This is a genomic window from Legionella sp. 39-23 (genome assembly GCF_001897665.1).
In the GTDB taxonomy this organism is placed as follows: domain Bacteria; phylum Pseudomonadota; class Gammaproteobacteria; order Legionellales; family Legionellaceae; genus Legionella; species Legionella steelei.
Window position 1 is genome coordinate 1 of the sequence record NZ_MKTO01000036.1, and the last position, 57671, is coordinate 57671.

The following is a 57671-nucleotide window of genomic DNA, read 5'->3' on the forward strand; positions in this document are numbered from 1 at the left end:
TAACCCAGAGGTTTCTATTGAACGCATTGAAGATATTATTTTACAGATTCCAAAACTTAGCTATCGTATTTTACGTTTGGTCAATTCGGTTGCTTTATATAATGGAAAGGAGATTGAGTCTTTATTAGATGCGATTAAACTATTAGGAATTGTTCGTATCCGAGAATGGCTAAGCCTTTTGCTGTTATCAAGTATTCATGATGTTGAACTGGATCTTCTAGAACGCACTTTAATTCGGGCAAGAATGTGTGAAAATCTTGCTAAAATTAAATGCAAATCGAGTACTCATTTAGCATATACAGTTGGTATTTTTTCCACCTTAGATGCAGTTCTTCATGAGCCTATGGAGTCTTTACTTGCCAAGATCCAACTTAGTGCGCAACTCAAGAATGCATTACTTTATTTTGAAGGCGAGCTAGGGGGTATTTTAAAAATGGTACTGGATTATGAAATGGCCAATTTTAAACAATTAGAGTCTGCCTTAGTTGATAGTAACTTATTGACATCTGCTTATCTTGATAGCGTTAAATATGCAATCAAAACACTCCAGCTTATTAAATAGTGATATAATCTTCTTTATGTAATATTCTATGAATACACTCAGTTTTAACTTTTAAAATCAATTAATGATATTGAGCCAATTATAAATCATAGGAAATTTTGAAAATGACCGTTAAATCCAGTCGAAAACGGAATTTTGCTGATAACGACAGTAGGGTAGCAAAAATAAAAAACCAAGAAACATTTGCTTATGGTACTCATGTTGAGGAAATACCTACTAATCGGCTTCTAATATTGGATGGGTATGCTTTTGATATTGACGAATTGATGTCCCTACCTGAGAAAGATCTTTTTACTAATATGCATACTCAAATGGAGTTTAGTAAAGAAGCAAAAAGAACGCTATTATCAAATGAATCATTAAGAGAGAAAGCACAGCATCTTTTTCCAAAAAAACCTGATTTTCCTGGTACTTTAATCATGGACACTTATAATTTAGGGATCACTTTGCTTCAGCAGTGTAATGACAAAGAACGTCGAGAGGCACTTACAACGTTTAGTCAGGGATTAGAGAAGGTACACTCAGGTATAAAAAGTGAGTTTTTAAATTTTACTATCAAAATGAGTAGCTATAATTACCGAGTAAAAGCCAACTTACTTTCAACCATCCAGGTTAGAAAATTACTTACAGATTTATCTGAAGATAAAATATGTGTTCGTGCCGGCGGAAACTGGTTAATTCAATTAGTACGTAGCATGAAGCCAGATATGGTTAATGAAGCTTATGCCTTAAAATTAAATCAAGAGTTTTCACACGCAACTCCTTTAACTCAAGTAAAAGCCGCACCAAGAATTCCTGCTTTTTTTGCTGATCGATAGCATGCAGAATTCAGTATTGTCAGTTCATTATGGCTAAAGTTATTTTAATTTGTTTTCAATTCTTTTATCTGGAATGAACCAAATCATTGCAACAATTACATAAAGCATTTGCGCAATCCATGCGTAAATATAAGCAAGAGGAATTGCAAGTACATAAAGTATGATGGAAATATTTCCCTTAAAGTCATTGCCAATCGCGCGAGCGACAAGCGAGTCTTTACCTTCATGCAAGATAAGCGTATGCACAAGTATAGAATACGAAAGAGCAGCCATTAAAAGTATTAGGCCATAAAACGATGTTGGGGTTGCTGTAAAGTGGTTTTCTCCCATCCACCCTGTTGCGAATGGAAGTAAGGAAATCCAAAATAAAAGATTCAAATTTGCCCAAAGTACTTTTCCTGAAATGCTTTGAGTCGCGGTAAACAAATGATGGTGGTTATTCCAGTAAATACCAATATAAATAAAACTGAGTAGATAACTTGAGAAAATTGGAATGAGCTGGCGAAGACTAATTAAGTTATCGCCATGCGGAATTTTAATTTCCAACACCATAATGGTAATAATGATCGCCAGCACACCATCACTAAATGCCTCCAATCGTGTTGTTCTCATCCTTTTCTTCCTAGTTGGGTGCCCTGAATCAATCGTATTTCCCATGCAAACAATCAATAATAGCACAAGATTTTCCTGGAATGTTCACAGGCAGCATACGCGCACGTAAATGAGTCTGTTTGTATGTCGTTATATCTAATAAAAACAATAAGTTTCTTGTTTTTTTAAGGTGCATACATTCAATATTTTAGGCATAATTTGTATTGGATCTATTGACGCTGACCTAAAAATATGCAAAATTGATATTTTGTCTTCACTTATCCTAAAGGTGTCGTCTTCTAAGGTAATTTATTATGAGTTCAAGTAGTTGTAAGCATGCCAAAATTTCATTGTTTAGCGCAACAGCACTTTCTGCTACTGCCATGGTTGGCTCAGGATGGCTCTTTAGCGCTCAATTAAACGCTAAGATTGCCGGAAATTACTCATTTCTTGCATGGATTTTAGCGGCATTATTGGTAATGGCAGTGGGATTGTGCCTTGCACAAGTTGCCTCAATTTTCCCAGTACGTGGTGCTACTGCTCGCTCGAGTGCATTATCGCACAACAATATTTTTGGTATGCCGTTCGCTTTTGCTAACTGGTTTGGACTCATGGTAACAATTGGCACAGAAGCCCAAGCAACCACACAATATTTAGCAGCCACCATTAAAAGTGATACCTTGATGATGGGCAATGTCCTTACTATTTATGGTAAGTTATTTGCCCTGGGGATCTTAGTCATTTATTTATTAATTAATTACTTTGGTATTAAATTATTAACCAAAATTAATAATACAATTACCGTAGTAAAAATTCTCAGCCCAATTTTTACGATTATTATTTTTTTGATTCTACATTTTGACAAGAGCAACTTTAGTTTAGACACCAACACACAATATGGAATTGGCTCAGCAATTACGGCAATTATTTCAGCTGGTTTAATCTATTCTTACAATGGGTTCCAATTGGCAGTAGCTTTTGCAAGCGAAATGGAGAATCCAAAGAGGAATATTCCTTTATCAATCGTTCTTTCGATTGTTATCGTCATGTGTGTCTACATGTTACTCCAATTATCGTTTATGGGGGCTGTCCCTCATGAAATGTTAGGTAGTGGTTGGAGCAGCCTTAACTTTCATTCACCATTAATTAATTTAGCGATGTTGATGGGGGTTCATTTTTTAGCAATGATCTTGATTGCTGACAGCATTGTGAGTCCATCAGGCACAGGATACTCTTATTTGGGCGGTGCTTCACGGATGTTTTATGCTATGGCTAAAGAGGGGCAAATGCCAAGTCGGTCAATTACTAAATTACATCCTAAATATAATTTGTGTCGCCGTTCTTTGCTGATTAATTTTAGCTTAACTGCCATCTTTCTCTGGAATTCTGATAGTTGGGCTTCACTCATGGTGATTGTTACTGGTTATCATTTAATTGGGTATATGGCCGCACCGATTAGCATGGGAGCAATTAAACCTAAAACCAGGATATTTGGACTCATTGTTTTTTGTATCCTTGGTGTCATGATGAGTACTTTACCTGCGAATGATTTTCTAAAGATGAATTTGTCGATTTTAATTTTAATGGTAATTTATGGCGGAATACAAATTACACGACGAATGAAAGCAAGTACCTTATTTGTATTATCAACACCATTCCTAACTTATTTGTGGCTAATTTATTTCTATCAAAATGTTTATTATATTCTTTTGATATCTGGTCTGTTTTATTTATTAATTACACATAAAGACTACGTTAAATTATGTAAGGAAACTCAATTTATCGCCAATGATACTGATTTGGTTGCCAATGTAGGTGTTGGCCAGGGGCAACAAGCGTAGGTGTATACAATTTTTGTTTGCTTCATGCACAACTAAAGACCTGAGCGCATCGATGCATGAGCTCAGGCCAGTGGTCTAACCGAAACGTTTATTTATGGAAAGACTCACAGATTGTACGGCTACTTCCTGAGATGGATTAATGTAGGATGTTCCAATTAGATGGTCAGGTCCTATTTGATTGGTAAACGGACTTACATACTTAACCGTATTTCTTCCCGTTCTAGCGTACGTATAATTCACATCTAAGAACCAAGATGGATCAATGAAATAGGTTAGACCTAATTGTCCTGCTCCTCCCCATTCCCACATGGATTGGGATAAATTAACTGGAGCACCACTAATATCAGTTCCTTGCATACCATTATAATCAGCATATCCAATTAAATGATAAATATTAGATTGCATCCCTAATAATACTGCACCACCCCCCAAATAAGCATGAATATGCTCGAAGGAATGTCCTAAAAATGCCAAGAAAAGCAGCTCATGATTCACACTGGTTTGTGCCGATTCTACAGCATAATTTCCGGTGAAGTCTGTGGTCACGCCGGTGATTTCGTTATAGTTTGAACCCGCCTGAGCGATAGTCATATTGTAATCAGCGAAATGAGCATCTAAGAAATCATAGCTGAATTTAGCTCCCCAAAAATTAGGGCTTCCAGCAAAATGTTGAAAATAACCTGCTTGCGCATGAGGAGAAAATATATTTACGGTTTGATAAAAAGGATTAGAAAATCCTTCTGCGGATCCGGTACTTGTCAAAATCGGGCCCAAATAAGCGTCATTAACTCCTTTTCCCCAAATCTTTTGATTATCAAGGCTTGCGGAGTTATAGTTTCCACCGATACCCACAAAAAAGCCCTTATCTACAACCGGGGCAGTAGGACCCATACTCCCAGCAAACACCGAACTAGAAAGTACTAGAGTACTGAGTCCTGCATAAAATCGTTTAGTCATAAAATATCCGTATAAATAAAGTGAACGTTAAATAAAGCAAGGTCAATGATGTATTGACATCTTGTTTGACTATACTAGCCTAAATTTATCTTCAGGCAAAGAATCTAAAAGAATAAATAATGAAGTAAATTCAAGGTAGTTATGTATTTTATGTATGGGGTCTGTAGACAATTATTTTACGTCTGATCAAGAGTGGTTCGTACTGAATATGCAAAATTAAATTTCATATTTGTCTTACAAAAATCCTATAATGAGGTACAAATATGCGTTACGCTAGCGCTCAGAGAGCTGATATATCACACTGAGAGCACGTATTTAATTTCTTTGAGAAGAACATATGAACACATCGAAACGTTTTATTGCAATTGGGGCCTTATCCGCAATGATTGCGACAATGTTGGGTGCATTTGCTGCACATAGTTTGAAATCACAGTTTAGTGATCTCCAGATGGAAATTTTTAAAACAGGAATTTTTTATCAAATGATACATAGTTTGGCGTTATTATTTGATGGGTTCCTTCTTTTGCACATTAATAACCGATTAATAAAAAGTTCAGGATGGCTCTTTTTGGTAGGTATTTGTTTTTTTTCTGGAAGTTTATATTTAATGAGTTTTTTTGCAATAAAAGCCTTAGGTATGGCCACACCACTTGGTGGCCTATGTTTTATTTTTGGTTGGTTTTTATTGGCTATTGGAGTTTACAGGGCGAGCAATGTTGAGAAGCCTCAACACACTGTGAAAGGTGTGCACGCGATTAATTTGAAAGTGCACCGCAATTAAAATATGCTTTTCTCTTTTAGAGTGAAATATATCTGATATATCACAGGAGACGTATATGAGGTATTTGGGGGGGGAATTTTCATTTTGGTTTTGAACCTGCTTATTCCAAGCTTGGCTTATGCAAAACTGATTTGGCAAGAAACGCAAATTCCGATTAATACCAAAAACTGACCAGTAAAACTTGAAGCTTTATTGGTCTTTGCTGATGATCAAGCCAAACATCCTCTAGCCCTTATTAGTCATGGTTCTCCACGCAGCGCAAAAGATCGCCCTTATATGACGGCACTTTCTTATTTACCCATAGCTTATGAATTTGCACGACGTGGTTATTCTGTTGCTGTGGTATTAAGAAGGGGCTATGGTAGCTCAGGAGGAGGGTGGGCTGAAAGTTTTGATTCATGTAATAATCCTAATTATATGAAAGCAGCGCGATCTGCAGCAGAAGACTTACATGGAGCAGTGGACTATTTAGGGACATTAAAACAATTTGATACGAACAAGTTCATTGCGGTGGGCGTTTCCGCGGGTGGCTTTGCTTCCATTGCACTTACTGCACTTAATCCTCCAGCAGGATTAAAGGCAGCCATTAGTTTTGCAGGTGGGCGTGGTTCGCAGTCTGATGATAATGTATGTAATGCAAATGCTCTTATTACAACATTTGCTCAATTTGGTAAGACCTCAAGAGTTCCTACGTTATGGGTCTATGCACAAAACGATCATTTTTTTAATCCGGATCTGGCGAAAAAGTTATTTCATGCGTTTACTGGCGTCGGTGGGAATGCGTTTTTTATTCAAGCAAATCCATTTGGGAAGGAAGGTCACTATTTATTCTCGAAAGCTGGTATTCCTCAATGGGCGCCTATGGTAGATAATTTTTTAAAAAACAATAAATTAGCCTTAGTTGATACACTGCTTCCATTGCCTGTTTCTTCATTAAAAACACCAAATTACTTATCAAGCAGTGTCAAACAGACATTTTCCACCTACAAAAAGGCTGCACCACATAAAGCATTTGCTGTTTCTGAATGCGGCGCATATGGTTGGCGCTCAAGTCAACGTACGCAAGAGTTAGCAGAGAAAATTGCTTTAGGTACCTGTAAACAATACGGTGCGGAAGAATGCAAATTAATTGTGGTCGATGAGGAGCTAGTTTAATCCCCTGTATTACTTTGCATTAATACGGGCTATTCTAGCCTTTGCCGCATTATGATCATTTTTATCGATACACTCCATCTCAGAATATAAGTCCAGAATTGTGCTATATATTAACAATAGGCCACTGTTTGGTCGTCGTATCAATATGCCCTCATTACCTCAAGAAGTTTTAATAGAAAAGGCGAGTAAATGGCAAAGCCGTTTTATAGGAAATACCGCCAGTTTTAACAAAGAAGTAACAAACGAAGGCGTCTGTCTCGGATTAAGTGTTTGGCGTTTGTATTGCACGTTAACTGGAAAATATGAGCAATATGAACAGTTATTAAAGCTTATTTATAATTCAGACCCACTCGCAGAAGATATTAGTCCTGAACTTCATCAAGCTTATGAAACATTTATTCAAAATACGCTTTGGTTGCATCGACTCTTGGCTGTTGAAGCAGGCACAACACAGGATCGTATGGAAGGCGCTTTAGAGGCTTTATTTAAACGAAAAGGAGAGCCCTTTCCGCTGACCTATCATCAACAATTTGCAGGTATTATTACTGTAGACGAACTCAAGTCAACGCTTGCAACCTATTTAAAGATTGATCCAAGCCAACAACACGGCGTGGGATTTACGTTGAGCGGCCATGGACACTCCATATCAATAACCCGAGTTGGAAACCGAATTGAAGTGATCGATCCTGCGGATGGCAAGCTATGGGGGATTGATCTCCCTGAAAATGGAACGCCTGAAACCAATGCAGCAGCACTGACATCGGCAATAAATAAAATGTATGACCAAGTGCTTCATGGTGCTTTGCATTTTGATGAACCGAAATTTCAAGGTACTTATCACGGTATCCGCATGCATGTGTATTCTCGACTGCATAATCCAAGTCCTGAGGTATTACCGACTATATATCCTTCTAAAACGGAACTAGTCACCGCAATCTATGAAAAAAGAAAGGACACCCTTGATAAACAAGATGGAGTTACAAAGCTCGATGCATTAGCTTATGCAGTGCAAAATGGTGATAGAGAGTTAGTACAATATCTCGAGCGAACTTTAGGAGAGGCAAAGCTTGCCGCGTGCAAAGAACGGGCATTTAAATCAGCAGTCTCATCAGGACAGCTTGAATATGTAACACGTTACTATAAAAAAGAGTATGTAGACCATACAGTACTAGATAATGCATTCACCAGTGGCAACAAACAAATAATAGGTTTTCTGCTTGAAAAAGGACACCGCTTAGTAAAAGCCGGTTTTAACTATGCTCTTCTTAACGCAGCTCGTTTAGACCAGGGTTATACGTTTAATCTTCTTTTAGAATACTATGATAAATTTCACAAAGAGCAACCTGATTTAATTGATCCTGCCGAATTAAACTACTCTGGTAAGTTTCATAAAATCGCTACCCCATTATTGAATATTGCTGCGCAAAACAATAGTGTTGAAGTGATGCGCATGTTATTAGCAAGAAATGTTAATTTAACATTAACCGATGAGTTAGGTCGAAATTGCTTACATTATCTTTCGCTTCATCAACCTGAACTTTTTATTGCGATTGCATCGCGTAATCCAGCATTACTTTTTGTACCGGATAAAAAAGGTGCGCGTCCGATTCATCGATTGTATCAAGAGGGGGATGCGTTAAGTGAAAAAATTTGTCCATTACTCATCAAAGCAGGGCAATGGCATGAAGCTTATATCTTAGCACTAAAAACGAACAATCAACGCATTATAAATTTGGTATTTCAAGTTGAAGACCTAGATTCTAATCTATTTTTTAAAACAAGTACCATCGCTTCGTTACCATGGGAGGCATTGGCAAAAAAACCGGAGTTATTTGAGCTTGTTGCGAAAAAAGTGGATATCAAAAAGTTAGGTAAAGAAGAGCTAGTTGAATATTATGTACTTGCTTTACATCATAAAAAAATGGACCTTTGTAAAGAAATTAGTGGTCATATTATTGATAAAAGTGATCTTTTACTCAAAAGCCCACGCAGTAACACAAATCCTTCAGTCTTTTTTGAAAATGATGAAACTACTTATAATCAGCTAATAAGCCCTATGGATTTGGATGCTTTAAAACCCGTGGCATTAAATCAAGCGTATAAACTAGCATTGTTGCATCATAACCAAGATGTTTATCGGAAGTGTATCAAAAAATTAAAAGAAGATTCCGCTTTTCTCGAGCGTACCGATGATCTTGATTTATGTTACCAAAGAAAAAATAACGCTTTATTTAAGGAATTATTTTCAATAAAAAAAGTGAGTGAAGAATGGTGCAAAACAGCCTTTATCAAATCATTACATGAGAATAATTATGAGGTAGCGAGTGCTATCCTACAAAAGTTCCCTCAATTGGTCGATGCGCAAATAGATAATATTAACGGCGTACCCCAATATCCTTTGTGGGTTGCCATTCATCAGGAAAATAAGGCACGCTGTCAATTTTTATTGACTCATAATGTAGATCCTTACATAAAAAGACTTAGTAGTACGTTAATGCTCGAGGCACAAAGACGTGAACCGTTAAAAGAACTATTTGTTTCCTATGATACGCATATTAAGAGTATGAAGAATCAGTGTGCGGAGGTGCTGGAGCAAATGCATGGATATAAGAAATGGAAGTTAACCAAAAAATACGGGCTTTTTGGTGACTTTACTGATGCCATGCTCTTACCAATTAGGGGTAAATCGGTATATATTCCCAAGGGGGTAAATGACATTGTGCAGAATGTCTTAGCCATTATAAACGCAGAACCCAAAATTTCAGTATTGAAAGAACAAGTAGAGAGGCTAACTAAGAGCATTCATGCAGTACCAGATACGATATTACCTGCAGATTTAAAATTAAAATTACTTAATACGCTTAATCCTGTAGAAGCAACGTCTGCACATAAAGAGTCGCTTCAGGAAATGAGAAGGGGGGCCGACAAACAAGATGGTGCAGCGATAAGTGCCCCCTAATGGACTCGATTTCGATATACACATAGCCCGTATTAGCACAGTGTAATATGGGGTTTAGATATCATGAAGCAAATTACACTACTTTCATTGCAGACGCACACGGGGCAGAATCATGCTCTAAAACTTTAGAGGGTACAATTCTTTTTACTTTAAAAGGTCGTGATGCACCATACTTAATTTCTTCCAAGGGTTCACTGAACACTATATCTTTTACAAATACGGGTGCCAGTTCGGGGGGCGAGACTTTCATTTCGGGTAGATTGAGTGCTTTTTTTAAAACGGCTTTTTTACGTATGAGCAAATTAGCCCATTGTTCTAATAATTTTTTATTATCAGAAGGCAATAGCCCCAAATATTCCTCACGGATAATCAGTTTTTTGATGTGTGCATCGTCTAAACTGGCAAATTTTGCCAATTCAGATTTAAGTTTTTCTTTATCAATATCATGAAAAAATTCACTGAAATGTAAATTTCCAATTATATTTTGAGGATTATTACATACTTTGCTGAATGAAAAGGGGGCATAGATTAAAGGATTATCTAATGATAAATTGGCTGCAAACTTAAGTAGAGCACTATCAATATCTGCTGAATCGAATATGGAATCACCTGGATCTATTTTTATGATTTGATGTTTGCTCGAACACTTAATGAGTCCTATATTACGCATTGCAGAACCAAGCACATCCATATCGTCTAGAATAATCGCGGCAGCAAGCAGCGCTTCTTTTCCACAAATTGATAAATCACTTTCCACTTTCTTATACGCAGCAACACAGTCATCGACTTTACTCTGTTGATTGATTTCTTCTAATGCTTTTTTATTACTAAACCATTCAACCAGATCCTTATAACCAGGTATAACTTTTGAGAATAAACCCAGTTGCTTTTGATAATAGCCAATATATAAATTGGCAGTATGTACTCGAAATACTTGATAAATTGAGTTAGCAATATGATCGCGAATGGCATTGATTGCTGTAAGTTGTTCAAGTCCTTTTTTTAGCTTGATTATATAATACTCTTCAGCATCAACATCTGACCAAAAAGAATATTTTGCCTTAGCCATAGCGTTCCCACGTAGTAATTATGTAAGTTTCTATGGTGAGGAATATTCTTTAAAATGGCAACTATTTGGTGATGAAAAGAGGAATTTGCATTAGAGAAAGACATGACTTAATAAAACCTTAATGTTTGTTGTCTAAAATATGATCACACCAACCAATATCAGGTCAATCCTGGTGTTAACGTTATTAAGGAAGCTGTGTGATTAAAATTATGTCCCTTTCTCTTTTTATTATCATTGGAATGTTCTGTTCGCAATCAAATGCGTCACAAAAAACAATTAAACTGAATCCAAATGAAACGAAGTCACTTGCAAACAATACGCTCTGGACTCTAAATGCCACATGTGTTGTTCAAAGTACCCATCTAAATAAAAGCAAAATTAAAATTAATGTAGTCAAAAATTGTGGCTCTGTTAATGGAAAAAAATTGTCTACAGGGCAAGGAACTTTAATCAAGGTTAAAAATAACAGCAGTGTCTCTGTCACAGCGGAACCTGGCACGCAAATCAATCTTATCAATTTAGGAACAGACGATCTGCAAGCAGTGTGTTCTACTTAAATATGAAGATATAATCAAAATCAAAACTTTAGCCCGTATTAGTGCCACGTAATACGGGCTGTCGTAGTTGATTTCTTTATATTCTTTATGCTATGGTGGGTAAATGAACAAATATCGTTCGTTAATCCTATTACTACTTCTGAGTGCTGTTTTACTTACACCACTCAAACTGCCAACGTGCCCAAAACAAAATTTGGATTCGCCTGTTGCTTTTTCTCTTGCAGTGTCTCCTTGCTCTATCCAACAAACCATGAACAGCAGCTGCTTTTCTTCTTCATACTGGCTTCAAGATGAATTTCGTTTGGCTTCATCATGGATAGTACGTAGTCTCATCGGTTTGTTAAGCTTTTTACTTATTTGCTCTAAATACAACTCACCATTGGATGAAATTTATCGTCCCCCGATTTGATTCCTTTTTATTTTTAAATTCAAAAAAATAAATTATTGAGGAATCAAAATGAAAAAACTATTTTTGTCATTATTGATGACATTTATCTCTTCTTCTGTTTTTGCAGCGGAATTTGGCAGTGTAAATCCTACAGATTTGATGCTGTTTATCCAAAATAACAGTCCGATTTTTTATTTAACGGCGTTCTTTTTTTTGGGGGTTCTGTTAGCGTTTACTCCCTGTGTCTTGCCCATGGTGCCGATTCTTTCGGGTATTATCACTGGCCAAGGCGCCAGTAGCGGTCGACATGCTTTTAAATTATCTTTAGGCTACGTGTTTGGAATGGCAGTTACTTATGCCATAGCCGGGATGTTGGCAGCATGGTTTGGCTCAACGGTACAAACTCTAATGCAGCAGCCGATGATTATTGGCGGTTTTAGTATTTTATTTACACTTATGGCCTTGTGGCTTCTAGGTGTTTTTGAATTGCGACTTCCAGCTTTTATTCGGATTGCTCCCAACAAAGCACGCCAACATGGTGTGATATCAGCTACAGTCATGGGATCTTTATCTACCTTAGTTGTCTCGCCCTGTGTCACCGCACCCTTAATTGGTATTCTTACCTATATTGCACAGAGCAATCATGTCGCTCAAGGTGGTTTATTACTCTTTGTTTTGGCTTTGGGCATGGGAATGCCATTATTGATTGTAGGAGCAGGGTATGGCCGCTTTTTACCAAGTTCTGGTCCATGGATGGTTCGTATCAAACAGGTATTTGCCATGATGATGTTTGCTATGGCTGTCTGGCTATTGAGCCGTGTCGCCCCTAAATTTTGGATCGATATGCTCTGGGTCGTTGTTTTTCTTGTTAATGCATGGGTTTTTGGTGCTTTTCGTCAAGAACATCAATGGGGTGGACGACTGTTACAAGCTGTGGTTTTATTATCCATGATGGGTGCAGGGGCATTGGCTTATCACGCATTTGCTCCCACTCCTCTTGCGCAGGCAGAAACGAACTCTCCATTTGTTATGGTGCATACACTTGAGGAGGTTAATGCAAAACTCGCTGCGGCCAAGGCTAAAAATCAACGCGTGTTTATTGAGTTTTTTGCGGGATGGTGTAGTGATTGCCAGGCTATGGATAAGCATGTTTTTAATCAATCAGAGGTCATTGATGCCATGCAAGGCTCAGTAAATCTTCGTGTTGATATTAGTGAAAAATCAGAGGCCGTAGCAAAGATTCGTCAAGCGTTCCACATTTATGGTATACCTACTATGCTATTTTATGATAAGCAAGGAAATGCACTGACTCAATTAAGCTCTGTTGGGCAGATATCTAAAGAAAAAACTTTAGAATTATTATCCCAATTTCGCAGCTAGAGTAAGCAACTTCCCTTCTCCCCTTGGGGAGAAGGGATTTTAATGGTAAAAAAACGTGTATATTTACCCTGGCTTTATTTTAAAATATTGGATAGTTTTTTGTTATTCGAGATGGAGTTCCGGAATAGAGAATTATCCATTTCCACGATGTCAGAAGCGATACTATCTAGGCTCATAAATACAGTTTCAATCATCCTTTTTGTCTCATCGCCACGCGCAAGCAGATTCTCCAATACTTCTTTTAAACCCATCTGATCTTGTTGGTATCCTAGATATTCAGGATTACTTACGATAAAGGAGTCGATAGCAATACCGGTCTTAAGATTTAATGTGATTGAGAAAAAAGCATCAGTAACCATAACATCTTCAGGAGATAGATATTCAGGAAGCTTGTCGAGGTCTATTTTTATTGCAAGCAATGCAGATAAACCGATGTAATTACCCTCAGCATCTTTGGTTGTTGAAGTAACTACTCCTTTGATAAAAATAGCGTCACCATATTCTTCGGTATAGCTCTTCACGGTTTCCTCTAAAAGTTCAATGGATTTAGGAACCATTTCATTGCTCTGTTCACGGGACAAAAACTTGGTGAGATCAAAACCTAATGAACCTTTGAGTGTGGTGGTGGGCGATATGCCATCGTTATAGTCATAACCTAGATTATCAACTTTTATGATGAAATTATTTTTCGAGCCCATTTTGCTATAAAGGCCATTTAAAGCGACTTTGAGTGCGCGCTCATTATTTATTTCTACTGCATCAAATTTGAGTTTTGCAGCAGTGGTTTGATTTTGAAAAGGTGTAAGAATGTTAGTAATTTCGGTATTTAATAAATCAAGAGGAGAATCACCGGCTAACGCACTAGAAATAACACTCAAACTTAAACCAAGAGTACAAAAGAATTTTTTCATAATAAAACATCCTGTTATTTATATTGATTCGGGTTTATCAGTTAGTCTTCACAAACTGAGGGGTTATTATGTCATTTTTTATCAGCAAAAAAAATCGTGGTAAACAGAATGTATACGCAATTTTGAAACGATTGAAATGATACTGTTGAAAAAATCAATGGGTTCTGATTAAGTTAGAGCCCATTGATTTATTTGGAAATAGTACTGATTCTATCTATTCATTTTGAATAGACTTTTTCCTGTTAGTGGTTGAGTGTAGACGCCGCTATCATATTCTTGCCAGTTATCGGCAGGTTTGATATTACATTTTTTGGAAACCATGTGCCATCCGGGTTGATGTTTATAACAGTTTGTTGCATGGGCAGATCCAAATACAGCGATCATACCAATAGCAATTAATCCTGCTGTTGATGATTTGATCTTCATTTAGAACTCCTTATCTCACTAGTAAGATGCAAAATGCATCAATATGATTATATTATGATCAATTGAGATGTGCAAATTTTGTTTCGCTTTTTAAGCAAAGCACAGTCGAATTAATATTGTATATGTTTGACTCGTCAATAGCGGTTATTCCATTTTTCTAGTTCTATTATTATAAGACACTAATAATTAATCAATTTTTTTTACAATCAGAAGAGTAGTCCGTAATGAACTTACTTTGCCAGTTCGTTTTTTTCCTAATTACAAGCCCTGAGGCATAGAGCACAATACCGGTAAGAATAAGGGATAATGTGCGAATAATGGTTGGCGTTGATGACGCGTCATAAAGTAGTGCCTTACCAGCCGCAAAAAATAAAACGATCAGTACTGATTTTGCAATCAGTATATCGTTTCTCAATGTTGAAACCTGTAGCATGATGAGTACATAAGCAAGCCAGGATGCAGAGACTGCCAAGGTTCCATATTCCGAAGTGAGCTGGTAAAGGCTCATGATCGCCAGGAGATGTGTAGCTGCTAGCAAAACGTAACAATATTCTTCTTTATGGGCGAATTCTTTGCGATTTTTTATTAGTAGGCACCAAATACTGGCAAAAGATGGCCAAGCCACTACAGACCAAGTTAATTCTTTGCTGCTCAGCAAGTGACCTATCATACTTAAATATTCAATACCTAAAATTGCAGAAAGCGCTACAAATGGGATTAAAAAAGGGATACTCCATTTAACCACACTAATTCTTGTATGCAACAAGGTATATCCAAAAACAATCATCGGGAAAAGCCAAGGCCTGATATTTAAAGGCAAAAGGCCGAGATAAATGGAGTGGAAGCAAACAAGTGTCACAAAGGTCAATAATACATTACGACTGTTAAAGCGACGTTCAGGAAGCCATTTTTTAGCGGAATAATAAAGCCCTACTAAAAGCGCTGCTGCAGCCAGAGAAACGCATGAGGCTATAGTCTGATCAATGCGACTGAGATAATAATATTCCATAGCGTAGAAAATGAGTAATACAGGGAATAGACTCCATGACTCTTTTTCAGTGAGTTGTTGTTGGGTCAAGCGTGTATGAAACAGAGTGCCAATTGAGTAGATAAGAAAATTAATGGCAAGTACTGTAGCAATTAACACATCTTGATGGAGCTTCAGACCAATTGCTGCTGTTATGGATATCGCTAAATAAGCTGAAATCATAGTTAATGTACGTGACTCCACCCAAATAGCAAGCGTTGCAAAATTCAATGAACAGATCGTGAAATAATACAATGAATAGATCGTGTTATATTCAACACCTGAAACAATTGGAGCAATGTAAGCTCCTAGGGCAGCTATAATCGCATAAATGTCATGCTTAAATCGTAAATAAAACCAAATTGAAATCCCGGAGACAACTGTGGTGATGGCAATAACTGTTTGGAATGAAATAAGAAGGTAATACTGATGGGCGGCAAAACCAGTGAAATAAAGCACGGTAGCGCCTGCAGCAGGTAAAAAGCATGCATATATTCTATCTGCATTAGAAATAACAATACCGCCTATAAATAATGCCATTCCAAATAGAGTTGCTACTCCAAGCTGCTTTTCATGCGTGAGCCATCCGGATTCAATGGATAATTTAACAATGAAGCAAGCTGCTAGAATAAAGCAAGCAGAGGCAACAAAACCTAGCCAATTACCCGACATGGGTTTGGGTGTGGACTTTGACCGGTCTACACTTTTCTTATTTTTAATGAGCTTAGATTGTTTGATTGGCGCGATGGGAGATACGCTACCAATAATTTTTTCAACTGTGGATACTCGAGTGTCTAGTGACTCTATGCTTTTTTCAATATCAATCGATTTCAAGAAAATATTCCACACACATTAATAATTGAACAATTTTACACCATTTTGCCTGTTATTTTCGAGTATTATTTTAAAATTATTCATTTTTAGCTGTTTTTATCAAGCCGTTAGTCTTTGTAAGTACTGTAATTAGGGTAATCAAAATAAAAAAAGAAAAATTGTTTAAGTCAAGACTGTTTTTTTCTTTTTTATTTGTTTATGATAACCACGCCTAAGTTCTTTTTTTATATCTACTCTTGTGGATATTTGCGCGTATCAAATATTGAATTGCTCTCCAATAATTACCAAAAGCCATATTCCATCTCGTGTTCAACGTATGAGCTATCGCTGAGTTATTCACATTTTCTGTGGATAAGTCTGTTTATAGCCTGTCAAACACCATATAGAATTTAGAAAGTAAATGGATGGCACATCATGTTCCAAAGTGCTATTTATGGAGCAATGAAATGATTCGTGAATCATGCACAGTCCTTATACTAGATTTTAAAGTGCACAACAAGAATGCTTCATTAGCATATAAAAAAGTAGATCTCGCCGCTTTGTTCAGCACTTACTTCATTTGGTCTTCCAGCCAAAATCTCAATAAAGAGGTCACCGCTTGGGGTTGTTCAATGTGAAGCATATGTCCACAATCTTCAATGATTGCTAGTCTTGCCGAATGAATCGCTGCTTTCATTGCTTGTTGTGACTCTAAAGTAAAGGCACTGTCTTGTCTGCCGTACATAATTAATGTTGGACAAACAATTTTGTGAAGTTGCTCGGTAGTTGATTGGCTATTGAGCATCGCTTTGGTTTGATTTAGAAAACCTTGTTTGGGAAACTTTGCTTGTCCTTCGATGAGCGTGTTCATTAATATGGGGTCATTGCTGCGAAAAGGGGCAACACTGGTGGCGTTGACTTCATTGAGTAAACTCTCAAGACGGTTGCTTTCAATTTCATGTTGCCATCGTTCAAAATATTGACGCTTTTCGTGATCTAAATCTCCTGTCCAACTGCCCATGACAATCAGTTGCGATACCCTGTGAGGGGCTTGTATGGCGACCATCTGAGCTAGCCATCCTCCTAAAGAATGCCCACAAATTATAAATTGTTCCGGTGTATCAGCAAGTAGTTGTTCCGCCATTTGTTCTATTGTTTCAACATCAAAAAAATATTTGACAGTAATATCAGCGATATCAGCAAGGTGTTGGTATTGATGTGTCCACAATTTTTCTGTGCCCCCCCATCCAGGGACTATAATCAATTGTTGTTTCATGTTGACTCCTTAGTAGCAGTAGCGTCTTTGCAGAGAATTATAGAACACTTTAATGTAATCTAATACGAGGAAGAATCGAGGGATTTTCAAAAGCATCAGGTTTTTAATGGGGACTAATGTTTATATCGTGTCATCGCTGTATATATCCGATAATTCGTTCGCCTGCTAAATTGTAGCCTGGCTGCAGCGAGGCGGAACCCGGAGAGCTGCTAAACCAAGCATCTACAGAGTTAATTTGTACTCTCCAAAAATTTCTTTATGAAGTTCAATTACCCATGGTGTTCCAGCTCATTAGTGCATGCTGGGATTAGCAGCCCAGCCTACGGTTATTTATTTTTCACTGATTGGTATAGGCATTTTTATTGATTGCGGGAGCACAAATCTAAATGAATAAAACACTCTCTTTGTTGAACGTAATCATTTGGGTTTTGCTACTCAGTAGCGATACTGCTGCGCAATTATTATTTAAAGTAGCAGCGCTTATCCATTGCATTAGCCCTTACCGCAATACTTTATATTACTCTTTCTATAACTTCTTACATTTTTTTCCATGAGCAAATAAGTCCAATTCAGTGGATAGGTACTTTATTAATTGCCGCAGGAACCTGCCTTTTAGGATATCATGATGGAACGAAAGCAACCTCAGATACCCTAGATATTTTACAAACCCCTTTTCAGCTTGCTCATTATAAAAACGATCAATATGTAACTCATTATTTAGAAATATTTTAAATTAGAATGTGAGCGTTAAGATTTTCCCAAAAAAATTTTGATCTTGTAAAAAGAATAATACATATCAATTATTTGGTATTCTATCGTTCTGTTTTTATTAAAAAATATTTAATATGATTTTTTATCAGAACGCAAATGTCATTATAGTCTGGATGCCTTTTTTGAGCTCATCATCGAGCGAAAGGTTGTAGCTAAAAACTAAGGAATGGTCGATGCGCAACAGCAAGCAACAAAAACAAAGTCCTCTTGATGAACTCGCTAATGAGATGATATTGGCCGTTCTTAACGCGCGTAATAAGGATGAGAGTTATATCATTGAGCCCAAGGATATGGCGTCGGTTGCTTTAAGTAGCAGACGTTTGAACATGCTAAGTCAAAACGCCAATTGTATTTTTTTTCCACATATGTACAAAAATGTTCGGGAGAAAGCTTCAGATTATCATGACTATAAAGAAAAACGACTGGGTCAATTACAATATGAGCAAAGAATGCGAAACGAAAAAAGCGCTCCATTTTATTTGAATAAGGCTGCAAGAAAAACAATGGCCTGTGGTTTCAGTTTGCTCTTGGCGTCCTTTTTGGCATTCAAATTTGAGATGAGCTATCCTGGTTTTTTCTTAACGACTGTGGTTTTTACCTTACTGTCTATGGTCATTAATGAATTTCTTCATCATCATGTAGAATGCACTTTAGATAAATCTAAATTAAGGGAGATTCCTCTTGAGTTTTTCGAAGAAGAAATAGCAAGTAAAACGACTTCATTTAGTCTGTAAGTAACAAGAGATTTAAATTTTCAACATTGCGATAATGTTTTCGGGTGGATCAAGTTTAAAAAATCGATGCATTTGATTTTTAACAATTGATCGTGATTCCCTGCATTAAACACTAGCCATTCTTTATGTGCGAGGCTATCTGCAAGATAGACATCCATACCATAAAGTTCACCAAAAATCGGTAAAGCACCAATTTCGCAATCTTTAAATCGGTCTTGAAATTCAAACTCTTGAGCAATTTCGGCTCGCTTAGCGTGAGCTTCTTTTTTTAATTGCTCTAAATTCAGACGAATATTTGCAGGAATTGCTACAAGTACAAATTTGCCATCCAATTTGACAATGACAGATTTAGCAAAATTGTTCCTTTTAATATGAGCTCCTTGTGCACATTGTGAAGCTGTATATGCTTTAGGATGATTGATTGTTTCATAGGCGATATCATGATCCTTCATATATTTTCTTATGGATAAGCTTAGCATGTGGGACTCCTACAAAAAATGTATTGTTTAATTATAGTTCAATTTATTGAGTCTAATAGCTCAAATGAAGGCATTAGGTGGGGAGTCTCATTGTCAAAACAAATACTCAAGTAAAAAAGGTAAAAAAACGAAAAGTAGCCCTATGATCAAACAAAACATAAACTGATCTTGAATACGTCTTTGCTCTTCTTCTTTTGAACGTAGCATGTAAAATGCAATAAAAAGAAAGACGATTCCAATTGTGATGCTTAAAACTTGTACATATAAAAGTACTGACGTAAAATAAGATGAAGTGGTTTGTGCAACATTTTCTTTTATTGGACTCACCTCAACTGTAGCAGCATATAAATTCATTGTTTTTGACATAAGATTGTTAATACCTGCCTTATTGGTCCATATTTCAAGTATAAACAAAATCCCATAAATCGTAATATTTTGTTGATATACACACAAATTGCATTTAAAATGCCCATATTAGGTTTGTTTTATACTTTAAATATGATGAAAATTTATCTAGTAGGTGGCGCAGTACGTGATCAATTACTCGGTCATCACCCTAAAGATAACGATTGGGTTGTGGTAGGCTCATCTCAGGAGGGCATGCTAAAACTAGGTTATAGGCCAATACCAAGTAACGCAAAAAATTTTCCTGTATTCTTACATCCTGAAACCAAAGAAGAGCATGCTCTTGCTCGATGCGAAAAGCGAATAGGTCCCGGGCATGCAGGTTTTGAGTTTGACGTTTCTTCTTCAATCACTTTAAACGATGATTTAAGGCGGCGAGACTTGACAATTAATGCCATGGCTCGACCACTTGAAGATGGAGCTTTGGGCGAGTTGATTGACCCTTATAATGGTAAAGCCGATTTAGAAAACCATATATTACGGCATGTATCTGCTGCATTTGTTGAAGATCCACTCCGACTAATTCGCACAGCACGTTTTGCTGCGAGCTTAGGTTTTCAAGTAGCTCCTGAAACGATGATACTCATGAAGCAGATGGTTGTTGAGGGAAAAATCAGTGAACTAAGTATGGAGCAGATCTGGAGGGAGTTGGAGCGTGCACTCATGGGCTCACATCCGAAAAACTTTTTCGATGTACTTAAAAAATGCGGGGCAGATGGTATTTTATTTCCCCTTATAAAAATACCAGGTGCTGGCATCAATGCATTACAACAATCTGCTGCTTATAAAGATTCTGCTTATGTACGTTTTGCTGTATTGATGCATGACTTAACTCAAGCGGATGTAATCAATTTCTGCAAACAATTTAATGTATCAAATCAGTACCGTAATTTGGCGTTATTGGTTAATCAAAATTTAGCAAAATTTCGGCGTGTCCCAGAACTGGACGCGGAAGGACTTCTGGATTTATTGGTAAATATGGGGGCTTTCTATAGTAAAGAACGGTTCAACGAGTGCTTACATATTTTTGAGCTATGTACAGAAGAACCGACTTATGTAGCGCAAGTACGTAATGCCTTCCAAGCTGCTAAATCCATTAATACTAAAGAATTCGCCTCGAGATATGTTGGACATGAAATTACGAGTCAAATTAAGGCAGCACGTCTTGAAGCAATCCAACAATGTCTTAATAGCGTAACATCCAGCGCTACATATTACGTATCTTAAAAACTAGAATTGATAAAGCAAACCACGAACATCCTAACTATCTGTTATGTGGTTGTTGCTTCTTTTCATGCTGGGCACTGTATAAAATAAAAGAATGAACATAGGAATCAACATCAAATACACTCGTGATTCTTTTATCATCGCAAATGTAATAATGCTTAAAATAATTACCACATAGATCATAAAAAGTTCTTTCTGGTTTTGATTGAATTTTCGATAAATTAAGGACAGCAAACCGAGAGTTATCGCAATAAAAAACCATCCTTTATTTAAGGTTAAGTTTAAGGTCAAGTTTTCTTTAAGCACTATAAAATTTCCTAGCATCTCATGTTGTAAATCAGGTGTTCCATCGGGCTTGCTTTGGAAAAGTAATGTTCTTACTATTTTAGTTTCGGCGATTCCCAGTACTATTAACCCTAAGCCTATAGTGACGTCGTTAATGGAGCTAATTGTTATTTTTGGTGCATTGTTTAAGTTAATGCCCCTAATGATAAAATAAAATGCAATAAAGAGGGCGCTTTCTCTATTGAGCAACGCAATGAAAAATAATAAAACAATCCAGACATCGCGCGATTGTGTGAGGATCATATTCGCAAATAAGGTAAAGAAAATGATATCCATGCTATCCCATGGATAGTACCAGTAATCTTGGAAAATTAGGAATAACACACAATAACGCAACATAAATATTCTTACTTTCCGCTCTTCTAGCTTCAGAGTCGTTTTAGCTATTGATTGTAACAATAGATTTTCGATCAGGAATGTAGTGAAAAAATATGTCTTTAATGCGGTAGAGTAAGTTAATCCCAGTTTGGACATTGCCAAAACTATATAAGGGCCCAAAATCCGATTTTGATATGCTATCCAATGTGGTTTTCCTTCAATAACACCATAAGCGGCTTTCACCAATAAATCAAAATTCCTTTGATGACCAATCATAAAAATAAAAAAAGTAACGATCGTTATTATGATAGTAAACTTATATTGCTTTAAGCCATTTACATGCAATAAAGAGGGCATAGAGGTTCTCTAAGGAGAGTATCCAAATAGGGAACAAGCATTATGTCAGTTGATTATATTAAATAAATGATTTACTACTTACGAACACTTCGGGGCTTATCATGGCATACATTCTAGACGAGTCTTTGAGAAAAATCGGGGGCAATGACACTCTCATCATTACAGACAGCTTCCATCCTAGTCTTTATTTCCTTTTCCCAGTCTATTGGATTTGCGCCGTGGATGCCAAAAACTTTTCTTAAACCTTCATCTTGAGATATTAGATTAACTAAATTTTCAGCTGATGTGGTTGATGTAGAATAAGATTTGAAAAGATTGGTTCTTGTCATACATACAGTTTTAAACAAGAGACTAATTGCTTCTTCTAATTTTTGTTCATCACCTCTCAGATAATGAACGTTTATTTTCATTAAACTTTGTTTAATATAATGCTCTTTTGTTTCTCTATGCTTCGTTGTATCCACACTTGTTAAATCCAGTTGGATATTAGCTGGCATGAGCTCAGGGTTTTGTTGCAAGATAGCGCGCACTTCATTTTCCGACAAATTTGCATAGGGACCTTCTGAGCCTTTGCTCATTAATACTCGTTGCTCAAATAAGGAAATATTAGCGATCGGGGCGTGGACAAATTGATCTTTTTGTTGTGCATATGCCGCCATCACTTTTTCCCATCCTTGTTGATATCTTTCTTCGAATTGCGGGTCTACTTTCATTTGTTGCTGGTAAAATTGGTGAAAGTTAGGTGGGGCAGCAATAGCGGCTGGGGTTGGAGGTGATACCTGATAACCTGGGATTAGATCAAGTGCGTACTGTGCTGGTCCAAGCACCTCATGCAAACTATGTAGCCCTCCACTTACCATATAGGCAGACACAGCGGCTAAGTAATTTTGTTTTGCATCAACACGTGTAAAATTTCCATAGTTTTCCATAATGCCCATAAACAAACTGGTCATACCTGATGGTCCTGCTGCATAGACAGCATCATTTTCAAACAAGTCCCTAGCAAATGGAGCATCTAAATTTACCCCTTGATACTTCGAATCAGGCGTCCAACTGGAGCGATCTACATCCAAACCTTCTTGATTTTGCCCAAGCAACATGACGCCCATTTGGCTGGAAAATGTCTGTGGCAATGGTCCTTCTCGCCCTCTTGAGGGATCGGCAGTAAATAATTGGGAGCCATATATTTTGTGGTCAGAAATAAATTTCAATTTCATCATATCAAAATTATCAAAAAAGGCCTTAGGATTATTCCTATATTCTCCATCATTGTATTCTTTAATTAATTCGAGCATTTTCCCTGTAGGCTCATTTCTATTAGGCGGTAAAATGGATTCAGGGAGCATTCGCATATACTTTTGCGCAAATAGAAAGTGGATGAACATGATTTGATTTAAGTTTTTAGGGTCATTTCCTTGTAAAATTTCTTTAACTCGATCAATGGTAATTTCTTCTGGTTGAGAGCCGAAACCCGTCTGCTCTTGTCCGCTGGTTAGTTTTTGGGCAAATTCTTCCAGAATATCACTAAAACCCTGTTCTTCAAGTTGCTTAAAAACGTTCAGTATGGCTTGAGATACATGGCCAACGGACACCATCATCTTATCTGTAGGGCTTTTGAGTAAGGCGATTTGCATTTCAGATTCAAAACGTCTTGCTAATGGGTTTTCGTATTTTTCTCGTGGTGTTTGCTCATAAGTACTATGCTCAATGGCTGAGGCTATGTTGCAAAGTAGCGCTTGTTGTTCTCCATTTTCAAGTTTTGCTGCTAGAGAGGTTAAAATATGCACCGCTTTCTTAGGATTTTGCTCATGATTTTCAATTAGAATTTTCATTTCTTTAATTGCTTGCTTGATATGTGCATTGTCTGTTGTTTTTGCAAGCTCTATTAAGTTGTGCAAAGCAAAAAAGTAGGCTTCTGTTTTTGATTTAAAGGGGGCGTCTTCAACTTTGATATCACGTGCCATGATGGCCTGTAATGCATCTTTTGCCTGCTGTATATTGAGACGGCGATCTGCATCAGGTTCTGTTAAGCCTTGAATCAGTTCTTGAAATTTTTTTCCCTTGGGTGATTGAAATACTTCTGCATCAAATTTCATGAACGTAGGATGATCTTTTGATTCTCGGGGAAATTCACTCAGCTCCGTGCCAGTAATATAACAATATAAGCTTAGCCCCATAAGATAGGAATGTTCTTTTTCTGCAGAAAACGGCTCCACACCTTCAAATTGTGGGGATTGGAATCCTGGCGTATAGAGTATGTAGTTGTCTTCATTTTGTATCTTATTAGGGTCGACGAGTCCATTTTCAGTATTTAAGAAGGATTTCGTATCAGCAATAAACACTTGATCAAATTCATTAACTAAAAAATTCGTAGGTTTTGCATCTGGAAAAAATTTATGATTTGCTTGAAACCTTAAAAAAATATCGGTCATTTGGCCATAAATGTTGGCCGCATTTAAAAATTGAGTTTCTCTTAACTGAGCAAGTATTCTTTGTTTCTCTTCAAGTGAAACCTCATGGTTATCCGTAAACTCAGCATATAATTTTTGTAATTCGTCCTGTTCAGTAGCTTCAATCCCACCAGCAAGATCTTTCGCAATCAGTGCAATTTTTGCATGCATTTTCAAACCATGAGATAATACATCGCCCTTAGGGCAAAACTCAGTCACTTCGAGACTACAAATATAACCACCATGTTTTCCCTGTATCGCTTGCTGAGATGCATATACCTCTGTAATACTATCTTTTACGTCGGTTAATTTAATATGCTCATACGCTTTTCTGGAGTTTCCCTTATGGGGCGTAATTTTTAAAACTTGCCGCTGACCGGTTTCCATATCGGTAAGTAAATAGTTTTTTGCATTTTCACCACCTAAAAATTTTATATTATATTTTTCTAGTCCAGGGATTACGCTGTCAAATTCATCATGAAATACTTCGGCGTTAAACTCTGCTGGTGTAGAAAGAATATCTGTAATTTTTTGTAGGTTTTCATAGCTGAGGTTGTCTATGTTTTGTGCCAAACTTGCAGCTTGAGAAGGATAAACTTTAGAACGTAATTGAGGATTATTTTCTACTATAGTAAATAACCGATTGTTTATTTTCGCAATTAAATTATTTAATGTTGCTCTATCTTCGATAGAAATCGTTTCCGAGGCGATCAACTCACGAAGAGATTGTTTTAAAGTAGTCAGTTGATAATAATTTTTTTCGCTATCTTCACCAATGATTCTCGAATTAATTTCTTTCAATAAACGAGTGGCTTTTGCAATGGCGGGTGATGTTTGGGCGCCGAAAATTCGCCCAAAAAATTCTGGCTTAGTTTCTTTTTCAAATAACAATGCAGAAGGAATGCTTTCATTCGTTTTACACTGTTCTATATCCCATTGATTCATTTGTCTTGTGCTAAAACCGGGACACCCTAAATCACTAAGTTCTTTCTGAATTTTTTGGGATAAATCCTGATAAAATGGAACATAACGGAAGGAGCCTGCTATGGCTAAAGTAGCGATGTCGCGTCCAATATTCGCATCCATCTTGAGTAGTTGTTGGTGCACCTGTAGTAATGCCTCTGCAGTAGGGACTGTATTATATATATCGATTAAACGATTTAATTTTTCTATATCCCTATTAATATTATCTATATAAGTGTCATCATCATATTCTTTTATAAATAGTTTGGCTTTCTCTAACATAGGGCACCTATAAAGTGTAATTAGGCGGTTGAGTTCATGACAGCGCGAGCAAATTTATTATCAAGATAGTCTTGTAATGATTTACCCATGTTGTCCGTGAGCTCTGGTTGGGCACCAGCTTCGCGGAGCTCATTAACTAATGCTTGAACTCTATCAAGGTTTGGCGCATCGTCTGCTGTCTCGTGTAACAGATTCATTAGGGCTGTTCGTCCATATTTATCTTGTTGATTTACATCGATTCCTGCAACATTAGAAATTAACCACTTAACCAACTCGATATCTAACGACATCAATGCATAATGAAGTACATCTTTTCCATGCTGGTCCTGTAGTTTTGCATTAGCGCCTTTTTGAATGAGTAGCTTCACCTTATTCATGTGTCCTTGTTCTGCTGCTAACATTAAAGGTGTTTTTAAATTAAGATCTTGGGAATCAAGATATGGAGCTCTTGCAAAGCTTTCCAGGGTAGAGTCGCTACTGTACATCGCAGCGTAATGGATAGGTAAACGACCATTTTTATCGGGTATCGCTAATAACGCCTCTTCTTTGATTAGTACATTAATACTATCAATTTGGTTATTTAAAATCGCTGAATGCAATGGCGTATGAGTAGCAGAGTTTTTCTTCTTCAGCAGTTTTGGTTGATTCTGGAGAATGTCTTCAAGAATCGTAGCAAATCCATTTTCTGCCGCAACATGTGCTAATGTATCATCACTGTCATCAGTTACAGTGATGTTTCTTGGATTATTAGCCATTAAATCATAAAATATAGCTTGTTTTCTTTCTATGAAAGAAGACCTGTCTTTAGCTAAAATGGTTGGCGGTATGCTCAGTGCTAAATGAGCTGGAGATTGTTGCAATCGAGTCATTAAGTTAGATTTTGCGCCGTGTCCGAGTAAAACTTTTGCTGTAAAATGATGTCCGTAAAGTGCAGCAAGATGTAAGGGGGTTAATTGACTACTCGTTGTCAGATTAACGGCACTTTTATCTTTTTCTAAAGTTTTATACAAGTAAATATCATATCCCTTCTTGCTTGCGTACTGTATTGCATTCATACCGCCTAAACGATTGAGTTTTTCAGAACATTGAGTGACTGGAATGTCGTCGACTGTATCAAGAAAATGTGAAATTTCTTGTTTGAGAGTTGTTAGCTTTTTATCTGTTGTAACAGAACTATCATAAAGAGGCTGTTTACTAACATTCTGTAGATACCATAGCTCTAATTTGCTTACGTCATGCTGATCAGAAATTTTAGGATTTAATGATAAAGTTTTAAGTAGTTCATCCCATTTTGCCACAGTATTCTCCGATAAATTTTAAATTGGTTATGTTATAAAAATGATAGGTTTTAATGTTATTTATTTACCATGCTTTTTTATAAGTATAATTCAATTCAATCAATTTGATTTTTTTTAAAGCGAAATTGTTTTGTGATGGTTGGTGCGCCTGAGCTATATAGGGTTACGGAATAGCAAAATAAGATGTAATTAGATAAAAACAGGTGTAACTAGAAGAGGAAGCCTGTCGTTATCAGCAATGCCTTTTATTAGGAACAACAAGAAAATACGTGTTTTAATTTTTCTATTAATGATTCATCTTTGGGGGCGGGGTAATTTTGAACGGGCATCAGCTCAGGATATTTTTCAAACATCCAACGCATTGTCGCATCCCAAGCATGATTAATATTTTTTGATACCGTTTCATCGTTTCGAAATAAGTTAAAGAAATCATTATAGTTTCCTGCATGAGAGCCATAAGCTTTATAGAAATTGAGTAAGCCTAAGCGTTCATGAAAAACTGTGAGTACTTCATGAATACTATGTAGGCCTCCACCTACAATAAATGACATAATCGCTAAAATATAATGGTGATGTTCTTCTAGGCTTTTAAATTGTCCCATAAATAACATACTGGCACTTAACAATGATGTCATCCCAGAAGGGCCGGCAACATAAGGAATACCACAGCGAATCAGCGATTGTGTATACTCTGAATCAAGATCTGCTTCCTGACAAATACAATCAGGACTCCATGTCGTTTCAAATAATGGAAAGTTTTCTCGATCTTTTGAGTCAACACAAATACCTAATCTTTGGGAGCTATAAGATTTAAACTCGCCTCTGCCTCTGTCGAAGTATAAAGGGAACGAAGAATAACCCCAGAAAAAAGAACCAATATCAGTCTCTTTATTTTCTAAAGTAAACTGTTTCAGACTTCCTTTATAGTCAAAATTCTTAACGTGATTTTGGATTTCTAGGCTTGGCTCAAAATGACAATAAACATCACGCATCAACATAAAATGAATTAACATTATTCTGGCAAAATTCCGTTGTTCTTTAAGTGTTGCCATAACTTCTTTTATATTGGGAGTAGTTGAATAACGCCCAAAAGCCAAAGGAAGGTTGGGTTTATGCGGATCATTTAGCTCAGGACCTAAATGTTCGAGAAAAGTCTTAAAGAGTTCCTCATCATAGTTTAACTCTATAAATTGAATGATATTGTTACTTACTGTATTGATGCAATCCCATGTTGCTTTGCTGGGATTTTGTAACATTATTGTTGCAATGTTGGATTCAAAAATACGTGCTACTTGACACTCAAGATCTTTCGCACTGACTTTCGTTTTTTTAAAGTAACTTTGAAAAGCAGAATCTTGGATTGTTTCAAGCACATGGCTAATAAAAAATTTAAGCGGTTCTGAAATGTTTGATCGTTGTTTTAAATGATGTTTTAAAGTGAATGCTAGAGTTACAAAAGATTGCTCATGGTTAAGGAATAAATTTTTAAGATCAGGAAGTATTGAGCGAATAAACAGCTTATCTTGGGCGGTTTCTGCTTTATAACGAGATAGCTTTGTTATTAATAAAGCATACACATTAAGTGGTTCTTTGCCAGATAACTGACATACTTCTTGAAAAAAATTGCGCATAAATTTCAAAATGTAATAAAGTGCTCAAAAATCATATTATAACTCACATTTTAAAATATGCGGAGCTCTAATAATCGGTCACATTGATATGACTACCGCCATCTACAAACATAATATCACCAGTAATATAATCAGCCTCAGCCAAGTATAAAACGGCACCAGCAACATCTTCAGGTTTTCCCCAGCGTTTTAATAAGGTACGTTCAGCTGACTTTATTTGTCGTTCTGCTGAATATTGTTCTGGCGGCAAAACAGGCCCTGGAGCTATAGCATTAACCCTGATAGTTGGCCCTAATTCTACTGCAAGATATTGAGTCATGCTTGCTAATGCGGCTTTAGATGTGCCATGAAACATCATATTTTTACGAGGATAAAATGCATATAAATCAATAATATTGATAATTGTTCCTTTCTCCTGTTGTAACATGATTTTTGCAGCCTCATTGGCGCAATACAGGCTACCATATACAGCTACTTCAAACGAATCGTGCAAGGGTTGAAAATCATCGCATGGAAAGGAGTGATGGACATAAAGGGATGCACTATTCACCAATAAATCAATTCTGCCCCAATCGTGATTAATGGCAGCAAACATATCGCGTACTTCTTGAAGTGAGCGAATATTTGCTTTGATTACAAGACATTTTTGACCAAACTGTTCTACTACCTGTTTTACTTCTATGGCTTGCTCATCAGACGCATGATGATTAATGACAATGTCGTACCCGTTTTGTGCTAGTTTTTCAACAATACTTCGTCCAACGCGCTTAGCTCCACCTGTAACAAGTGCCACTTTAGTATCGGATTGCATAGCTATGTCCCTGCTTTTATTTATTTTTATTTATATAGAAAACAATAACTCGAACAAACAGCGTTTTTCACGTTTTCGTACATCTAGACCTAATTGTAACTCAAATTGTTTTATATGCTTTAAAGCTTGATATTTTGATTCCTTGATGCTTTCAATTTCCAACGCAAACAATTCCCTATCTTGAGTAATTGCCTGATATAAAATCACTTCGGCCTCAGGAAAAAGAAAGACTTGCAGATGTTTCATCAATTTATATTCTTTATAGCTATTAAATGCAGTTAAAAATTTTTCTATTGTTTGTAACTGATCACCCTGTTCTTGTGCTAAAGAAATTTCAATCTCAATGCGTGCTTCGCTGTCTTTTCCAGGGGAAAACGATTTAAGAGTCAGACTTTGTTTGTCTTCATCAACTTTATGTCGAATAATAAAATTATTTAACCCATCTACAAGAAAATAACGTTCAGCAACATCAACCTTATAATCACGGAGAGGGTAAAGTCGCATGATGGCTGATTCTGCTTTTTGAAAGCTTTGCTTATTATCAAAGCAAAATTTATGTTCTACTTCAACAAACTTTGCCATATTTATCTCACTACCTGATTGGTTTTACTATAAATAAGTATTAGTGGCGGATAACCATTTTGCAAATTAGTTAGATCCTGCTTATTTTTATTCAGAAGATATGATGTTCTCCTCATTTAACGGATTTTTTTGAAAAAACTTGTAATAAGCAATAAGCCAAGAAACAGTACCGCAGGTGATTAAGCTGAGGATGCAACCAACCGCTAAAATAAAGTCGTTTATGACCCAGGCATGCAATAAGGTGAACAACTGAATAATATTAAACCCCAAAAATGTAAGAAACGACACGCCTTTTGCAGTTTTTACCTTTAACAAGATGAATATTTGTGGAATGTATAAAGCTGCATTAGCAATTAAACAGATTGAAAAACCAACATTAATAATTATTTCTGTAGACCGCATTGTTAGCCCTTGTTTTTTTATTTTTAAGTATAGACTGATCTTATTTGTGTTGTGTCAAAAAAATGAACAGTCATCGATTGCAGGCTGGTGAGAAGGGATAAAATGCAAAGAAAAATCCTATAAGTAGGTTCTCCAATAATATTATATTTTCTACTGTTTTTATTTAAGGATGAATTATTCCCTTATTTCATGAACTAAACTTACAAGTAGCAACAACTATGGAGCTTTGACAATGCAAGCACAAAAATATTCGATTGATTTGGATCAAGAGCAAGAAAGACTAGATGATCAAGATGCAGGAGACGTTATTAAACAGATGTTAGAATTGATTGGAGAAAACCCCGATAGAGAAGGTCTAGTTGATACGCCAAGAAGGGTCGTAGACAGTTGGAAAGAGTTATATGAAGGGTATTCTATTGATCCTGCAAAAGTATTGAGTACGTGCTTTTCAAATAAAAAACAATACAACCAACTTGTATTACTTCGTGATATTGAAATGTTTTCAATGTGTGAACATCATATGTTGCCGTTTTATGGTCGGGTGCATATTGGTTATATTCCTGATAATAAAGTAGTCGGCTTATCGAAATTAGCTAGGATAGTTGAGTGTTTTTCGCGTCGGTTACAGATCCAGGAGCAATTGACGGTACAAATTGCTGAAGCAATACAGACTCATTTAAATCCGAAAGGGGTTGGTGTAATGATTGAGTGCCAACATTTATGTATGGTTGCTCGTGGTGTTAATAAGCAAAATCCCTATATGGTGACCTCGCATTTTATGGGTATATTAGAAACTGATCCAGAACGCAGGAAAGAGTTTAATGAACAGATCACAAGGAAATTATAAAATGGGTCTGTTGTTTCATGTTTCATAGATACTGAATACTATAGCGGACGCTAAGATGATGGAAAAATAATTGATAAAAGCACTAAATAGGAAAGTCAATGGAAGTGAAAAAAAGTAAATTAATTTTGATTACTGGGGGACGAGGGGGCCTTGGTAAAGCATTGGCCGAACAGCTTATCAAGGAGAATGCCACAGTTATCGTTACCTCAAGACACGCAACATTCCAAGAAAATATGACCCTGGTTCCGGGGGATATTCACCTACAACAATTGGATGTAACGCAGGAACACTCTGTACAGCGTCTATTTTCTTGGCTGAATTCGTTGAAGAACCCACTCGATGTGTTGGTTAATAATGCAGGCCTTGGTACGTTCAATTCTGTTGAAAATACATCAACTGATGAATGGGATTTAATCATTAAAACCAATTTAACGGGTGCCTTTTTATGTGCGAGAGAAGCCTACCGTATTATGAAAGAAAATGGCGGTGGTCGCATCATTAACATAGGCTCTATCGCCAATAAAGTAGGACTAAATAATAATCTGGCTTATGGTGCTTCTAAATGGGGGCTAAAAGGCTTGTCTACAAATCTAAGTGAAGAAGGAAAGCCTTATCATATACGTGTCACGCACGTTACTTTAGGCGCAACATATACTGAAATTTGGAATGATCGACCTGGGTTTTCAATAAGCGATATGTTGGACCCTGCGCTTGTTGCGCGATGCTTATCCCATCTGATGTTGTTACCTTTAGAAATCGCTGTTAATGAGATTGAAATATTGCCAGAAAAAGGAATTTTATAATGAAACAATCTAATAAACGGCGCATTGCATTAATTACTGGTGCGGGTGCTGGTATTGGGGCGGCTATTGCAGAAAAAATTATAGAAGCAGTAGATCATTTAATTTTATTCGATCTTATTCTCGAGCCCATCTCGTTGCTTGCGCAAAAACTACAAAAAAAACATAATAAAATCATTCAAGTTTATCAATGTGATGTAGGTGATGGTGTACGCGTAGAACAGATTTTAAACCAGATAAAAGAAACAGGAAACCTCCCCAATATCGTCGTCAATAATGCGGGTTTTGGTGGCTCATTTCATACCCTTGATCAAGTGAGCGATGCCGAGTGGGATAGGGTAATTAATACCAATCTGAGAAGTATTTTTTATTTTGCCAGATACTTACTGCCTGAAATGAAAAAGCAATCATATGGCAAAATAGTGAATATTGCGTCGATACAAGGTTTATTAGGCGCATCCTTATCCTCTACATATGTTGCAAGCAAGCATGGGGTTATTGGTTATACCAAAGCCATTGCAGCGGAATGGGGCGAATATGGTATTAGCTGTAATGCAATTTGTCCCGGATATGTGGACACTCGGATGGGCGTACAAGATGCTGTGATTACTAACCACATGGAAAAAGTAATTCATTTAACCCCAGCAAAACGGATTGCCACCCCTCAGGAAATAGCTGAACTTGCAAATTATTTAATAAGCGATCACGCCGCATTTATTAATGGAGCAAGCATTACTATCGATGGTGGCTTGAGTTGTCATGTGGGTGTTTCATGACGGTATAAGTGCTCTATCAAGTAGCCTGGTTGCTTGCAATCAGGCTCAATAAAACACCCGCTAAATAAAAAATGGCATTTACTTTACAAAAGAGACTATCTTCTAAAGCAATAGCATCGGAAATATCTTTTTTCGCGGTCTCCCTAGGTAGCCCATATTTTTTTGCTGCGTCTCACTTTCATAGGAGTTAATCGTACTTAAATGATGGCGAGAAAGTATTTGGATTTCAGAGGCTACTTCTAAATACCATCTCCTGGCATCGCAAAAATAAACAGGTTGTTCGTTATTTAATCTATACTAATAATAATTTCCTTCTAAATTATTAAGCATCATGTATCAAAAGCTAAGATTTTTTCGTACAGGAGATTCCGTAATCTCTGAAAATAATCTAAAACGATTTTTTGATAATTTCCCAGAAAAAGAATTTTGGCGGTTTTTTGTAGAGCGCGTGCGATATGATTATCGGCAAGAATTATATCGCAAATTGTATGCGAAAATGAACGCTGTACCTGAGGAACAGGCAAAAGAGATCCCGGTTTCTGAAATTCAAGAGATGGTAAAAGACCTTACCATAGGCCATGTATATATGCTTGCAGAACGATTGAGCGACCAGGAAGTTTTAAAGGGACTAGACGATTTATTTCATGTCTCCGATCGAAAAGATGAGCACATTACTTCGCTGTTTAACAAACACCAAGGCTGGCTAGGATTTGAAGATAATGAGCCAGGTTATTTACTCAATGTAACCAATGGGTTTTGTCTGATTGTTGAGCATCTATTGTCTGAGCAACCCCTTACATTGGATTTTATTAAAGAGTTACATAAAATGTGCACTCAAGGTGTGAGGAAAATGTTGACGCAAACTCCAGGCGAATTTCGTGCCAACGGAGCCTCATGGCAAATGGATCTTAAAGGGGATTCGCTAGAGGGATTAATCGAAACGATTAATTACCTAAAATCTGTAGAGGAACGCATGGGAACAGCTGGTGTTGATATTATAATAGAAAAAGATGGGAGTTATGAAAGGATTTCAAGTTTTCTTAATGAGGATACTTTTGTTTTAGCGAATAGAATATGGAGCTGCTTCAATAATGGTGCTGTCATTTATTATAATGCCAGAGAAAACAAACAGTTCGACAGCAGTCAATTTTTACATGATGTATGCACAGAGCATATTCGACAATTAGGACAGTCATTAGATAATGCCATAACAAAAGAAGACAAACTGGCTGCTCTATTTACTTATTTAAAGCACACAGTATTGCATCATCCTTTTCAAGATGGGGTAGGTCGAACTTATTCTATGGTGTTATTGCAATACTTATTAATGCGTGAAAATTTTCTGCCCGTTTTAATTCTTAATTCGAACGCAATTCCTGGACACTCAGTAAAAGAGCTTGTAGATGAGTATTTACGAGCAGAAAAAGAAATGGAGCGAATTCTCGAGGAGCCTCACTATATTTCAAGTGATGAAATGGTAATGCCTAATGTTACTACAGAAGCGCTTTTAGCTGCCTCAACTACCGAGGATGTAGCCATTTTTGTAAAAGCTTTAACGCAGTTTCAGGAAATAAAAAGAAGCTATTTAGAGTGGTGTAGTACACAAGAAAGTCAAAGTTCTACTTTCCTCCATAACAATATGTAGATACAGAATTATTGTATGCTTTCATTAGGTAAGTTGTAGCCTGGTCGCTGTAGGCCAGGCCTACGTTTGCTAAGACGACTTAGAGCGCGTTCTATCCGATTTTTTTGCAAATGGTTTTCTATTGGATTTGTTGGATGGAGACGATGTTTTCATTTTAGCAGGGGACTGTTTTTTAGATTTTGCAGCGATATTGGTTTGGGGTACATTGTGTTTTGGTTCAAAATCTTCTATTTCAATACGGTTTAATTGATGCTGAATTAGTTTTTCTATGGCTTGCAATTGATGTATCTCATCAGCACATACTAAAGAAACGGCCAATCCGGTTGCGCCTGCGCGACCTGTTCGACCGATACGGTGGACATAATCTTCCGCTACTTGAGGTAAATCAAAATTAACCACACAAGGCAATTGATCAATATCGATTCCTCGAGCAGCAATGTCCGTAGCTACTAATATGTGCAATTCTCCTGATTTAAACTCCTCTAAAACCTTGGTACGTTGAGATTGCGATTTATTGCCATGGATGGCGGCAGCATGAATTTGTGCTTCAGCCAATTGCTTAACCAGCTTATTTGCGCCATGTTTCGTTTTTGAAAATACTAAAGTCTGGCCCCATTTATTTTTATGAATCAGATGGCTAAGTAAGGCTGCTTTTCGGCTTTTATCGACTGGGTGTATTGTTTGTTGGATTTTTACTACAGTTGTATTTCGAGGTGTAACATCGATTTCAACAGGTTGATCAAAAATGGTTTTTACAAGACTGCGAACGCCATCATTAAACGTCGCAGAAAACAGTAGATTTTGCCGGTTTCTGGGTAGCCAATTAATGATTCGTTTCATGTCATGAATGAATCCCATATCCAGCATTCTATCGGCTTCATCCAAAACAAGGGTTTCAACTTGATCGAACTGAATGGCTCGTTGCTGATGCAAATCCAGTAAACGACCTGGTGTGGCAACTAATATTTCAACACCAGAACGTAGTCTTATCATTTGTGGATTAATTTTTACTCCACCGAAGACTACAGCGGAGCGTAGTGATAAATGACGTCCATATTGCAGAATACTCTCATGTACTTGGTTCGCTAATTCACGTGTTGGCGTTAGAATGAGCGCATATGTCCTATTGCTTTTGGCTCGAGGCTTTGAGCTAAGCTTTTGCAAAAGAGGTAATACAAAACTTGCAGTTTTACCTGTTCCTGTTTGTGCTGAGGCAAGAACGTCTTTACCTGATAATATCTGTGGAATCGCTTGATCTTGAATAGGAGAGGGTTCTTTATAACCTAATTCGTTAATGGATTGAAGTAATGGCTCGATTAAACCTAGGGACTTAAAACTCATGCTGTTTCCTTTATTTATTGGTATCTGCAAAGGGGAACAGGATGTTAATTTTGTTGCCCAATATGCTCTCTTTGGGGGCAATTATACCACAAGTGTTATAGACTACGTTAAAACATCATAAAATGAAATGCATTCAGGCTGACATTGTAAGTTGAAGTTGATTGATTATCTGAGCTAGTACACTCGTAATTAATGTACAATTATGGAGCATCATGGTACTATTCGCGCTTGAAAAAATTGTAACTGTTCCAAGTCGGAGGCAAATGAAAACAACTGCAATGGTACCATCCAATGCTATAAATCCTTTTGATAGTCTGCCGAATGAAATACTGCACTATTTGCTTCGTTTTAGCAATCATCAGGCCATGCTAGTATGCAAACGCTTTCTGAATGCTGATAGAGTAGCAACCAAAAATGAAGCGCGCGAGTCATTCAATGACTACCTAAGAACAAGAACGATAGACTTGGGCTCAGTAAACCCTCTAAAAATAATACATTTTATAACTGTTTTTGCGCAGAATGAATTACCTAAAATATCAGATTCAGTCGAAAAAACGGCCAGTATTGGTATCTTATTAGTACAATTGTATGAAGTGCTGTATTTCTATACCAACCATAACCAGATTAAATTTACACTGCCACGCGAACCAGACATACTAGAGAGTTCTGCATTGGCAGTTTCTTATTTTATTACTTCTAATGATGAGAGTGATTCCCTAAGGACCTCTATTAGTGAACAAGACATTGAGCAGATCAAAGACGATGTAGGTGATATGCTGGTTTTTCTTAGCGATAAAAAAAGTAAAAAAAACATCAAAACAGGTTATTTTAATGGAATTGTCACAGGTATGCTGCACGATTTCCAAACTGGCTTGAAGCATGCATTGGCTAATACATCTGGCTATAACTTACGTTTTTTTAGTTTTACCGCCACTGAAAGTAAAGAGCAAATGATTTTGCGTTTGCTGAATCAATGCGCTTCTATGCTTGAAAACCAGCTCTTTACACCTCAACCAAGCTGCACCTTATTTTAAGATTGAAACTGTAAGGATAATAGGAAGCCACATAGGAGTATTGCCCGCAGGGTCTCCCTAAAAAGCAATTTTGCTGGCGTGTTTTTGCCAAAATTTTGAAAAATTTTGGTGATTTTGATAAACATCTTGCCAGCGGACCCATCCAAAGTGATATAAATGACTCGATTTATTTTCTCTGAAATAGGGGGCTCTCAGCCAGAGTAAATCCTCTACTACAATACAAGAATTCAAAATTTACAATGACCAAGAGTCGAATCAACATAAAAACCTCCATTTCAAAAAAATTGTCTTGAGGTTAGAGTAAAAAATTCTATAAATTGAAAAGATGCTTATACGAATTAACGCGAAAGCCATTGATTGATTGCATCTTTAGTTTCATCAATTACTTCACATAACTGTTTATAAAGTGGTTCAAGAAATTTTTGATACCCGGCTTTATGATATCGTTCAAGATATTGACAGGCATGGATTAATTTAAAAGCGCCACAATAAACTAAGCCCCCCTTCATTTGGTGGGCAAGCTTTTCAATTGATTCCCATTCTCCAGAAGCATATGCCTTTTCCAGGGCCTTAATCGTCTTGGGTATTTCTTGTTCCATCATAAACTTTAAATTCTGAGTGAGTAAGGTCGCATTATTACCCATGCTTGTCAGCGCACTATCAGCATCTAATAATGGAAAGACATCTAGTTTAAATAGTTCTTCTTCTGTATCAGGCAAATCAGGACCAAGCTTTTTTGACTTATTTTGGGGAGTAGAACTGGCGGTTTGCATTGTGGTGGTAAGGTAAGTTGATTTAATTTTTTCTAGAGTTTCTAAGTTTAATGGCTTGGTAAAAGCGGCATTCATCCCTGTTTTGATGCATTTATTTTTTATTTTATTTTCATCATGACCTGTTAGTCCAATAATCGGAACGGGTATTTTGTGATGTTTTTTTTCATGCGCTCTTATTCTTTGTGTGAGCTCGAGGCCTGATAAGCCTGGAAGTGCCAGATCTGTAATAATTAAATCAAATGTTTCTGTTTTAGCCAGCTCCAGTGCTTGTTCTGCATCGTTAGCACTGCTATAGCGAAGGCCTGCTTGGTTAACTAAACTTTCAAGAGAAACCAACGCAATGTAATTGTCTTCAATAAGCAATAATTTTGGTGCATTTGAGGGGGCTTCAGAACGTAGAGGCGGGGGAGTTACTTGTAATTTTTCCTTGTTATTTAATAACATTTGATTATGGTTGTCATCGCCAATTTTTAATAAGAGATCAAAATAAAACGTCGTTCCTACACCGGGTTCACTCGTTAATAGAAGTTGTCCACCTAATAAATTTGCATAAGATTGTGCGATGTGTAAACCCAGACCATGTCCTCTATATACTCCTTTATATGAGGGGGTGCCACGGAAAAATTTATTGAATACTTTATCTTGTAGTTCATAAGGAATACCAATACCTGTGTCGGTGACACTAAAGTGTAGCAATGCGTGTGTTTTCATTTGCTTGAGGAGCATTACCTCAATCGTAATATGGCCTACCTTTGTAAATTTAATCGCATTACCAAGCAAATTTAATAAAATGCGACGTAGTTTCAGGTGATCACCGACTAAAGAAGGAGGGATGTTCTCATCTATATGAGTTTTTAAATCAATACCTTTTGTTATCGTAGAGGGGCGTACAAGTTGTAAAATTTCTTGAATGATTTGATTGAGCTCGAAAGGTTCTTCGTGTAACGCTGCTTCATTGACGTTTTCTGCCGAAACTGTGTCCAATATTACGTTTAACATATTTAGAAGTTGTTTCGCACTATCGCTTAACCATTGGGCATATTGTTTTTGATTAGGATCTTCGACTATGTCCTCTAATAATTTTGACATTCCTATAACCCCTGTTAGGGGAGATCTGATGTCATGACTCATATTGGCCAGGAATTCAGTTTTTAAACGATTTTGTTGCTCGAGTTCTTTATTTTTTCTTTGTAATTGCTCTTCGAGTTGTTTTTGTTCCGAGATATCACGTACAGCGGCTAAAGCCAACAAACCGTCCTCGGTTTCCAATGGACTTAAACTAATCGCAACGGGAAACTCATGTCCCTTTTTATGCTGTCCATATAACGCTAAGCCTGCGCCCATAGGCCTTACTCGTGGCTCAGAAAAATAATTATTACGATGATGAACATGATTGCCATGAAAGCGTTCAGGTATTAAGCATTCTATATTTTGGCCAATGAGTTCATTGGGTTTGTGCCCGAACAGTTGTTCTGTACGATTATTAACTAAGACAATTTCTCCCTCATTATTAATAACAACCAAACAATCAGGGGTGGCTTCTAAAATGGATTTAAATTTTGCTTCGACTTTTTTACGGATGCCAATGTCTCGTACAGCAGCGAGGGCAAAAGTGCCATCATCTGTTTTAAGTGGGCTTAAGCTTATTTCTACAGGAAATTCAGTGCCATTTTTTTTTATGCCAAATAACTCTAATTCTGAACCCATGGAGCGCATTTTGGGTGCTACAAAATAATGATCACGATGGTGTACATGTTTGCTGTGATAGCGTTTGGGCATTAATTGTTCCACATGTTGACCCAATAATTCAGTCCGTGCATATCCAAATAATTTTTCTGTTTGGCCGTTAATTAAAATAATTCGCCCATTATTATCAATAATAACCAAAGCATCTGGCATTGATTCTATGATGCTGGAAAGATGAAGAAAATAAGATAATTGACTGTCCATTGTCCCTCTGTATCAGTTGCACTGTTTATTGCCATTGAGAATAGGTGAAAGAACTTGCTTCTAATAATTACTAAGGAATTAGATTTTGGCAATTTGAAAAGTATAGAATATATACTTGGAAATTTGAATCATAGATTCTACTGCTATCTTGAGCAGGATTGTCTCTTATAAAGTCAGTTTTTCAACGTTGTATGTGGATGAAACCCTATTGTTCTCGGTGCGTTAAGTGCTGACTGCCCAGTTATTTTATTTGCTGATCACGATAAAAAAGTCATTGGCATAGCGCATGCTGGTTGGCGATCTGCAAGGGCAGGCATTATAGAGTCTTGCGTACACACGATGTTTTCGCCGGTAATCTTTTCGGCTGTAATTAGTCCTTGCATTACGCAGCCATCTTATGAAGTGGATTCTGAATTCTATAAACAAATCATCAGTGACTCCCCCATGTACTCAGAATATTTCAATTGCTGAAAATTCGTGATGCATCCATATTGTTCTAGCCTGCTTGAGCAAATACATCCTCTGAATAAAGTTGATGTAAATCTGACGGATATAGGATCACAAAATACGTAGTCAATGAAACGTTCCTTTAACATTGTAAATGTTACTCTTGATATACCAACTGAGTAAAAGGAAATATAAATGGCTACTCTATACATTTCGCATCAATTGGCGTTGGAGCTCAAAAAACTACCGCAAGGAGTTGAAAAACTATTTCCAAATTGCTTGCGAGGAATCCCCAAAATTGTTGATATTTTATATGCAATAAAAGGTAGCCATTTTAAAATATTCAGCCACAGAGATTCCCTAAAAGAATATGGCCTGTCAATAAAATATGAAATTAATCATCTTAAAATCAACTCAATAGAGGATTTCTTTAATGCGGGATTAATGGAGGATTATCTTCAAAAAATAATTGATATGTTTGGAAAATATCCAAACACAATTTTTGAAAGTGAGAAAATTTCTCTTGGAGTTACAATAAATATCAAAGAATACCTTAGCGCTTACATGCATAAAATCCAAAACATCAGAGCGAGGTATTTGATTGAGCATATTAATGAAATATATAAGGAATACTGTAATAGGTATGATCAAAACAAAGATGTCAGTTCCGAATGTAATCTAATTATTCATTTTATAGGAAAAATATTTCCAGAAAATCAAGATGAGAATATTACCAACGCAATTGAAGCCTTTAAAACATTAACTTTACCCAAACCATTAAAAACCGAAACTATGGGTTCGATGGAAACTTTTCCTGTTGAACAGGAGAAGAAACGCGAGCATAGTCATCGAGAGCTCGCTAAGACAAAGAGTGAGACAATTACTTACAAAAAATCACCTTCGAAACATGTCATGACCGTACCTGAGTTGGATGCACAGGAATATGTACCTACTGAAAATATAGTGGTAAAAAGCAAGAAGCATAGAGCAAGCCACTTACCTAAACTACATGTACCTAGTGTGTCTAAAAAATTAAGACCAAGTCATAAAAAGAAAACGACACAGATCGGACTAGAGCAAGATATTCAGGACTCCGTACCAACAGAAACAATCATATCTGAAAAAAGTTCCAGGTTTAAAAAGCTTAAAAAAATATCATTATCACCAATGAAATTTAAACGAAAAAGTGAATCTAAGTCGAACAAGATTGAAGAGCAACTTGAGGATTTTTTAGATAAGGAACCCTCTGACGAAACAACAATAATCAATATAAAGAAAATTTTGGCAAGTTCTAGTGTACACCAGGAACTCCCTCTAACAACAATTGCGGATTTAAGAAGAGCTGCTTTTGATCAGGAGTTTGCTCAGGAAAAACAAAAATTACGAGCGCTTTTTGATCATAAAAAGACGAGTATTGGTGACTTACAAGAAGGTTTTAAAAAACTGTGTGCAGAAAGAGAAAAACGCAATGCGAATACTTGCCTTAGCTACACAGAAACACCTGAAAGCCTTTGTAATGCGCTCTATTGGAAAATAGCTTATGAGCTCTTTCAACCTGATTCATTACACGATATCTGTAAGATTTTGTTGCCTGGTGTTAAACAAAAACTGAAAGTTGATGTCCTTTATAACACAAACTCCAGCCCAAGGCCTGTACCTGTACTGAAATGTAATGTCACCGATTCTCCATTCAGCATGTTTGATCCGGCCGATGAAGTAATAACAGAAGAAGTATCAGGCCAGCTCGCATCTTTTACCATAGAGGGTGACACTCTTTTTGATGTGAAACAAATTGCCCGCTTTCCTTTTTCGTTGCATAGGCAATTTTATGATTACCTTGATTCGAATACACAATTAAGAAGCGCTATTTATCAAAAAAGCAACGATCTACAACAGCTTCTAGTTGATATTTTGAACGTTAATGAAAACGGAACTCCACCCCTGGTAGTTCTGAACAAATTAATTGATGGACTGGCACTAGGCAGTAAAAATCTTCGCGGTACTGAAGAATATGCCACAGTTGAGGCTGAATTAGCTTATGAAGCCTTCTGTTTCTATTTAGAAAGCTTACCTGAAAAATATAAAAATCAATTATTACAACTGACATCACCTCAAGATAAAACTATTGCGCAGGTAATAAAAAATCTGGGTGATCGCTCCGCTGGTTTTGCTCGTTGCACGCAAACTGCTGTGACTGATTTATTTCATATTATCAATAATCCAGACAATAAAGATTTTTTAAGCCGACCGCTTAAACTTCAGTCGGAGGATCTGACACAGATTATTGCACGTTATAGACATAAAGAGCTGAAGGTTGTAGGGCAAAAAAATCCTAATTTACCAGTTGATATTAAAGAGAATCTCTATAAGAAAATGACTGTAGAGTACCATACACTTACTGGACTTTTGCTTGAGTTACCTACTGATGAATATGCATCTTTCATAAAAAATGCCAATTTCAAGATTATCCTAAACGAACACAATAATTCCGCAGATTTTAATAAAGTAACCAAACAGCAAGCATCACAAATTATTCACGATCTTTTTGAAAAATTATCACCATTAGATCATCGAGCTAAGAAAGTAATTTGCTGTTTTTGTTGGTTATATGGTGACCGAAACGGATTGGAAAAAGTTGCTAAAGAACTAAAGAATGATGACTTAAATAGCCATGATATGGGAGTTAATCTTAAAGAGTTATTTGCTTCAATGCCAAAGCATTTCGGATGCGAATTACTCACTTTAAGTGACAGGACACCGCTTGGTGATAATTCACTTTACCAGCATATTTATGTTTTACATGGAGATAAGCTTTATTATTACGACAGTAATTCAAAACAAACAGAACTAACCATTGATAGTGAGAGCGCAAGGAAAAAACGTTTATTTTCTGATATTAAAAAAGAGTTCCCCGCTGTTAGTGGGCATCGTATCAAAGCAACAAATTCCTGTATGACTTTGATTAATGAGGCCTTTAATAGCAATGCAGAGCGTACTGAAAAAAAACCAGAAACAAGTCATATAGAGGATGACGCGTTAACACTTACGAAAGTTCATAGCCCATCACATGACAATGGTGAGCAAACTGTTCCTGTATCAAGGAATACAGGGAACACGCATGATACTACACCTATTCATAGTGATGCTTCTCCTTTAAAAAGAGAACAAGTTGGCATAAAGGGAAAGTCAGTAACAAATACAGAAGCGCAAAAAATTGAAGAAGTTTCTATCTTTGACATTGCATACGATGTGCTCTTATTTATTGCTGGAATGGCAGCAACGGCAGGTCTTGGTGCATTTATAGGTACACTTATTGCTCCGGGTATTGGTACTGCGATAGGTGCTGCAATTGGAGCAGGTGTCCCAATTGTAACGGGGCTAGGCGCGTTATTGTATAATACCTGTGTTAATTCATCTGAGGAAATTGAGTCTTTCATTACTGAACCAACTGGTCCAGTTGTCCCGCTTTATCAAAATATACATATGCGACCAAATCCTGAAAAGCAAAGACAAGCTAAACGAGAAGCTACTTTAAGCGCAGAGACTCCTTTAAAATCAGATCAAGTGTCAAGTTCGGAGTTTATAAAAGTTGAGGAGGATGATGGTTTAACTCAAGTTTCCTTTCAAAAATAAGGCTGGATAGTAGTGCCGTGTTAATAGCTCTTTTCTATGTGGATATATATCCAGTGATTTGAGTTCATTAAAAAATCAGCATATGCTTTTTTTATCACTTAATGGACTTTGCTCTATAAAATGCGCAGAATTGATGTGGGAGCTAATGAAGATAAGGGCAAAGGATTATGCCAAAAAACTATAAATTCCATGATGACGATGATAATAGTTCTGAGGAGTCGTGTTATGAAAGCGAAGAAGGAACGGAATATTATCCAGTAAAAACCATTGGCTCTGGAACATACGCCAATGCAAGAAAGTTCCAATCTGCTGATGGCCAAAGATCACAAGCAGTGCTTAAGCCTCTAGATCAGGATAATATTGATTATAAGGAAGTTTATAATAAATATAAATTTTTCAAGACTCTGTACCCCACACAGAATATTAAATTAATAAAACGTGAAGATACTTATAGACTGGTGCTTCCATACATTGCTGGCATACCTTATGAGAGTCTGCATTTCACTAGCAAAAGACAACAAATAAAACTTTTTATTTCTGCAATTGAAGCATTAAAAGATTGTCATAATAAGGGATTTATTGTTCTGGATTTAAAAGCAGATAATATCCATTACGACATGAGTTCTGGTAAGAGTTATTTACTTGATGGTGGGCTTTCAATAAAGGAAAATAAGCTGCTCGATTCCGATATCTTTGCTGTAGAGACAAACGAAGAGAGGATATCAAAAAGAAAGAAATATACACAAATTGCACCAGAGTGTTGGTCACAAACGCCGATACCTGCTAAAAAAAGCATGGACGTCTACGCGCTGGCTTCTATGATGCAATCTGTATTAAAGAAGCCTTCCCCTGATATCAATCGTCTCATTCAATCATGCCTAGTTCCTCGACCAGAACGAAGGCCTACTTTACATACGCTGGAAAAACAACTTCGAAAACTATTACTTCCTCAAAGAAATCAGACAAATGAGGTGCCTCATGAAAAACGCATAAGTAATAAAAAAAACAAATATGCCTATTCTTTGAAAATACTGACAGCAAACAATATTGTACCCACAAAAAAACAATATAAAAGAATTAGAGAAAATAATAATATTCAAAAGGCTATAATTGATTTTAATAAAGCATGTACTCAGCTCCATGGGAGCCTTGATATAATAAAACACATTTATTTTAGTATTTATAAAAGAGAAACTTTAAGCTTAATACTCCGTGGTGCTATTGAATTTAGAAAGGAATATCCTGCTATTGAGAAAAGGGCTATGGTCTTTATTAATACGGCATTGTTTAAACAATTTATTCAGATTCACGCCGGAATGATTGTAACAACGCTATGCAGCTCCAAAACAGGATTAGCTACAACATCTACTTCGCATCAATCCAGGAGTAGCCTTTTATTATTTCAAGCGCCTAAAAAAGTACCTGAACGTGATGAAACACTTTGGTTGAGTCAAATGGATCAACCAATTCGTTAACGGCATTTGATTAAATTGTCATTCCTGCCATTCGTAGGAATGGCAACAAATTCCTGGGATACACCGGCTCGGGATAGGTAATAACAAAAGAAGCCAAATAACCGTAAGCTGGGCTGTTAAGCCCAGCATTTACGGAATTAATTTTTATGCTCTAAAATGTCCATTCACGAAACTCATCACTGTAAGTTCAATTAACAAATACTTTATCCCTTGTTCTTAAAGATATGGGTGTTGTGGCATGCCGGGCTTAACAGCTCAGCCTATGGTTATTTAGTTTTGTCACGAATCACCTAAACATACAGGGATGGCGTGCTGGCTACAGTGCGAACTCTTATGCCAAGCCTATGACTAAAATGCCGATGAAAATTAAGAGCCCACCAATAATGACTGAAAGATTCACATGCACTTGATTAAATAAAAACCAAGTAAAAATAATGGTAAATATGGGGTACGTTAATTCGACGATACCTGCAATTGTAGCATTTTTAAGATTGATAGAGGCAGCGATAAAATAACTGGCGACGAGCACGATTACTATCTCGGCTATAGTTAATAAGAGCAAACCAGAATCTGTTGTTAGAAGTTCAACATCTCGTTTCATAGTAGTAAAAAATGAAATGCAGGTAAACAATACAGCACCAATTGTCATTTCCAATGCTAATAGAGTCACGGGGGAAATGCTGTTTAATATTTTTTCAGCCAAGGCGTAATTAAAACCCCATAAAATGGCAGCAAAAATAGCAAATGTGAACCACATGACTTACTCCTGAGAAACAGATTATCTTGTTATTTTTTTAACGAGGACAGGCCTTTTAAAGCAATCTGGGGCTTAAATTGAATGATTATTATAACATCAAATAGATAAAAAATCAATCACATAGGGGTGGATTGGAGTAGTAGTCATCTTTACAAACAAAAAATTATCAAGAAATGCTTCGGAGGTACTCACGGCTGTAACACTCATTTTCAATGAAGACTTGATGTAATAAAAGCTCAGTTTGGTGAATTTCTTTACTCTTCATTAAATAATGAGTATAACGCTCTAAAGGGGCTGGCTTTTGCGGTTATTGGCAACGAGCGAGGAATTTTAATCAAAGCTAGAAAATCTGGTAAAATCCCCAACGAAGTCTTTTATCTTCTTTGAGATGAGCTTGATATAGAAGAATTACGAGCAAAGACTTGATGCTTATAATTACCGATAGCAAGGTATGACTTATGTTAGCCCTCAAATTTGCAAAAATTTATAAATATGATTCTTCATGAGAAGTAGGAAAAACGTGCCATGTTAAAAAAAATATCTCAAGCTGAAATCCAACTGGCTCGACAAGCACTAAGTCTTCTGGATCCTTCTCTTGCCAGAGCAAATGAGGTCATACCTATATTGGATTGGCGAACAAGGGCAAGCGGTTTTGCTGGTCTGGTGCGACTTATATTGGAACAACAGGTGTCAGTTGCTTCCGCCAATGCGATCTGGAGTCGACTTGAGATGGGACTAGTTATAGTTAATCCACAGCAGATTCTCAGTAGAACAATTGAAGAACTAAAGACTTATGGTCTGTCCGCACCAAAAGCACGCTACATTCATGGACTTGCTCAAGCGTATGAAAAGGGGGAAATCGATTTTGAAGCGCTTAAAGGACTTGATGATGAAGCAGCAAGTGCCAAGCTTGTAACATTAAAGGGGATAGGGCGATGGACTGCGGAAGCCTATTTAATGTGGTGTGAAGCACGTACCGATGTATTTCCCGCTGCAGATATAGCATTGCAAGAAGCAATTAGAATTCTTGACGGTGTTGCGAGCCGTCCTACAACTGAAGAATTATACTTGAGATCCAAGAAGTGGAGCCCATATCGAAGTTTTGCTGCCGATCTGCTTTGGGGCTATTATGGAGCCATCAAAAAAAATACGATTCCTATGCCGCAAGGTGTGCAGCCCTTGAAAAAATCAACTCGATCTACAGAGAAAACAAATGCAAGCGATCGATGATGTCAGGAAATTTTTAGGTTCGGTTATGAATGCTGAGCAAGAGTATTCTGGACTGGGGGAAATCCTAGAAAACAAGAATCTGCCTTCAAGAACGACAGCCTTTATTTGGTGCATCTTGGTAGTTGGTCAGTTGTTGGTGCTGGGAAAATGAAATTATTTTTTCGGAGGAATGTCACTTTTTCTTACAGGAGCCGAGCAATTTTTCGGAGCTTCATTGGCTTTTCATTCCTCTTTTCCCTGGGATTCTCCTTCGCTCAAACCCTTCCATTGCATGTGGATGGTTCTATCTTAAGGGATTCCAATGGGCAGGCTATCATCTTGCGTGGGATCAATCACCATGGTTTCCTTGATGTGCCTGATGGGGCTTGGGATCCTCCGGGTTTACCCCTCTATTCAGGAATGGGCCATTGGGATCCAGAAGTAGTGAAGGAAACCTTGGATTCCTACCAAAAGCTTGGGTTCAATGTGGTCCGCCTCCACACGGTGGTGGATTGGTGGAAGAATAATCCTGTTACCTACAAAGATCCTTATCGGGAGGTGACCTACCAGGAGACATACCGTCAAATGATACAGGACACGGTAAAGTGGGCCGGAGACAGAGATCTTTATGTGATTTTTGATTTTTTTGCACTGAAAAATGTTCAAGGGCGCCAATCAGGCCAGGAGTCCCTTCCATGGGCCCCTTGGGGGAGATTTCCCGAGGTTGTTCGAGATCGCTCTGAATTTATTGCTCTTTGGGATTCGGTGGTAGACCAATTAGGTGCTTATCCAAATGTTCTTTTTGAGTTATATAACGAGCCGCATGGGGATAGTCAAGCTGAGGAGGAATGGTTCAAATTCGTCGAAGAAGTTCTTCCCATCCTCCGTCACCGGACGAGCAATCCAGTGATTGTTCAATGGAATTATGACTGTTGGGTCAATCTCGATTACCCACCACCATCCCACCCTGCATCCACCTTGGAATGGATTGAAAAACATCCTTTGAAAGATAACAATTTAATCTATGGGGCTCACCTGTACCGAAATTCCGGAGGAGGATCATCGGGACTGGCTCACCGAGGAGTGAGCTCCATTGTCAATCTATGGGAACGAGGTGATATCCTCCAGGCCCTCCAATGGGCTCTTTTTCCAAAGGTCTTAAAAACAGATAAAAAGCTGATTCTTGTGACAGAAATTGGAGCTTATCTTTCCAATGGAGAAGAAGACCAAGAACATGAATTGGAGTGGTTGAAGAATACTCTCTCCATTCTCAACGAGTGGGGAATAGGTTATGTGGCTTGGGCCTGGCGATCTGACCAACAACTAGGACACGGAATGCTTCACGAAGGATATCCTAACCGGGCTGGCAGTCTTTTTCTAGAGTCTCTGAAAGATCTGAAAAACCCTGCTAATACATCAATATCCTAGTATCAAAGCATCATCAGAGAGGATGATTTCGATATTATTTCGCTTTTTTAGTGCTTCTTAATAATCTGACACAATTTGCAATGTGTGACCTTTGTTTGTTGATCATATGATCTTAACCAGTTGATTGAATATGAAAATTGGTTATTTATTGAGTAGTTCAACAAAATAAAAATTAGTCTATAGTATAATAAATGGTTTATATATTTGCCAAAACCAACGCTTTTATAAAATATTTTTTGAGACAATGTCGCTATACGGAGTAAAGTATGTATCCAAAATTAGCTCTAATACATAAAGTTGTATTTCTTGTTGCTGGTTTAGGGATTCGATTTTACCAGCTACAAAAGCCTCTGCTAAAGAAATGTTACCTGTTATCTGAGACATTAATCGATTCGATCAACCAGGCGTTGAAAGTTCAAAAAAAGTACTTAAACAAAAAGCAACATAAAATGCAATACCACTAAAAGCCTAAACTGGGAGTAAAAAAAGATGCATCAGGACAAATCTATCAAATTATCCCAGAAAACAACGTACCGACAAATACAAGTTCCTAGCACTGTTTTTAAAGCCTATGATATTAGAGGGATAATAGGTAAAGAATTATATGAGGACTCATTTTATAGTATTGGTTTGGCTTTAGGTTACTATTTAAGTAAATTACAACGTCAGAAAATTGTACTTGCTCGCGATGGTCGCATAACTAGTCCTGTTTTAGCTTTAGCCTTAAAACAAGGATTGCTTGATAGTGGCATTGATGTTTTTGATATAGGCTTGGTCACCACACCAATGATGTATTTTGCAACACATACTAAAGGTATTGATTCTGGTGTAATGGTTACTGGAAGCCATAATCCAATTAACTATAACGGCATCAAAATAGTATTGTCTGGTAAGACTTTAATGCAAGAAGATATTCGTATTTTATACACCATGATTGCTGAGGGTAAGCGAGTTAATGGATGTGGTAAAGAAATAGAGCTAGATATCATGGAAGAGTATACAAAACGTATTGTAAGTGACATACAAATAAAGCGTTCATTGAAAATTATTGTGGACTGTGGGAATGGCACTGCAGGACTAGTCGCCCCGCAAGTGTTTGAAAAATTAGGTTGTGAAGTCATTCCGCTATATTGTGATGTAGACGGTCGTTTTCCAAATCATCATCCTGATCCAACAATAGAAGACAATTTAGTTGATTTAAAAAATGAAGTTATTGCGCAAAAGGCCGACCTTGGTTTTGCTTTTGATGGTGATGCCGATAGACTTGGTTTAGTGACTAATACTGGCGAAACGATACATCCCGATCGTTTGATGATGCTATATGCTCGTGAACTCTTAACTAGATGTCCAGGTGGCGTTATAGTTTTTGATGTTAAGTGTTCCAATAATTTGGCAGCAGTGATTAAAGATGCAGGGGGAATAGCTAAAATGTGTCCTACTGGACACTCTATAGTGAAGGATGTGATGAAAAAAGAAGGAGCTATCCTGGCCGGTGAAATGAGTGGGCATTTGTTTTTTAAGAATCGTTGGTATGGATTTGACGATGCGCTTTACAGTGCCTGTCGTTTGCTGGAAATCATTACCTCATCTAATCTAACAGCAAGTGATCAATTTAAATTAATTCCTAAAAGTGTCGGTACATCTGAGCTAAAAATTGCTATGCCAGATGAGAAAAAATTTGAGTTTATGCATCGTTTTAGGGAGAAAGCACAGTTTCCTCAAGCACAAATTATTACTATTGATGGAGTACGCGTTGAATTTGCTACAGGTTGGGGCATACTACGTGCTTCTAATACCACTCCGTGCTTGGTGGCTCGCTTTGAGGCGGTAGATAAAGAAAGTTTGCTCCACATTCAGCAACTATTTAAAACACAAATCCTCTTATTAGAACCGAAACTGGCGCTGCCATTTTAGTACCCATTACATCAATGCCAATTGATCATTTCTTTTTTTTGAACCAATCTACTACTTTTTTCTTGAACAAAGAGGTGTTTGCATTAGTTTTAGTAGTACGAATCCATACAAGCCCTCCTTCCCCTAGATACATACTAAATCCAATTGTGATAGGAACAAGCCAGAAAAACCACCAAAACATGGCAAAAATTGGATTCACTCGGAACATGTACCAAATTCGCGAGGACAGATTATCCAGCACTAGACTCGTTCGTTTCCACGTTTTGTAATAAAGGAATGATTGTTGAATAATACAAGCTGCTATGTTTATTATGCTAAGTATGATCAACCACATGGGAAAGATGTTGCGATTGTGAATCCAGGCCAATAAGGCCCATACCCCCGTAGGTAGGCCAATTATATTAAACCATAGGCAGAGGCAGGGTAGAAAGTTCATCCACGCTAGAATTTTTTGACGTCTACTCATACCAAGGCGTGACAACGGCTCGGTTAGACTTTGAAAAAATCCGCAGATCCATCGCTTTCGTTGAGTAACCCCACCCATGAAAGTAAGGGGAACTTCTTCAATAACAGGTTTTTCAATGATTCCAAGTTTTTTTCCATTCATCCAAAATCGCATACCGACTTCAGGATCTTCTATTGCCATCCAAGGATGAAATCCACCAAGATTGAGTAAATCTGATGCTTTATAATAAAGTGCTTTCCCTAACACCCAATAAGGGTGCTTTCCATTAGCAGATAAATGAGGATATTTTAGTCCATCCCATAACATATGATCAAATGCATGAAAACTTGAAGGCCATGTTTGATTCAGATTACCTGCAATATTTGTAGCCTGTAATACGTCATAATGTCGAATGCCAACTGCAGCGTCAAGGAAATGATCTATAGGTAAGCACGTGTCTGCATCAACATAATTAACGAGAAAATCTTCTTTTCCATCAAACTGCTGGGCAATGTGATAAAAAGCATAAATGAGCTGGCGGGTCTTTTTAGGTGGGAGATTAGTGACCCCAGCGTGTTTTCCTAGATGCCACCAGTACGCTTTTTCATTAGCACTCCAGTTGTCCCACACGATTTGCCAAGAAGGATCATCAGTAGGAGGTACCTCCATGATTTCTAAAAAATCAAATGTCTTTTGTAGATCCCTCAGTTTTTCTATCGTCTCAAAATCATTCGAATTAGGAATTGCAATAATGCGGTATCTATCTTTAGGATAATACAGCTTCTCAAACGATTTCATTGTTGTATACATTGTTCCTTCTGGTTCTTTCAAAACCGGATAAAACAATACAATAAAAGGAAATTCATCCTCACGCGGGTCAATGGTTTCTTTCGTATCCACCCAATTCACGGGGCGGGAGTATAAATATAAATCCACAAGAAAAGAAAGCGAATAAATAATTTGTACAAAAGCATATAATGTTGTCAAAGCAATGAAGTAAGGTTCTGCCATAACTATTTCCCCGCCACTATTGATGAATCAAAAGAGTTTTTTACCAATGGTCCTAGAACTTATTTTACCCAGTTGATTAATTCCATCATTCCTTCTGTAAGATTTTTTTGAGGTTTAAAACCATAAACTCGCTCAATTTTTTTGATATCTGCAAAACAATGCCGAATATCCCCAACCCTATATTCATTTGAAATTACAGGCGCAATTTTTTTATTCATTAGGCTTGCAAGCGTTTCCGCAACCTGCTGGATGCTCACAGCAGAACCGCTTCCCACATTAAAAACATCATATACTTCTTTTTCATTCTCTAAGACACAAGCAAATGCATTGGCGACATCGCTAACATGCACAAAATCACGCTGTTGCTTCCCATCTTCAAACACTAAAGGGGGTAAATCCTTCAGCAAGCGAGCAATAAAGATAGCTCCCACTCCTGTATATGGATTGCTCAAGGCTTGACGAGAACCATAGGTATTAAAAAGTCTAAGGGCGACAGTAGGGATATTAAGGGCTCTTCCCACAACGAGGAACATCTCTTCGTGATCCCGTTTATTAATTGCATAAATTGACGCTGGCATTAATGGTTTTTCTTCTGTGGTAGGAATAGGAATTAGGATTTCACCATCGTGATACAGTTCCCATTTTTTTTCTTTGAGCTGTTTATTGTTCCTAAGACTTGGCGCAAATGTCAGAGGGCCTGCGGCTGTTCGATATTGTCCTTCACCATAAATAGACATAGATGATGCAGTTACAATCTTTTTGACTGAATGATTTCCCTTTGAAAGCACTTGAAGCATAACTGCTGCTGACATAGTATTGTTTTTAGTATAGTCAACAATATTAGCCATACTTTGCCCCACACCAACAGAAGCAGCTAAATGAACAAGGTGGGTTATTCCCTTTAAATTCTTTTCAAATTGGTCTTCTGAAGAAAGGTCGCCTTTTATTCGTCGAGCACGTTTATTTAAGTAAATAGGCCATCCTTCTGAATCCTTTTCTTCATCATGATGAACTTGATCCACTAAACAATCCAAAATTGTAACTTCATATCCTCGATCAAGAAGCCGGTCCACAAGATGAGATCCAATAAAGCCTGCACCACCGGTGACTAATACGTGACCCTTTCCCATATAAAAATGTCTCCATCAGTTTATACTTTATAAATAAATGAAAGGCTTGCAGCCTTTGCCCAAAAAGACCCACCGTTGCGACTTGTTCTAAAAATGCTGTTATTTTGATTATAATATTGTGCGCCCAATCTCATTCCCAAATGGGTGATGATTTTATAATCCATATATCCGGCTACTGCATTTCCATAACTAGAATTTTGTGGAAAAAAGGACAATCCATCTTCAATCCCCATCCGTAATTTTGATGTGACAAAATGTTCTATTCGCACTTTCCCTGTATGAACCTGAAAATCTATCGGGTCATAATATGCTGATTGACTGTGATTGTTTTGAGTAAATATCGGGGCAGGGTTGGAATAATTGAGGTAAAAGAAATCGTATATAATTCTTACCTCAGGAATATTGATCAGTTTATAGTTCGCTTCAAAACTTGCTTGAGTTCGGTTATTGCCGTCAGAGTATTTACCATAAATCCCTTTGCCCCATAAAGATAAATTTTGTGTCGGCTGATAATACATTGTACCACTATAATCATCGGTTCGTATATTTAAACCAACCGCACCAATCGCTACAATATAATTGTAAATTTGGATACTAAAAGGAGGTTCGGTGTCGATAATGTCAGAATGGTTGAACGTTATAGTTGCATTCAGAGTTTCTGACCAAGAATATTGCAATGCTACATTGCCATTAAGATTATTAAAGCCATTGTTATAAACTTTGTCGGAAATTCCCGCAAACAGCTGCCAATGCTCTGTAAATAGTTTTGACCCTTGCAATTGCACCATATTTCTAGAAACACTATCGAATCCATTTTGCTCGAATCCTGAATAAATTTCTGAAAGATTTAGCCTGGTATTGGTCATTGCATAAAAATCAGCAGCTACACCAACATCTTGGCGGCGAAAAGTATTTGAACTATCATAAAAGTCCGCACTGATTGGTATCATAGGTGACTGATAGTAATCGACCAGCTGCTCCTGCAAAAATGGGCGCTCCCAATTATAAACTTCTTGCCAACGATCGTAGGCAACTCGGTTGCCTTCATATTGATGCGCTGCAGCCGTTGACGATAAAACACCCCATAACGCATCGCTGTTGTAAGGATACTTCTGTAAAACTTTTTGATAATAAATATTTGCCCGCATGTATTGCCCACATTTGCGATAAACATCACCCATTCCCAACGAGTAGGCAGAACTGCGTTTATCGGATATATCCGATAGCAAATAGAATGCGGTATCGCAATTTCCCTTTTGAGCTTCTAATTTCGCCAAAGCTTCTTTTGCTTCGGGACTTGGATAATCATCTAGGGATTGGGTGAACATTTTATATGCAGCATCATATTGTCCAAGCTCAACTAATTTGCTGCCCCATTCATAAGAGAGAAATGCATTGTGTGGAAATCGTTGCATAAGCTGCTGATATTGAGCTGCTGCCAGAGCATATTGCTTATTCTTAAACAATGTTCTGGCAAATTCTAGCCGAGTAAAATTATCAGTTTTTTTGTTGGCTATTAAGGTTCTACCGAGCGCGATCGCATGATTATATTCATTATGGTATATGTAATTATTAAACAAATCTTTTTGTAGTGCTAAATTATTTGGATCGCGTGCCAGCTTTTGTTTCAGTTCATAAATTTTTAATTCATTTTCTGTATTGGCCAGCAGAGGAGCTTTAATGAAAGCATTGGTATAGTTACTATTTAGCCAGCGAGAAGAGTAAAAGTGTTTGAAATCCCTTTGAGATTCGGCAAGATTTCCCAAATAAAATTCATCCCAAGCTAAGCCCTGATACATATTAGTTCCTTGGGGGTGGTTCAATGCTTTCTGGAAAGCCACGGTGGCTTGCTCCGTAAAGCCAAATAGATGTAAAAACCAAGCATCATGGGTTAAATAACCAGGATTTTTAGGGTCGAGGGCCGATGCGTTTCGGAAAGCATTTCTAGCTTCAAATGCATATAAGGCTTGCTCATAATTGACCCCCTTGAGGTAGGACTTATATGCAATTGCTTTTGCATTGTCGGCAGAAACAGCACTTGATACTAAATAGAATACAAAAAAGAAGAGTTGTTTTTTAAAAGCTCCATGCATAATATATATACCTTGTGGTAAGTTCTTATCGTTTAGCTATGCATTCAACTCACGGTCTCAATGCCAGTTTGATAATTTTTCTCATTCCATCCGAATCTTCTTTAATTAATTACTATATTTCAATAGGCCGATTATCTCAATCATACTATATTAAAATTAATCATGAATTCAATTATGTAAAGAAAATTTATTGGCAAAATATTCTATTGTACGTTTTAACCCATCTCGCAAATCAACTTGTGGCTGCCAATTTAACTTGGTTTTTGCCAATGTAATATCCGGTCGTCGTTGCTTTGGATCATCAATCGGCAAACTGTGAAATACCGTATGAGTCGTTCCACCAACTAATTCGATAATAATTTTCGCTAATTCCATAATCGTAAATTCATTAGGGTTCCCAAGGTTAATTGGCCCAGAACACTCTTTATCGGTAGCCATTAATTTGATCAATCCATCTACTAAATCGCTGATATAGCAAAAACTGCGTGTTTGATTGCCTGTCCCATAGACACTGAGATCCTGGTTTTGTAATGCCTGAATGACAAAATTACTGACCACTCGTCCATCATTTGCTTGCATTTTTGGACCATAAGTATTGAAAATCCGGGCAATTTTCACCTCTAGACCATATTGATGTAGATAATTTGTAAAAATAGTTTCAGCACAACGCTTGCCTTCATCATAGCAAGCGCGAGGTCCAATGGGATTCACATTGCCCCAGTAAGATTCTGGTTGTGGATGTATGGTTGGATCACCATAGACTTCTGATGTGGAAGTTTGCAAAATTTTCGCTCTATTCTTTCTAGCCAATTCCAACAAATTGAAAGCGCCAAGAACCGAGGTTTTAATAGTAAAAAGTGGATCCTTTTGATACTGGATGGGTGATGCAGGACAAGCAATATTATAAATTTCATCGATATTTTTTAAATCAAGCGGCGTACAAATATCATGCTCAATAACAGTAAAGTTCTTATTTTCTTGCATAGGAGCAATATTTTCCAATGTACCAGTAAAAAAATTGTCTAAACAGATGACTTTGTAATTTTGTTCAAGCAGTGCCTCACACAAGTTTGTGCCAATAAAACCAGCACCTCCGGCGACTAATACAGTTTTTACTGTTTTCATAAGATTGTGCTCCATGCCTAAAGTGTTTTTCTGAATAAGAAATTGTCATGCGGTTGATAAATCCCTTTTCATTTGAATCTTTCATTGACTTAAATTTATACTATAATTGCTATTGTATCAACTAACTATACATTGTTATCCATTTCCTCACTCGCTTTCAACCAAGGAAGTGAGGAACGAGCGAGGTTGGTCCCTGGTGGCCTTAGGAGCATATGTTTTGCTGTATAAGACATGCGAAAAGGCGTCAGTTATTTGTGGTAGCGCTATTTTTGAACCTCAAGGGGAGCTCAAAAATGAGCGGATTAGGATTGTCCTGGGACTGCCGGAGTTATATTTGTTGCTTGTATTGTTCCTTCTGGGGTTGGATGTTTTGGAAGGCTCTCAAAAACTGGCGACGCGCTTGTGGGAGACCTTTTAAGCATGAATAAAATCACCGTTCACGGAATTGGATATGTGGGACTGGTTTTAGGGAGCGGATTGGCTGAACTTGGTAATCAAGTAATTTGTCTTGATACCGATGAAAAGAAAATTGAACAACTCAATGAAGGCATTGTGTCGTTCTTTGAGCCAGGGCTGGAAGAGTTGCTGAAGAAAAATTTAGCGAATAATCGTATCTCATTCACTACTGATCCCGTCAAAGCGGTGCGACATGGAGATTATCAATTTATCACCGTGGGTACACCTCCTGCTGAGGATGGTTCTGCCGATTTATCTTACGTTTTTGCAGCGAGCAAAAACATTGGTCAATTTATTGACAAAGACTGTATCGTCATCACGAAATCAACCATTCCTATAGGCACAACACATAAAGTAAAAGCCATTATTGACACCGAATTAGCTGAGAGAAAATCAAATATAAAAGTAGGAATTGCTTTTAATCCTGAGTTCTTACAGGAAGGGAATGCTGTTCATAATTTTATGTATCCTAATCGCATTATCATTGGCTCTGAAGATCCTGATATTATTCATAAAATGAAAGAGTTATTTAAAGCAACACTAACTTCTGATAAGCAATTTATTACCATGAGCATCTGTTCTGCTGAACTGGTTAAATATGCTTCTAACACTTTCCTAGCATTGAAAATAAGCTTTATTAATGAAATCGCTAACATTGCTGACTATATGGGTGCAAATATTAATAGTATAAAAGAAGGAATGGGGGCTGATGAACGTATTAATCCTTTTTTTCTTAGTGCTGGCGGTGGTTATGGAGGATCCTGTTTTTCCAAAGATATTAAAGCACTGTTAAAAGCTGAAAAAAGAATTCATTAT

General features: G+C 37.2%; 46 protein-coding genes (1 of these 46 running past the window's edge). 23 read left to right on the forward strand and 23 right to left on the reverse strand.

Going from position 1 to position 57671, the window contains the following annotated elements:
- Window positions 1-562, forward strand: a 562-nt coding sequence (locus tag BGO44_RS12480; RefSeq protein ID WP_286823154.1) for an HDOD domain-containing protein, incomplete at its 5' end; no start/stop codon positions are given.
- A gap of 104 nt (window positions 563-666) precedes the next feature.
- Window positions 667-1380, forward strand: a complete 714-nt coding sequence (locus BGO44_RS12485; RefSeq protein ID WP_058510105.1) for a hypothetical protein — start codon at window positions 667-669, stop codon at window positions 1378-1380.
- Between the two features lie 39 nt (window positions 1381-1419).
- Here the strand turns inward: BGO44_RS12485 and BGO44_RS12490 are convergent, their stop codons facing one another.
- Window positions 1420-1992 carry a TMEM175 family protein gene (locus BGO44_RS12490; RefSeq protein ID WP_273200498.1) on the reverse strand — a complete coding sequence of 191 codons (573 nt, stop codon included), beginning with the start codon at window positions 1990-1992 and terminating at the stop codon, window positions 1420-1422.
- Window positions 1993-2285: 293 nt separating this feature from the next.
- On the opposite strand from BGO44_RS12490, the gene BGO44_RS12495 reads away from it, so the two are divergent.
- Window positions 2286-3812, forward strand: coding sequence for an APC family permease (locus tag BGO44_RS12495; RefSeq protein WP_058510107.1), 1527 nt, complete (start codon window positions 2286-2288; stop codon window positions 3810-3812).
- Between the two features lie 75 nt (window positions 3813-3887).
- Here the strand turns inward: BGO44_RS12495 and BGO44_RS12500 are convergent, their stop codons facing one another.
- Window positions 3888-4769, reverse strand: coding sequence for a hypothetical protein (locus tag BGO44_RS12500; RefSeq protein WP_058510108.1), 882 nt, complete (start codon window positions 4767-4769; stop codon window positions 3888-3890).
- A gap of 337 nt (window positions 4770-5106) precedes the next feature.
- Between BGO44_RS12500 and BGO44_RS12505 the strand changes: the two genes are divergently transcribed.
- The 3 genes from BGO44_RS12505 (at window position 5107) to BGO44_RS12515 (ending at window position 9664) form a co-directional block, all read left to right on the forward strand.
- Window positions 5107-5550: a DUF423 domain-containing protein gene (locus BGO44_RS12505; RefSeq protein ID WP_068310909.1), complete on the forward strand. Its 444-nt coding sequence runs from the start codon at window positions 5107-5109 to the stop codon at window positions 5548-5550.
- Window positions 5551-5742: 192 nt separating this feature from the next.
- Entirely contained in the window at window positions 5743-6705 is a 963-nt protein-coding gene (locus BGO44_RS12510; protein WP_273200502.1) for an alpha/beta fold hydrolase, read from the forward strand.
- 100 nt (window positions 6706-6805) lie between these two features.
- The gene (locus BGO44_RS12515; protein ID WP_273200503.1) at window positions 6806-9664 is read left to right on the forward strand and encodes an ankyrin repeat domain-containing protein; all 2859 of its coding nucleotides are present in this window, start codon (window positions 6806-6808) and stop codon (window positions 9662-9664) included.
- A 73-nt stretch (window positions 9665-9737) separates the two neighbouring features.
- Here the strand turns inward: BGO44_RS12515 and BGO44_RS12520 are convergent, their stop codons facing one another.
- Window positions 9738-10733: a hypothetical protein gene (locus BGO44_RS12520; protein ID WP_058510111.1), complete on the reverse strand. Its 996-nt coding sequence runs from the start codon at window positions 10731-10733 to the stop codon at window positions 9738-9740.
- 209 nt (window positions 10734-10942) lie between these two features.
- Between BGO44_RS12520 and BGO44_RS12525 the strand changes: the two genes are divergently transcribed.
- The 3 genes from BGO44_RS12525 (at window position 10943) to BGO44_RS12535 (ending at window position 13058) form a co-directional block, all read left to right on the forward strand.
- On the forward strand, window positions 10943-11290 hold the full coding sequence (locus BGO44_RS12525; RefSeq protein WP_273200580.1) for a hypothetical protein: 348 nt from the start codon (window positions 10943-10945) through the stop codon (window positions 11288-11290).
- 103 nt (window positions 11291-11393) lie between these two features.
- Window positions 11394-11699 carry a hypothetical protein gene (locus BGO44_RS12530; RefSeq protein ID WP_058510113.1) on the forward strand — a complete coding sequence of 102 codons (306 nt, stop codon included), beginning with the start codon at window positions 11394-11396 and terminating at the stop codon, window positions 11697-11699.
- A gap of 48 nt (window positions 11700-11747) precedes the next feature.
- Window positions 11748-13058 carry a protein-disulfide reductase DsbD family protein gene (locus BGO44_RS12535; protein ID WP_273200505.1) on the forward strand — a complete coding sequence of 437 codons (1311 nt, stop codon included), beginning with the start codon at window positions 11748-11750 and terminating at the stop codon, window positions 13056-13058.
- A gap of 74 nt (window positions 13059-13132) precedes the next feature.
- Here the strand turns inward: BGO44_RS12535 and BGO44_RS12540 are convergent, their stop codons facing one another.
- The 4 genes from BGO44_RS12540 to BGO44_RS12555 all read right to left on the reverse strand — a co-directional run bounded on the left by BGO44_RS12540 (window position 13133) and on the right by BGO44_RS12555 (window position 17511).
- Window positions 13133-13969 (reverse strand): hypothetical protein, encoded by an 837-nt coding sequence (locus tag BGO44_RS12540; protein ID WP_273200507.1) that lies wholly within the window; start codon window positions 13967-13969, stop codon window positions 13133-13135.
- Window positions 13970-14179: 210 nt separating this feature from the next.
- Entirely contained in the window at window positions 14180-14395 is a 216-nt protein-coding gene (locus BGO44_RS12545) for a hypothetical protein (protein ID WP_058510116.1), read from the reverse strand.
- A 190-nt stretch (window positions 14396-14585) separates the two neighbouring features.
- Complete coding sequence (locus BGO44_RS12550; RefSeq protein ID WP_273200509.1) at window positions 14586-16256, reverse strand: DUF2339 domain-containing protein; 1671 nt, start codon at window positions 16254-16256, stop codon at window positions 14586-14588.
- 550 nt (window positions 16257-16806) lie between these two features.
- Window positions 16807-17511 (reverse strand): alpha/beta fold hydrolase, encoded by a 705-nt coding sequence (locus BGO44_RS12555; protein WP_058510118.1) that lies wholly within the window; start codon window positions 17509-17511, stop codon window positions 16807-16809.
- A gap of 944 nt (window positions 17512-18455) precedes the next feature.
- On the opposite strand from BGO44_RS12555, the gene BGO44_RS12560 reads away from it, so the two are divergent.
- Window positions 18456-19016 carry a hypothetical protein gene (locus tag BGO44_RS12560; RefSeq protein ID WP_273200512.1) on the forward strand — a complete coding sequence of 187 codons (561 nt, stop codon included), beginning with the start codon at window positions 18456-18458 and terminating at the stop codon, window positions 19014-19016.
- A 20-nt stretch (window positions 19017-19036) separates the two neighbouring features.
- On the opposite strand, the gene BGO44_RS12565 is transcribed toward BGO44_RS12560, so the two are convergent.
- Entirely contained in the window at window positions 19037-19495 is a 459-nt protein-coding gene (locus BGO44_RS12565; RefSeq protein ID WP_273200514.1) for an aminoacyl-tRNA deacylase, read from the reverse strand.
- A 93-nt stretch (window positions 19496-19588) separates the two neighbouring features.
- Complete coding sequence (locus BGO44_RS12570; protein WP_273200516.1) at window positions 19589-19861, reverse strand: hypothetical protein; 273 nt, start codon at window positions 19859-19861, stop codon at window positions 19589-19591.
- Between the two features lie 99 nt (window positions 19862-19960).
- On the opposite strand from BGO44_RS12570, the gene BGO44_RS12575 reads away from it, so the two are divergent.
- On the forward strand, window positions 19961-21127 hold the full coding sequence (locus BGO44_RS12575) for a tRNA nucleotidyltransferase/poly(A) polymerase-related protein (protein WP_273200518.1): 1167 nt from the start codon (window positions 19961-19963) through the stop codon (window positions 21125-21127).
- Between the two features lie 33 nt (window positions 21128-21160).
- On the opposite strand, the gene BGO44_RS12580 is transcribed toward BGO44_RS12575, so the two are convergent.
- The 7 genes from BGO44_RS12580 to BGO44_RS12610 form a co-directional block, all read right to left on the reverse strand.
- Window positions 21161-22147: a hypothetical protein gene (locus tag BGO44_RS12580; protein ID WP_273200519.1), complete on the reverse strand. Its 987-nt coding sequence runs from the start codon at window positions 22145-22147 to the stop codon at window positions 21161-21163.
- Between the two features lie 113 nt (window positions 22148-22260).
- Window positions 22261-25842: a hypothetical protein gene (locus BGO44_RS12585; RefSeq protein ID WP_273200520.1), complete on the reverse strand. Its 3582-nt coding sequence runs from the start codon at window positions 25840-25842 to the stop codon at window positions 22261-22263.
- A gap of 20 nt (window positions 25843-25862) precedes the next feature.
- A complete protein-coding gene (locus BGO44_RS12590) occupies window positions 25863-27140 on the reverse strand; it encodes an ankyrin repeat domain-containing protein (protein WP_058510123.1) in 1278 nt (425 codons plus the stop codon).
- 248 nt (window positions 27141-27388) lie between these two features.
- On the reverse strand, window positions 27389-28771 hold the full coding sequence (locus tag BGO44_RS12595; RefSeq protein WP_273200522.1) for a hypothetical protein: 1383 nt from the start codon (window positions 28769-28771) through the stop codon (window positions 27389-27391).
- A gap of 67 nt (window positions 28772-28838) precedes the next feature.
- Window positions 28839-29582, reverse strand: a complete 744-nt coding sequence (locus BGO44_RS12600; protein WP_273200524.1) for an SDR family NAD(P)-dependent oxidoreductase — start codon at window positions 29580-29582, stop codon at window positions 28839-28841.
- Window positions 29583-29612: 30 nt separating this feature from the next.
- The gene (locus BGO44_RS12605) at window positions 29613-30164 is read right to left on the reverse strand and encodes a hypothetical protein (protein WP_273200526.1); all 552 of its coding nucleotides are present in this window, start codon (window positions 30162-30164) and stop codon (window positions 29613-29615) included.
- An 87-nt stretch (window positions 30165-30251) separates the two neighbouring features.
- On the reverse strand, window positions 30252-30566 hold the full coding sequence (locus BGO44_RS12610; protein ID WP_273200527.1) for a hypothetical protein: 315 nt from the start codon (window positions 30564-30566) through the stop codon (window positions 30252-30254).
- Window positions 30567-30798: 232 nt separating this feature from the next.
- Between BGO44_RS12610 and folE the strand changes: the two genes are divergently transcribed.
- From folE to BGO44_RS12630, 4 genes are all read left to right on the forward strand, one after another.
- The gene (gene folE / locus BGO44_RS12615; RefSeq protein ID WP_273200529.1) at window positions 30799-31413 is read left to right on the forward strand and encodes a GTP cyclohydrolase I FolE; all 615 of its coding nucleotides are present in this window, start codon (window positions 30799-30801) and stop codon (window positions 31411-31413) included.
- A 98-nt stretch (window positions 31414-31511) separates the two neighbouring features.
- A complete protein-coding gene (locus tag BGO44_RS12620) occupies window positions 31512-32216 on the forward strand; it encodes an SDR family oxidoreductase (RefSeq protein WP_058510125.1) in 705 nt (234 codons plus the stop codon).
- The gene (locus BGO44_RS12625; RefSeq protein WP_058510126.1) at window positions 32216-32989 is read left to right on the forward strand and encodes an SDR family NAD(P)-dependent oxidoreductase; all 774 of its coding nucleotides are present in this window, start codon (window positions 32216-32218) and stop codon (window positions 32987-32989) included. The genes BGO44_RS12620 and BGO44_RS12625 overlap by 1 nt, the downstream gene beginning before the upstream one ends.
- A gap of 331 nt (window positions 32990-33320) precedes the next feature.
- Window positions 33321-34634, forward strand: a complete 1314-nt coding sequence (locus BGO44_RS12630; RefSeq protein WP_273200532.1) for a hypothetical protein — start codon at window positions 33321-33323, stop codon at window positions 34632-34634.
- A 69-nt stretch (window positions 34635-34703) separates the two neighbouring features.
- On the opposite strand, the gene BGO44_RS12635 is transcribed toward BGO44_RS12630, so the two are convergent.
- Window positions 34704-35975 (reverse strand): DEAD/DEAH box helicase, encoded by a 1272-nt coding sequence (locus BGO44_RS12635; protein WP_273200534.1) that lies wholly within the window; start codon window positions 35973-35975, stop codon window positions 34704-34706.
- 263 nt (window positions 35976-36238) lie between these two features.
- Between BGO44_RS12635 and BGO44_RS12640 the strand changes: the two genes are divergently transcribed.
- Complete coding sequence (locus BGO44_RS12640; RefSeq protein WP_237760438.1) at window positions 36239-37009, forward strand: F-box protein; 771 nt, start codon at window positions 36239-36241, stop codon at window positions 37007-37009.
- Window positions 37010-37347: 338 nt separating this feature from the next.
- Here the strand turns inward: BGO44_RS12640 and BGO44_RS12645 are convergent, their stop codons facing one another.
- On the reverse strand, window positions 37348-39732 hold the full coding sequence (locus tag BGO44_RS12645) for a PAS domain S-box protein (RefSeq protein ID WP_273200536.1): 2385 nt from the start codon (window positions 39730-39732) through the stop codon (window positions 37348-37350).
- Window positions 39733-39939: 207 nt separating this feature from the next.
- On the opposite strand from BGO44_RS12645, the gene BGO44_RS18610 reads away from it, so the two are divergent.
- From BGO44_RS18610 to BGO44_RS12655, 3 genes are all read left to right on the forward strand, one after another.
- Window positions 39940-40203, forward strand: a complete 264-nt coding sequence (locus BGO44_RS18610) for a laccase domain-containing protein (RefSeq protein WP_353743539.1) — start codon at window positions 39940-39942, stop codon at window positions 40201-40203.
- 171 nt (window positions 40204-40374) lie between these two features.
- Complete coding sequence (locus BGO44_RS12650) at window positions 40375-43812, forward strand: glycine zipper family protein (RefSeq protein WP_273200538.1); 3438 nt, start codon at window positions 40375-40377, stop codon at window positions 43810-43812.
- A 167-nt stretch (window positions 43813-43979) separates the two neighbouring features.
- The gene (locus BGO44_RS12655) at window positions 43980-45287 is read left to right on the forward strand and encodes a protein kinase domain-containing protein (protein WP_273200540.1); all 1308 of its coding nucleotides are present in this window, start codon (window positions 43980-43982) and stop codon (window positions 45285-45287) included.
- Between the two features lie 331 nt (window positions 45288-45618).
- Here BGO44_RS12655 and BGO44_RS12660 read toward each other — a convergent pair whose 3' ends face one another.
- Window positions 45619-46044 carry a DMT family transporter gene (locus BGO44_RS12660; protein ID WP_058510133.1) on the reverse strand — a complete coding sequence of 142 codons (426 nt, stop codon included), beginning with the start codon at window positions 46042-46044 and terminating at the stop codon, window positions 45619-45621.
- A 525-nt stretch (window positions 46045-46569) separates the two neighbouring features.
- Between BGO44_RS12660 and BGO44_RS12665 the strand changes: the two genes are divergently transcribed.
- The 3 genes from BGO44_RS12665 (at window position 46570) to BGO44_RS12675 (ending at window position 50595) form a co-directional block, all read left to right on the forward strand.
- Window positions 46570-47274 carry a DNA-3-methyladenine glycosylase family protein gene (locus BGO44_RS12665; protein WP_273200543.1) on the forward strand — a complete coding sequence of 235 codons (705 nt, stop codon included), beginning with the start codon at window positions 46570-46572 and terminating at the stop codon, window positions 47272-47274.
- A 147-nt stretch (window positions 47275-47421) separates the two neighbouring features.
- Complete coding sequence (locus tag BGO44_RS12670) at window positions 47422-48681, forward strand: glycoside hydrolase family 5 protein (protein WP_273200545.1); 1260 nt, start codon at window positions 47422-47424, stop codon at window positions 48679-48681.
- A 489-nt stretch (window positions 48682-49170) separates the two neighbouring features.
- Complete coding sequence (locus BGO44_RS12675; RefSeq protein WP_273200547.1) at window positions 49171-50595, forward strand: phosphomannomutase/phosphoglucomutase; 1425 nt, start codon at window positions 49171-49173, stop codon at window positions 50593-50595.
- A 25-nt stretch (window positions 50596-50620) separates the two neighbouring features.
- Here the strand turns inward: BGO44_RS12675 and BGO44_RS12680 are convergent, their stop codons facing one another.
- From BGO44_RS12680 to BGO44_RS12695, 4 genes are all read right to left on the reverse strand, one after another.
- Window positions 50621-52051, reverse strand: coding sequence for a glycosyltransferase family 2 protein (locus BGO44_RS12680; protein ID WP_273200549.1), 1431 nt, complete (start codon window positions 52049-52051; stop codon window positions 50621-50623).
- Window positions 52052-52110: 59 nt separating this feature from the next.
- A complete protein-coding gene (locus BGO44_RS12685) occupies window positions 52111-53181 on the reverse strand; it encodes an NAD-dependent epimerase/dehydratase family protein (RefSeq protein WP_058510139.1) in 1071 nt (356 codons plus the stop codon).
- 20 nt (window positions 53182-53201) lie between these two features.
- Entirely contained in the window at window positions 53202-55274 is a 2073-nt protein-coding gene (locus tag BGO44_RS12690; protein WP_273200551.1) for a tetratricopeptide repeat protein, read from the reverse strand.
- 168 nt (window positions 55275-55442) lie between these two features.
- Entirely contained in the window at window positions 55443-56399 is a 957-nt protein-coding gene (locus BGO44_RS12695; protein WP_273200552.1) for a UDP-glucuronic acid decarboxylase family protein, read from the reverse strand.
- 420 nt (window positions 56400-56819) lie between these two features.
- Between BGO44_RS12695 and BGO44_RS12700 the strand changes: the two genes are divergently transcribed.
- Window positions 56820-57671 carry the 5' portion of a UDP-glucose dehydrogenase family protein gene (locus BGO44_RS12700; RefSeq protein WP_273200555.1) on the forward strand. The gene runs 519 nt beyond the window's last position, so the window shows 852 of its 1371 coding nt (coding positions 1-852); it begins with the start codon at window positions 56820-56822; its stop codon lies off the right edge, out of view.

Bases quoted from the DNA above. Each gene is read 5' to 3' on its own strand.
- BGO44_RS12695 (WP_273200552.1), bottom strand. From the start codon at position 56,399: ATGAAAACAGTAAAAACTGTATTAGTCGCCGGAGGTGCTGGTTTTATT.
- BGO44_RS12545 (WP_058510116.1), bottom strand. From the start codon at position 14,395: ATGAAGATCAAATCATCAACAGCAGGATTAATTGCTATTGGTATGATC.
- BGO44_RS12595 (WP_273200522.1), bottom strand. From the start codon at position 28,771: ATGCGCAATTTTTTTCAAGAAGTATGTCAGTTATCTGGCAAAGAACCA.
- BGO44_RS12655 (WP_273200540.1), top strand. From the start codon at position 43,980: ATGCCAAAAAACTATAAATTCCATGATGACGATGATAATAGTTCTGAG.
- BGO44_RS12520 (WP_058510111.1), bottom strand. From the start codon at position 10,733: ATGGCTAAGGCAAAATATTCTTTTTGGTCAGATGTTGATGCTGAAGAG.
- BGO44_RS12635 (WP_273200534.1), bottom strand. From the start codon at position 35,975: ATGAGTTTTAAGTCCCTAGGTTTAATCGAGCCATTACTTCAATCCATT.
- BGO44_RS12505 (WP_068310909.1), top strand. From the start codon at position 5,107: ATGAACACATCGAAACGTTTTATTGCAATTGGGGCCTTATCCGCAATG.
- BGO44_RS12500 (WP_058510108.1), bottom strand. From the start codon at position 4,769: ATGACTAAACGATTTTATGCAGGACTCAGTACTCTAGTACTTTCTAGT.
- BGO44_RS12620 (WP_058510125.1), top strand. From the start codon at position 31,512: ATGGAAGTGAAAAAAAGTAAATTAATTTTGATTACTGGGGGACGAGGG.
- BGO44_RS12585 (WP_273200520.1), bottom strand. From the start codon at position 25,842: ATGTTAGAGAAAGCCAAACTATTTATAAAAGAATATGATGATGACACT.
- BGO44_RS12650 (WP_273200538.1), top strand. From the start codon at position 40,375: ATGGCTACTCTATACATTTCGCATCAATTGGCGTTGGAGCTCAAAAAA.
- BGO44_RS12665 (WP_273200543.1), top strand. From the start codon at position 46,570: ATGTTAAAAAAAATATCTCAAGCTGAAATCCAACTGGCTCGACAAGCA.
- BGO44_RS12610 (WP_273200527.1), bottom strand. From the start codon at position 30,566: ATGCGGTCTACAGAAATAATTATTAATGTTGGTTTTTCAATCTGTTTA.
- folE (WP_273200529.1), top strand. From the start codon at position 30,799: ATGCAAGCACAAAAATATTCGATTGATTTGGATCAAGAGCAAGAAAGA.
- BGO44_RS12640 (WP_237760438.1), top strand. From the start codon at position 36,239: ATGAAAACAACTGCAATGGTACCATCCAATGCTATAAATCCTTTTGAT.
- BGO44_RS12485 (WP_058510105.1), top strand. From the start codon at position 667: ATGACCGTTAAATCCAGTCGAAAACGGAATTTTGCTGATAACGACAGT.
- BGO44_RS12625 (WP_058510126.1), top strand. From the start codon at position 32,216: ATGAAACAATCTAATAAACGGCGCATTGCATTAATTACTGGTGCGGGT.
- BGO44_RS12530 (WP_058510113.1), top strand. From the start codon at position 11,394: ATGAACAAATATCGTTCGTTAATCCTATTACTACTTCTGAGTGCTGTT.
- BGO44_RS12645 (WP_273200536.1), bottom strand. From the start codon at position 39,732: ATGGACAGTCAATTATCTTATTTTCTTCATCTTTCCAGCATCATAGAA.
- BGO44_RS12660 (WP_058510133.1), bottom strand. From the start codon at position 46,044: ATGTGGTTCACATTTGCTATTTTTGCTGCCATTTTATGGGGTTTTAAT.
- BGO44_RS12495 (WP_058510107.1), top strand. From the start codon at position 2,286: ATGAGTTCAAGTAGTTGTAAGCATGCCAAAATTTCATTGTTTAGCGCA.
- BGO44_RS12575 (WP_273200518.1), top strand. From the start codon at position 19,961: ATGCCCATATTAGGTTTGTTTTATACTTTAAATATGATGAAAATTTAT.
- BGO44_RS12525 (WP_273200580.1), top strand. From the start codon at position 10,943: ATGTCCCTTTCTCTTTTTATTATCATTGGAATGTTCTGTTCGCAATCA.
- BGO44_RS12560 (WP_273200512.1), top strand. From the start codon at position 18,456: ATGCGCAACAGCAAGCAACAAAAACAAAGTCCTCTTGATGAACTCGCT.
- BGO44_RS12540 (WP_273200507.1), bottom strand. From the start codon at position 13,969: ATGAAAAAATTCTTTTGTACTCTTGGTTTAAGTTTGAGTGTTATTTCT.
- BGO44_RS12580 (WP_273200519.1), bottom strand. From the start codon at position 22,147: ATGCCCTCTTTATTGCATGTAAATGGCTTAAAGCAATATAAGTTTACT.
- BGO44_RS12570 (WP_273200516.1), bottom strand. From the start codon at position 19,861: ATGTCAAAAACAATGAATTTATATGCTGCTACAGTTGAGGTGAGTCCA.
- BGO44_RS12685 (WP_058510139.1), bottom strand. From the start codon at position 53,181: ATGGGAAAGGGTCACGTATTAGTCACCGGTGGTGCAGGCTTTATTGGA.
- BGO44_RS12600 (WP_273200524.1), bottom strand. From the start codon at position 29,582: ATGCAATCCGATACTAAAGTGGCACTTGTTACAGGTGGAGCTAAGCGC.
- BGO44_RS12605 (WP_273200526.1), bottom strand. From the start codon at position 30,164: ATGGCAAAGTTTGTTGAAGTAGAACATAAATTTTGCTTTGATAATAAG.
- BGO44_RS12675 (WP_273200547.1), top strand. From the start codon at position 49,171: ATGCATCAGGACAAATCTATCAAATTATCCCAGAAAACAACGTACCGA.
- BGO44_RS12630 (WP_273200532.1), top strand. From the start codon at position 33,321: ATGTATCAAAAGCTAAGATTTTTTCGTACAGGAGATTCCGTAATCTCT.
- BGO44_RS12680 (WP_273200549.1), bottom strand. From the start codon at position 52,051: ATGGCAGAACCTTACTTCATTGCTTTGACAACATTATATGCTTTTGTA.
- BGO44_RS12490 (WP_273200498.1), bottom strand. From the start codon at position 1,992: ATGAGAACAACACGATTGGAGGCATTTAGTGATGGTGTGCTGGCGATC.
- BGO44_RS12555 (WP_058510118.1), bottom strand. From the start codon at position 17,511: ATGAAACAACAATTGATTATAGTCCCTGGATGGGGGGGCACAGAAAAA.
- BGO44_RS12670 (WP_273200545.1), top strand. From the start codon at position 47,422: ATGAAATTATTTTTTCGGAGGAATGTCACTTTTTCTTACAGGAGCCGA.
- BGO44_RS12690 (WP_273200551.1), bottom strand. From the start codon at position 55,274: ATGCATGGAGCTTTTAAAAAACAACTCTTCTTTTTTGTATTCTATTTA.
- BGO44_RS12565 (WP_273200514.1), bottom strand. From the start codon at position 19,495: ATGCTAAGCTTATCCATAAGAAAATATATGAAGGATCATGATATCGCC.
- BGO44_RS12535 (WP_273200505.1), top strand. From the start codon at position 11,748: ATGAAAAAACTATTTTTGTCATTATTGATGACATTTATCTCTTCTTCT.